Source organism: Paenibacillus wenxiniae, from assembly GCF_039822605.1.
Lineage (GTDB): Bacteria > Bacillota > Bacilli > Paenibacillales > Paenibacillaceae > Saccharibacillus > Saccharibacillus wenxiniae.
Genome location: NZ_JBCGUH010000010.1, coordinates 115,343 through 173,013, shown reverse-complemented (window position 1 = coordinate 173,013; position 57,671 = coordinate 115,343). Strand labels below are relative to the sequence as shown.

The 57,671-nt window shown below is 45.8% G+C and carries 40 protein-coding genes, 1 tRNA gene and 2 pseudogenes (1 of these 43 cut by a window edge); 31 read left to right on the top strand and 12 right to left on the bottom strand.

Translation table 11 applies throughout. The features are described from left to right. The first annotated feature begins 298 nt into the window (after nt 1-298). From AAHF22_RS17545 to AAHF22_RS17510, 8 genes and pseudogenes are all read left to right on the top strand, one after another. Nucleotides 299-4,381: a dynamin family protein gene (locus tag AAHF22_RS17545; protein WP_347326323.1), complete on the top strand. Its 4,083-nt coding sequence runs from the start codon at nt 299-301 to the stop codon at nt 4,379-4,381. Between the two features lie 392 nt (nt 4,382-4,773). Continuing rightward, nucleotides 4,774-6,504 (top strand): annotated as a pseudogene (locus AAHF22_RS17540) (ABC transporter ATP-binding protein); the annotation flags it as partial. Between the two features lie 190 nt (nt 6,505-6,694). Further along, a complete protein-coding gene (locus tag AAHF22_RS17535) occupies nt 6,695-8,545 on the top strand; it encodes an ABC transporter ATP-binding protein (protein ID WP_347326335.1) in 1,851 nt (616 codons plus the stop codon). 396 nt (nt 8,546-8,941) lie between these two features. After that, complete coding sequence (purT, locus tag AAHF22_RS17530) at nt 8,942-10,129, top strand: formate-dependent phosphoribosylglycinamide formyltransferase (protein ID WP_347326322.1); 1,188 nt, start codon at nt 8,942-8,944, stop codon at nt 10,127-10,129. Next, nucleotides 10,119-10,574 (top strand): GNAT family N-acetyltransferase, encoded by a 456-nt coding sequence (locus AAHF22_RS17525; protein ID WP_347326321.1) that lies wholly within the window; start codon nt 10,119-10,121, stop codon nt 10,572-10,574. Before purT ends, AAHF22_RS17525 begins: the two co-directional genes overlap by 11 nt. Before the next feature lie 258 nt (nt 10,575-10,832). Further along, nucleotides 10,833-11,405, top strand: a complete 573-nt coding sequence (locus tag AAHF22_RS17520; protein WP_347326320.1) for a CAP domain-containing protein — start codon at nt 10,833-10,835, stop codon at nt 11,403-11,405. Nucleotides 11,406-11,708: 303 nt separating this feature from the next. Then, nucleotides 11,709-12,476: a barstar family protein gene (locus AAHF22_RS17515; protein WP_347326319.1), complete on the top strand. Its 768-nt coding sequence runs from the start codon at nt 11,709-11,711 to the stop codon at nt 12,474-12,476. A gap of 147 nt (nt 12,477-12,623) precedes the next feature. Continuing rightward, nucleotides 12,624-13,313, top strand: coding sequence for a DUF1450 domain-containing protein (locus tag AAHF22_RS17510; RefSeq protein ID WP_347326318.1), 690 nt, complete (start codon nt 12,624-12,626; stop codon nt 13,311-13,313). Between the two features lie 269 nt (nt 13,314-13,582). Here AAHF22_RS17510 and AAHF22_RS17505 read toward each other — a convergent pair. After that, nucleotides 13,583-13,655, bottom strand: a tRNA-Lys gene (locus tag AAHF22_RS17505). 258 nt (nt 13,656-13,913) lie between these two features. On the opposite strand from AAHF22_RS17505, the gene AAHF22_RS17500 reads away from it, so the two are divergent. Beyond that, the gene (locus tag AAHF22_RS17500; RefSeq protein ID WP_347326317.1) at nt 13,914-15,653 is read left to right on the top strand and encodes a glycoside hydrolase family 13 protein; all 1,740 of its coding nucleotides are present in this window, start codon (nt 13,914-13,916) and stop codon (nt 15,651-15,653) included. Nucleotides 15,654-16,139: 486 nt separating this feature from the next. Here AAHF22_RS17500 and AAHF22_RS17495 read toward each other — a convergent pair whose 3' ends face one another. Next, complete coding sequence (locus AAHF22_RS17495) at nt 16,140-16,544, bottom strand: MerR family transcriptional regulator (protein ID WP_347326316.1); 405 nt, start codon at nt 16,542-16,544, stop codon at nt 16,140-16,142. A 101-nt stretch (nt 16,545-16,645) separates the two neighbouring features. Between AAHF22_RS17495 and AAHF22_RS17490 the strand changes: the two genes are divergently transcribed. From AAHF22_RS17490 to gyrA, 6 genes are all read left to right on the top strand, one after another. Next, nucleotides 16,646-17,533, top strand: coding sequence for an SDR family oxidoreductase (locus tag AAHF22_RS17490; protein ID WP_347326315.1), 888 nt, complete (start codon nt 16,646-16,648; stop codon nt 17,531-17,533). Nucleotides 17,534-17,848: 315 nt separating this feature from the next. Beyond that, nucleotides 17,849-18,688, top strand: a complete 840-nt coding sequence (locus AAHF22_RS17485) for a GDSL-type esterase/lipase family protein (RefSeq protein WP_347326314.1) — start codon at nt 17,849-17,851, stop codon at nt 18,686-18,688. Between the two features lie 74 nt (nt 18,689-18,762). Continuing rightward, nucleotides 18,763-19,794 carry an ABC transporter ATP-binding protein gene (locus AAHF22_RS17480; protein WP_347326313.1) on the top strand — a complete coding sequence of 344 codons (1,032 nt, stop codon included), beginning with the start codon at nt 18,763-18,765 and terminating at the stop codon, nt 19,792-19,794. Then, the gene (locus AAHF22_RS17475; protein ID WP_347326312.1) at nt 19,787-20,776 is read left to right on the top strand and encodes an ABC transporter permease; all 990 of its coding nucleotides are present in this window, start codon (nt 19,787-19,789) and stop codon (nt 20,774-20,776) included. Before AAHF22_RS17480 ends, AAHF22_RS17475 begins: the two co-directional genes overlap by 8 nt. Before the next feature lie 499 nt (nt 20,777-21,275). Continuing rightward, nucleotides 21,276-23,258 (top strand): DNA topoisomerase IV subunit B, encoded by a 1,983-nt coding sequence (gene parE / locus AAHF22_RS17470; protein ID WP_347326311.1) that lies wholly within the window; start codon nt 21,276-21,278, stop codon nt 23,256-23,258. A 168-nt stretch (nt 23,259-23,426) separates the two neighbouring features. Continuing rightward, a complete protein-coding gene (gene gyrA, locus AAHF22_RS17465) occupies nt 23,427-25,889 on the top strand; it encodes a DNA gyrase subunit A (RefSeq protein ID WP_347326310.1) in 2,463 nt (820 codons plus the stop codon). 87 nt (nt 25,890-25,976) lie between these two features. Here gyrA and AAHF22_RS17460 read toward each other — a convergent pair whose 3' ends face one another. Further along, nucleotides 25,977-26,894 carry a LysR family transcriptional regulator gene (locus tag AAHF22_RS17460; RefSeq protein WP_347326309.1) on the bottom strand — a complete coding sequence of 306 codons (918 nt, stop codon included), beginning with the start codon at nt 26,892-26,894 and terminating at the stop codon, nt 25,977-25,979. A gap of 130 nt (nt 26,895-27,024) precedes the next feature. On the opposite strand from AAHF22_RS17460, the gene AAHF22_RS17455 reads away from it, so the two are divergent. Both AAHF22_RS17455 and AAHF22_RS17450 read left to right on the top strand, forming a co-directional pair. Continuing rightward, complete coding sequence (locus tag AAHF22_RS17455; protein ID WP_347326308.1) at nt 27,025-27,678, top strand: DJ-1/PfpI family protein; 654 nt, start codon at nt 27,025-27,027, stop codon at nt 27,676-27,678. Nucleotides 27,679-27,697: 19 nt separating this feature from the next. Further along, a complete protein-coding gene (locus AAHF22_RS17450; protein ID WP_347326307.1) occupies nt 27,698-28,492 on the top strand; it encodes an alpha/beta fold hydrolase in 795 nt (264 codons plus the stop codon). A gap of 355 nt (nt 28,493-28,847) precedes the next feature. Here AAHF22_RS17450 and AAHF22_RS17445 read toward each other — a convergent pair whose 3' ends face one another. Beyond that, nucleotides 28,848-29,972, bottom strand: coding sequence for an RluA family pseudouridine synthase (locus tag AAHF22_RS17445; protein WP_347326306.1), 1,125 nt, complete (start codon nt 29,970-29,972; stop codon nt 28,848-28,850). Nucleotides 29,973-29,978: 6 nt separating this feature from the next. Next, nucleotides 29,979-30,842: a class I SAM-dependent methyltransferase gene (locus AAHF22_RS17440; protein ID WP_347326305.1), complete on the bottom strand. Its 864-nt coding sequence runs from the start codon at nt 30,840-30,842 to the stop codon at nt 29,979-29,981. 514 nt (nt 30,843-31,356) lie between these two features. Here AAHF22_RS17440 and AAHF22_RS17435 point away from each other — a divergent pair. From AAHF22_RS17435 to AAHF22_RS17425, 3 genes are all read left to right on the top strand, one after another. Next, nucleotides 31,357-31,767 (top strand): hypothetical protein, encoded by a 411-nt coding sequence (locus tag AAHF22_RS17435; protein WP_347326304.1) that lies wholly within the window; start codon nt 31,357-31,359, stop codon nt 31,765-31,767. Nucleotides 31,768-32,287: 520 nt separating this feature from the next. Continuing rightward, nucleotides 32,288-32,740 (top strand): flavodoxin, encoded by a 453-nt coding sequence (locus AAHF22_RS17430; protein WP_347326303.1) that lies wholly within the window; start codon nt 32,288-32,290, stop codon nt 32,738-32,740. 42 nt (nt 32,741-32,782) lie between these two features. Further along, nucleotides 32,783-33,553, top strand: a complete 771-nt coding sequence (locus AAHF22_RS17425; RefSeq protein WP_347326302.1) for a hypothetical protein — start codon at nt 32,783-32,785, stop codon at nt 33,551-33,553. Between the two features lie 353 nt (nt 33,554-33,906). Here the strand turns inward: AAHF22_RS17425 and AAHF22_RS17420 are convergent, their stop codons facing one another. From AAHF22_RS17420 to modA, 3 genes are all read right to left on the bottom strand, one after another. Further along, nucleotides 33,907-34,782, bottom strand: coding sequence for a GNAT family N-acetyltransferase (locus AAHF22_RS17420; protein WP_347326301.1), 876 nt, complete (start codon nt 34,780-34,782; stop codon nt 33,907-33,909). Between the two features lie 237 nt (nt 34,783-35,019). Beyond that, nucleotides 35,020-35,697: a molybdate ABC transporter permease subunit gene (gene modB / locus AAHF22_RS17415; RefSeq protein ID WP_347326300.1), complete on the bottom strand. Its 678-nt coding sequence runs from the start codon at nt 35,695-35,697 to the stop codon at nt 35,020-35,022. Further along, nucleotides 35,694-36,575 carry a molybdate ABC transporter substrate-binding protein gene (gene modA, locus AAHF22_RS17410; RefSeq protein ID WP_347326299.1) on the bottom strand — a complete coding sequence of 294 codons (882 nt, stop codon included), beginning with the start codon at nt 36,573-36,575 and terminating at the stop codon, nt 35,694-35,696. The genes modB and modA overlap by 4 nt, the downstream gene beginning before the upstream one ends. Before the next feature lie 369 nt (nt 36,576-36,944). On the opposite strand from modA, the gene AAHF22_RS17405 reads away from it, so the two are divergent. Then, nucleotides 36,945-38,075, top strand: coding sequence for a helix-turn-helix transcriptional regulator (locus AAHF22_RS17405; RefSeq protein WP_347326298.1), 1,131 nt, complete (start codon nt 36,945-36,947; stop codon nt 38,073-38,075). A gap of 532 nt (nt 38,076-38,607) precedes the next feature. Further along, a complete protein-coding gene (locus tag AAHF22_RS17400; protein WP_347326297.1) occupies nt 38,608-38,934 on the top strand; it encodes an antibiotic biosynthesis monooxygenase family protein in 327 nt (108 codons plus the stop codon). A 318-nt stretch (nt 38,935-39,252) separates the two neighbouring features. Here AAHF22_RS17400 and AAHF22_RS17395 read toward each other — a convergent pair whose 3' ends face one another. Continuing rightward, nucleotides 39,253-39,624 carry a hypothetical protein gene (locus AAHF22_RS17395; RefSeq protein ID WP_347326296.1) on the bottom strand — a complete coding sequence of 124 codons (372 nt, stop codon included), beginning with the start codon at nt 39,622-39,624 and terminating at the stop codon, nt 39,253-39,255. A gap of 504 nt (nt 39,625-40,128) precedes the next feature. Between AAHF22_RS17395 and AAHF22_RS17390 the strand changes: the two genes are divergently transcribed. The 3 genes from AAHF22_RS17390 to AAHF22_RS17380 all read left to right on the top strand — a co-directional run bounded on the left by AAHF22_RS17390 (nt 40,129) and on the right by AAHF22_RS17380 (nt 44,131). Next, nucleotides 40,129-41,070: an NUDIX hydrolase gene (locus AAHF22_RS17390; RefSeq protein ID WP_347326295.1), complete on the top strand. Its 942-nt coding sequence runs from the start codon at nt 40,129-40,131 to the stop codon at nt 41,068-41,070. A 931-nt stretch (nt 41,071-42,001) separates the two neighbouring features. Then, nucleotides 42,002-42,934 (top strand): TIGR02452 family protein, encoded by a 933-nt coding sequence (locus AAHF22_RS17385; protein WP_347326294.1) that lies wholly within the window; start codon nt 42,002-42,004, stop codon nt 42,932-42,934. A 339-nt stretch (nt 42,935-43,273) separates the two neighbouring features. Beyond that, entirely contained in the window at nt 43,274-44,131 is an 858-nt protein-coding gene (locus AAHF22_RS17380; protein WP_347326293.1) for an AraC family transcriptional regulator, read from the top strand. Between the two features lie 460 nt (nt 44,132-44,591). On the opposite strand, the gene AAHF22_RS17375 is transcribed toward AAHF22_RS17380, so the two are convergent. Beyond that, nucleotides 44,592-46,082 (bottom strand): APC family permease, encoded by a 1,491-nt coding sequence (locus AAHF22_RS17375; protein ID WP_347326292.1) that lies wholly within the window; start codon nt 46,080-46,082, stop codon nt 44,592-44,594. A 269-nt stretch (nt 46,083-46,351) separates the two neighbouring features. On the opposite strand from AAHF22_RS17375, the gene AAHF22_RS17370 reads away from it, so the two are divergent. The 3 genes and pseudogenes from AAHF22_RS17370 to AAHF22_RS17360 form a co-directional block, all read left to right on the top strand. Then, on the top strand, nt 46,352-48,280 hold the full coding sequence (locus AAHF22_RS17370) for a primary-amine oxidase (RefSeq protein ID WP_347326291.1): 1,929 nt from the start codon (nt 46,352-46,354) through the stop codon (nt 48,278-48,280). Nucleotides 48,281-48,292: 12 nt separating this feature from the next. Then, nucleotides 48,293-48,769 (top strand): hypothetical protein, encoded by a 477-nt coding sequence (locus tag AAHF22_RS17365; RefSeq protein ID WP_347326290.1) that lies wholly within the window; start codon nt 48,293-48,295, stop codon nt 48,767-48,769. A gap of 771 nt (nt 48,770-49,540) precedes the next feature. Continuing rightward, a pseudogene (locus AAHF22_RS17360) lies at nt 49,541-49,660 on the top strand (excalibur calcium-binding domain-containing protein); the annotation flags it as partial. Between the two features lie 477 nt (nt 49,661-50,137). Here the strand turns inward: AAHF22_RS17360 and AAHF22_RS17355 are convergent. Next, the gene (locus AAHF22_RS17355; RefSeq protein WP_347326289.1) at nt 50,138-51,538 is read right to left on the bottom strand and encodes an ATP-binding protein; all 1,401 of its coding nucleotides are present in this window, start codon (nt 51,536-51,538) and stop codon (nt 50,138-50,140) included. Continuing rightward, nucleotides 51,523-52,206 (bottom strand): response regulator transcription factor, encoded by a 684-nt coding sequence (locus AAHF22_RS17350; protein WP_347326288.1) that lies wholly within the window; start codon nt 52,204-52,206, stop codon nt 51,523-51,525. The genes AAHF22_RS17355 and AAHF22_RS17350 overlap by 16 nt, the downstream gene beginning before the upstream one ends. 402 nt (nt 52,207-52,608) lie before the next feature. Here AAHF22_RS17350 and AAHF22_RS17345 point away from each other — a divergent pair, with 402 nt between their 5' ends. From AAHF22_RS17345 to AAHF22_RS17335, 3 genes are all read left to right on the top strand, one after another. Beyond that, nucleotides 52,609-53,319, top strand: a complete 711-nt coding sequence (locus tag AAHF22_RS17345; protein WP_347326287.1) for a YceI family protein — start codon at nt 52,609-52,611, stop codon at nt 53,317-53,319. A gap of 430 nt (nt 53,320-53,749) precedes the next feature. Beyond that, nucleotides 53,750-55,951, top strand: a complete 2,202-nt coding sequence (locus tag AAHF22_RS17340; protein WP_347326286.1) for a methyl-accepting chemotaxis protein — start codon at nt 53,750-53,752, stop codon at nt 55,949-55,951. A gap of 489 nt (nt 55,952-56,440) precedes the next feature. Then, on the top strand, nt 56,441-57,671 hold the 5' portion of the coding sequence (locus AAHF22_RS17335; protein ID WP_347326285.1) for a bifunctional alpha,alpha-trehalose-phosphate synthase (UDP-forming)/trehalose-phosphatase. It continues 1,001 nt past the right edge of the window; the window shows 1,231 of its 2,232 coding nt (coding positions 1-1,231); it begins with the start codon at nt 56,441-56,443; its stop codon lies off the right edge, out of view.

Below are 57,671 nucleotides of genomic sequence, written 5' to 3'. Positions count from 1 at the left end.
AAACCCTGTATAAAAAACAAAAAAACAAACTCTGCATCAGCTCTACGGTGACAGAGCTTTTTTGTCTATGATCATTATGAAAAAATGAACTGTTTCCGATACAAGTTATACAGTGATACAATAGATAAAGATTGAAATATAAATGGATAAATGAACACCAAACCAGCTAGGTACATGTATAGCCAATAGGCGAAACGAAACGAACTATACCAAGCCTATTTTTGCGATAACACTGTAGCAGCAGAAGCGTGGCATGCTACCAATAGAGAAGATCAAGAAAGTGCGGAGGGACATACGGATGCAAGCGATTACAACGGGAAATGAGCAATCTTTTGAACTGGTGCTAGAACAGCTACAAGCGGAGCTACAACAGCAAGGCAATACAGGAGCCGCACGTAAAGCGAGTGAGCTGCGCAACAAGTACCGCTCGCAGGAGCTGGTACTGGCTTTTTGCGGTCATTTTTCCGCAGGTAAATCAAGTTTAATGAACTGGCTTTGCGGTCATCAGGTGCTCCCAACAAGTCCGGTGCCAACGACGGCCAATATCGCTTCGATTCGCTCCGGTGAGCCGAGAGCTATCGTGCATACGCATGATGGCGGCACATTGCAGATCGGCTTGCATGAACTGGATGCGTATTGCAAAAACGGCGGCGACTATGAAGCGGTCGAGCTATGGGACGATATTCCGTTACTCGGTGAGCATGGCGTATTGCTTGATACACCGGGTGTTGATTCTACCGATGCGGCGCATGAAGCGGCAACGTATTCGGCGCTTCATCGTGCAGATGTCGTCTTTTATGTGATGGATTATAACCATGTACAGTCCGAGACGAATTTATCGTTTGCCCGTACATTGTATGAACGCGGTAAACCGCTCTACTTAATTATTAATCAAATTGATAAGCATGAAGATGATGAATTGCCGTTTGCAGAATATAGCCGTGGTGTAGAACAGGCATTTGCTAGACGTGGCATTCAGCCTGCTGGTGTGCTGTACGTATCGCGTATGGTACCGGATCATCGCTATGGTCGATTGGAACAGCTACGTGAGCTGATTGCGAAGCTACTTGATGATCAGCAACCATTAGTGCGTTACAGCCTGTCACAGGCCATATGGGAACTGGCTGAAGAACATCGCAAATGGTTACGTCAGCAAGCGGCAACGGATTTCAATAACTCCGAGATCGATATGACAGAGGATGAACAAGCCGATGCTATGTTCGTTAATGAAGTAGCACCCAGCGAAGAGGATAGGAATACATTTGAAGCAAACGATGCTGACGATGCCGAGCTTTCTTTACCACAGCATCAGCAAAAGCTAGCGCAGTTGTATGAACAGCAACAGACGCTGGATAAGCAGCTCGTTGCGCTTAAAGATCACTGGGCTTGGGAGATTGGACGTCTGGTTGAACAGGCGAATCTAACCCCTGCTGAGGTACGTGATCTGGCACAGCAGTATTTGGAAGGGGAACGACCTGGTTTTAAAAAGGGTCTGTTTGCCTCCCGCGATAAAACGATGCAGGAGCGTACACGTCGTAAAGAGCAATTTTTGCAAGCGTTTCGTGAGCAGGTGGCTGCCAATCTGGATGTGCATATACGTGGCATGCTGCGTGGCTGGAGTATGGAGCATGAGCTATGGAATGAACAACAGGAAGCGGAGCTTACCGCCTCGCTACCACAAATTCAAGAAGCGGATATCGCGGCTGGCGCAGGTTCGGATGTAGCGATATCCGGTGAGTATGTGCTCAACTATACTCGTGCCTTACGTGAGCAAACGGCTGCTCGTTATCGCCGTGCAGCATTGGAAGCAGCCGATCGTTTGATTGCGCAATTGCAGCCAACGATCGAAGCGCAGCAGACCACATTGCGCAAACAGATTGCGACTGCGGAAGCATTACAGCAGCGTCTAACGGCGAAGTTAGCACAAGAGCAGGAGCAAGAACGGCAGGATCAAGCGGTACGACAACTGCTGCCAGCACGTGAGACCGGCGTACCGGAATGGCTGCCGAAGATTGAACGTGTAGGGATAGATACCGAAAGCTCCACGTCAAATCTGAATGGAGTCTCGTCTAACGGTTCGGCTACCGCAGACGTATCTGCTGTAAATGATTTTACTGCTGATGTGACTCATAACGTAGCTTCCGACACAACAGTTGGCTTATCCACATCGCCTGAAACAGGAGCACAGCATACTGCTGCTCATTCAACAGCGCATCACTACAGCGCAGACAGGGATCGCGAAGCGTCTGAGGTAACGAAAGACGCTAATACATCTGCTATGGATAAAGTCTCTCTATCTACTAGAGCTGAATTTTCTCTATCTGCTAAAGATGAAGTCGCTCTATCCACCAAAAATGAAGCATCTGTATCTGCTGTTACTATGGATGAAGTTGCGACAACAGACTCCGACGCTACCAGTGATCAGGCCGCTATCGAATCATCTACTGAACGATCTACTGAACGATTTACTGAATCATCTACCGCACCAGCTACTGATCGCCGTTCACGTCTGCTGGCAACAGCGGAGCAATTGCGTCAGGCGGCTGGCTGGATTGATGGTATTCCCGGACTTCTTTCGCAGGGAGAAGAATTGCGTCGCCGTGCCTCGGTTATGGAAAATGGCAAATTCACGCTAGCGCTATTTGGTGCATTCAGTGCGGGTAAATCGTCCTTTGCCAATGCTTTACTGGGCGCATCCGTACTGCCCGTATCTCCGCATCCGATGACAGCAGCGATTACGCAAATTATGTCCTCCGAGCCAGAACGTCCGCACGGCACAGCGGTCATTTATATGAAGTCGCTGGAGGAGTTGCAGGAGGACATTAGCGGCGCACTTCGTTTGCTCGGTTTACCGGATCGTTCGCTCGATCAGGATTGGAGCCGTGCGGTGCGCAATCTGTCCCCAGCACGTATCCATCCATCTGCACGTGCGCATTATAACTTTGTTATCGCAGCAGCAGCTGGCTGGGAAGCAGCGCGTGATAAGCTGGGGCAGGATCTGATCGTAGATATGCAGCAATTCCGTGGCTATGTGTCGGAAGAGCAGCAGTCCTGTTTTGTACGCAGCATCGATCTATACTATGATTGCCCGTTAACTCAGCAGGGCATGGTTCTGGTTGATACACCGGGAGCCGATTCTGTCAATGCGCGCCATACGGGTGTAACATTTGAATACATGAAGTCGGCAGATGCGCTTGTATTTGTGACGTATTACAATCATGCGTTTACCGCTGGAGATCGTCAATTGCTGGAGCAGCTTGGACGGGTAAAAGGCAGTCTGGCGCTTGATAATATGTTCTTTATCGTCAACGCATCGGACTTAGCTTCATCGGAAGAGGAAAAGCAGCAGGTCGTTGGACGAATCGAGCGAGAGCTGAATGGCGCAGGGATTCGCGAGCCACATATTTATGCGCTATCAAGTCGGCGTGCATTGCAAGGTCAGGATGAAGGATTTGGAGCCTTTCGTCGCCACTTTATGAGCTTTGCCGATGATACGCTTGCTGGACTGGCGATTCATGCAGCTCATGAAGAGTTGGATCGCATTCGTGATATCGTCTATTCTTGGCAGGAAGCGGCAGAGCGTGGGGAGCAATATCGTGCCGAACGTCTTCTTCAGCTTCAGCAGGAAAAGCAGACAGCGAGCCGCACGATTGATGCCATCGCCGAAGCGGATCCCGATCGTCGGGTGCAGGAAGAAAGCACGGAACTGTTATTCCATGTCAGACAGCGATTACGGTTGAAAACGCTGGACTGGATTCCCGAAATTTTTAATCCAGCACAGCTCAATCAACAATCGAATGATCTGAAAGCCGATTTTGCTGCCTGTGGTCGTGAGCTACAGCGCAGACTCGGAATTGAGCTGGAACAGGAAGTGCTGGCGACGACGCTGCGTATGGAAAAGGCGGCGCGCCGATTGATTTCGGATCGGATGCAAACGTATGGACGTGAAGCAGAGAAGCAGGCGCCGGGTTTACGTTTTTCCACCTTCGAGCCGGATGATTGGAAAACGCCGGACATTTCAGGTCTGATGTCCACACAACCGCTTGATTGGAAAACGTTCTGGCCGTTGTTCCGCAATCCACGTCAGTTTTTTGAACAGGGTGGTCGGGATAAGTTCCGTAATCAATTGACCGCAGAGCTGGATCGGATGATCGGTCAATTGCTGGATGAGCAGCGCGATGGATTGGCTGGCTACTACATCAACGGTCTAAATGTCCGTCTTCAGCAAACGGCGGCTGAAATGAAGCTCCAAATTGGTGAATGGGCGCAAGGAACCGAAGCATCGCTCCAGATGGTAGACGGCCCAGAACGCTGGGCGCAACTTGGCGAGCTATTATATAGTCTGCAACCTATTATCGCTTTGCAAACGACAGAGCGTTAAACCGTGCAGTTACATTTACAGAAATACGAATACTAACCAAAAATTGATAGAAGGAAGTGTCCGATATAGGATGCTTCCTTCTTTTTATATACGTTCGTATTCCATATTATTATATAATAAGCGCGTAAAAACGTGTTTAAAATTTAAAATTATAGCGCTTTTACTCTGACATTCATAAGACTTGTTTACAAAATAAATGATTCGCTTATAATCGGCTGGTATCGGGAGAATTTGGCACGATTTCATTATAATCTGTTTATTACTTGTCGATTATGAAGCCAAGCTGCGAGCAGCGGCTGTAAACGGGGATTTATCCTCTTTGCGGCTCTATCGCGGCGGTGGTAAGCTTCATTATGCTAATTAACCTGACAGGAGATTGAAGGAGGAGCACTATGGACGTTCTCAGGCAATTGCAGGACTTTTACCGTGAAAGAAAGAGTTATCTATATCTTTCGATCCTATGTCTTGCAACCGCTACCGCCCTCGGGCTGGTCTATCCGAATCTGCTCAGATACCTGATTGACGATATTATCAGGCTGAGGCAATTCGATCAGGTGCCTATGCTCGTTGTCGCCCTGCTCGGCGTAACGATTGTAAAGGCACTGATGCAGTTTTTGCACGGTTTCTTTGGAGGACGGTTAGGTAATTATCTCGCTTACCGTCTGCGTAATGCCTGTTATGAAAAGCTTCAGTTTCTATCCTTCCGTTACTACGATACCGCCAAGACAGGAGATTTGATGTCGCGACTGACCGGTGATCTGGAAGCGATCCGCAACTTTATCGGATTTGGCTTTGCCCAGCTTCTGAACGTCTTTTTGATGGTCATTTTCGGTGCGGCAGTCATGTTCTCGCTCAACTGGCAACTTACCCTCGTCACTCTAATTTCCATTCCGTTTCTCGTGTACGTCGCGTTACGGTTTGAATCTCGCATTCATCCGGCATTTCAGGAGATGCGTCTCGCCTTAAGTTCACTCACCACCGCGGTACAGGAAAATATTACAGGTGTTCGTACAGTCAAAGCATTTGCGCGCGAGCCTCATGAGGTGGACAAATTCTCACTTCGAAATGAACGTTATCGCACAAATCAGATTTTCGCTGCTACGCTGTGGAGTCGTTATTTTCCGGTGATGGAGCTACTTGCTTCGGTTTGTATCGTCATCTTGCTCGGATTTGGCGGTACGCTTGTTATTCGCGGTTCGATGACACTTGGTGAACTGGTCGCTTTTTTCACCCTGATCTGGTACATTATCGGCCCGATGTGGGGACTTGGCTTCCATATTAATAACTACACCCAGTCCAAAGCATCAGCAGAGCGCGTACTGGAAATTTTGAATCAGCCGATCGATGTGACCGATCATCAAGATGCCCGTCCGATTCATGCGGCTGAAATGAAAGGACATGTGCAGTTCGATCATGTTACTTTCGCCTACGGCAACAAAATGGCAGCGGTCGTTGATATTAATCTGGATGCGCCTCCAGGCTCAGTAATCGGTCTACTTGGCGGAACAGGTTCGGGGAAATCGACGATTATTCAGCTGATGATGCGCGCCTATAATGTGAACGAGGGCAGCATTCGCATTGATGGTACTGATATTCGCGATATTCGCATCGGTGATCTGCGTGCCAGCATTGCGTCTGTATTTCAGGAAACATTTCTATTCTCGTCCACGATCAAAAATAATATTGCCTACGGTATGAACGAAGTGAGCATGGAGGAGATTATTCGTGTCGCCAAGCTTGCCAAAGCGCATGATTTTATTATGGAAATGCCAAACGGCTACGATACGATTGTCGGTGAACGGGGTCTCGGTCTATCCGGTGGTCAAAAGCAGCGTCTGGCGATTGCACGTGCTCTGCTGAAAGACCCGAAAATTCTCATTCTCGATGATGCGACCAGTGCTGTCGATATGGAAACCGAGCATGAGATTCAGTCTGGGTTTCAGGAAGTGATGCGCGGGCGGACAACTTTTATTATCGCGCATCGTATCTCCTCTTTGCGTCATGCGGATGAAATTCTGGTGTTGCAGGAAGGGCGGGTCATTCAGCGTGGTAAGCATGAAGAGCTAATCCAGGCAGAAGGACTTTATCAGGATACGTATCGTGTGCAATATGCCGATCATATTCAGCGTCTGGAAGAACAGCAGCGCTTAGCAGAAGCGGAACCATCCGCCGCGGATGTAACAGCCCGGACAATCAATGAAGCGGACGAAGATGTAACCTTTTCACATGATGCGGAAAAAGATGAATTATGGGAACATCGATCCGATCGAGCAGGCAACAGAGAGCAGGTGAGACCTCATGAGTAATCCATCGATGAACAATACATCAATCGACAGCCGGCAGAAGGTAGCTGACACATCATCTGTGCGGGTGGAGGATCGCTTCGTCTATCAGGATGATGAATTGATTGATAAAGCGTTTAACTGGAAGCAGTTTAGTCGACTGTTTGCGTATATAAAACCTTATGGAAAGCAACTGTTGCCCTTTATTTTGCTCATGATGGTGCTGGGAACGATCACGAAGCTGGCGGTGCCATTTATTACCGGGGCAGCGATTGATAATGCGATTCAGCCAGCTAATGGGCAACCCAGTCTGAAATTGTTATATGGTCTGACTGCACTGGCGCTCGGTTTGTATTTGATCCAGTGGGTAGCGAATGCGTACCGCATCAAGTATACGAATATTATCGGCCAGCGTGTAATCTATGATCTGCGCGGCGATCTGTTCACCCATATTCAGCGCTTATCGTTTTCTTTTTTCGATAAACGACCTGCTGGTTCTGTACTGGTACGGGTAACGAATGATGTGAACTCACTTCAAGATCTGTTCACCAACGGTGCGGTGAACGTGATGATCGACTGTGTGCAGCTGCTCGGCATTATCGTGATTTTGCTGCTGATTAACTGGAAGCTGGGGCTGGCGGTTATTTTGACCGTGCCGATTATGTTCTTCGTGTCAACGAAGCTGCGTAAAGTTATTCGCCGCTCATGGCAGGAAGTGCGGATGAAAAATTCGCGTATTAACTCCCATTTGAACGAATCGATCCAGGGCATCCGCGTGACACAGGCGTATACGCAGGAACAGCAAAACATGAAATATTTTGACAATATGAATCTATCCAGTAAGCAGTCGTGGGATAAAGCATCTGCGCTCAACCAGATGTTTGGACCGTTGATTGAAATTACCGGTGGTCTTGGTTCGATGATTCTATTTGGCTTTGGTACGATGCTGATCGCTAGCGGTGAAATTGAGATTGGGATTCTGGTCGCCTTTGCCAACTATGTGAGCAATTTCTGGGACCCGATCAACCGTCTTGGCAATATGTACAATCAGTTGCTGGTGGCGATGGCATCGTCAGAGCGTATTTTCGAATTTATGGATGAACAGCCATCGGTAGCAGATAAGCCGGATGCGAAACCGTTACCGCGTATTCGCGGCGATATCGCTTTCCATCATGTGGTGTTTGAATACGAGGCAGGGCGTCCTGCGCTCAAAGGAATTCATTTGAATGTGAAGGCAGGCCAGTCGATTGCCCTTGTTGGGTATACCGGCTCAGGTAAGTCGACGATCATTAACTTGATCAGCCGTTTCTATGATATTAAAAGCGGCAGCATTACGATCGATGGTCATGATATTCGCGATGTGACCATCGAAAGCTTGCGCAGTCAAATTAGTATCGTGTTACAGGATACATTTATTTTCTCAGGTACGATTCGTGACAATATTCGTTTTGGTCGTCTGGGTGCTACCGATGAAGAAGTGGAAGCCGCCGCAAGAGCGGTGCACGCGCATACGTTTATCGAGAAACTGCCTAAAGGCTATGATACAGAGGTGGAGGAGCGCGGGAGTGTGTTGTCGATGGGACAACGGCAATTACTTTCATTCGCTCGCGCCTTGCTTGCTGATCCGCGCATTCTAATTCTGGATGAAGCGACAGCCAGTATCGACACCGAAACCGAGCTGCGTATTCAAGAAGCGCTCAAAGTATTGCTGCAAGGACGTACATCGTTTATCGTTGCGCACCGACTATCGACGATTCGTCATGCTGATCATATCGTTGTACTCGATCATGGTGAAATTCGTGAGGAAGGTAGCCATGAAGAACTGATTCAACATGGCGGCGTGTACAATGGATTGATCGAAGCACAATTTAGATTTTTGTAAACGCAGTGTCAATATTTCGAACTCATCGCCATTTTCTTAACTCGTTGAAGCGACAGCATTCGTTTCAGAGAGAGAAGGAGTGGCGATTTTTTTGCCCAAATGAGGCAGAAATCAGAAGTTAAAAAATAGCAACCGACAATTTTCGTCAATGTTAACGCTTACAAATGAATATATACGATTTTTGTCAAAAAATTTAAACAATTTGGGTTGCAATCTGACTTGGAAGGTAAGAAAATAAGAGTGTCATCATATTGTAAAGTTTATAAGCAATATCGTCGGAAATTTTACAATGTGTATATGACAATGGTTCTGGATGAACATCAAAGAGAGACACCATCTGCCATTTTGCAAGGAATTATGCAGTGTAAAAAAGTGGATAAGGGAGTGCTGTTTATCATGTGGGGGGCCCCAAATTCTCGCCAGGCGAAGAAGATGATGATGCTTGGGAGCGGAGAACTTGGCAAGGAAGTCGTTATCGAAGCACAGCGACTCGGCGTGGAATGTATCGCCGTAGATCGCTATCCGGATGCACCAGCGATGCAGGTTGCACATCGTTCTCATGTGATCGACATGCTGGATGGTGAGCAGTTGCGCCGCGTCATTGAAAGCGAGCAGCCGGATTTGATCGTACCTGAAATTGAAGCGATTGCTACAGATGAGCTTGTTCGGTTGGAGCAGGAAGGCTACCATGTTGTGCCTACTGCAACAGCAGCACGTTTGACGATGGATCGTGAAGGCATTCGCCGCCTTGCCGCCGAAACACTCGGTTTGCCTACGGCAGCGTACCGATTCGCAGACGATCTGGAACAGCTCAAAGAAGCGGTAGCTGAACTTGGCACACCCTGCGTCGTTAAGCCGCTAATGAGTTCCTCCGGCAAAGGCCAGAGCGTATGCCGCACTCCGGAAGATGCGGATGCGTGCTGGAATGCAGCTTTAGAAGGCGCCCGAGGCAAGTCGGTTCGGGTGATCGTCGAAGCATTTGTCCATTTTGAAAGTGAAATTACACTGCTTACGGTGCGTTCGGCATCCGGTACGTTGTTCTGCCCGCCAATCGGACATATCCAGCGTGATGGGGATTACGTGGAGTCTTGGCAACCGCATCACATGACTGCGGAACAGCTGGAACAGGCCCAGCAGATCGCCGGTACCCTTACCGATCATCTGGGCGGATATGGTCTGTTCGGTGTTGAGCTGTTTTTAACGGCAGACGGCGTTATATTTAGTGAAGTTTCACCGCGACCGCACGATACTGGGATGGTAACGATGATTACGCAGGATCTGTCCGAGTTTGCGCTGCATGTGCGAGCGATTCTTGGCTTTGAAATTCCGGGCGTTCATCTGCTCACACCGGGCGCATCAGCAACACTTAAAGCAGCACAGGCTTCAACCGATTTTGTTGTTAGCGGACTGGACGAAGCATTGAAGCTGCCACGCACGCAGGTTCGTGTATTCGGTAAACCGGAGACGAAACCGGGTCGACGTATGGCGGTAGCGCTCAGTGCGGATGAAAGTGTGGAAATCGCGCGGAAGCGAGCCGTGCAGGCGGCCGCTCTGCTAAAAGAGGAGTATGTACATGTCGACTAATGTTTTATTGCCAGTTGCAAGTGTCCGTAAGTTTGAAAGTAAGGATGTTAGAGCGCTCACGTCGTTGATGCGTGAACTTCGTTACCCGATGACAGAAAGTGTACTGCGTGACCGGATGGAAGCGTTGGAAGGCAAATCTCAGTTTTTGACGCTGGTTGCAGAGCGTGATGATCAGGTAGTAGGCATGATCGCGCTGTACCGCAAAACGTCATATGATACAGGTCAGCAAACGTCCCAGATTACAGGACTGGTCATTGCGGAAGCTTATCGTGGCAAAGGTATCGGTCGTGAGCTGATTCACGCGGCTGAACAGCAAGCGCGTACTGCGGGCGATCGTTCCGTTTTTGTAACGGGTATGAACCGGGATGAGCGCCTGTCCTCCTGCTCATTTTACCAGCATATGGGGTATGAGAAGATCGGCTGTCATTTTATTAAGCAAATGTAAGACAAGTACCATCCTCAGTATGTATGATGAGATGCGTACAAATAAGCGGTTGTCCGTCTTAGACGGGCAGCCGTTTTTTTATGCTGTCTGTATGGTTCCGATAACAAGAAAATATTGTTTATACGCTGTTAGGACAAGTGGGTAGAGCGCGCTTTGTATTGTGTCAGGTTGATGCTACCTGTGAACAAATGGTAAAATAGAGGACGTATAAGATACAATCATTCAGCCAGTTTGAACGACAGGAGCGTGTAATTGAACATGATAGGGAAAATGATAATAAAACGCATCGCTGTAACGGCAACAGCCGCTGCGCTTGTAGCCGGTGCGTTCGTATGGAGTCCGCAGACTGAAACTGCTCATGCAGCAACTACAATACAGACAACGATGAAGACAACCGTTACGTCCGGTTCGAGTAATTTTACGTACAAAACACCACGTCTTGGAACATCAGCGGCTACAAGCGCCGCAGCGGCAGCGAAAGTAGCCAAGCTGGTTAACGAGCAACGTGCGAAAGCAGGTCTCAAACCACTTGCTGTAGATACGAAGCTACAAAAGATGGCTCAGGCGAAAGCCAACGATATGGCAAGCAAAGGTTATTTTAGCCACACTTCGCCTACGTATGGTACGCCATTCAAAATGATGAACACATTCGGCATTACCTATACGTATGCTGGTGAAAATATTGCCAAAGGTCAGTCTTCTGCGGCACAGGTAATGAAGGATTGGATGAATAGTCCGGGCCATAAAGCGAATATTTTGAAAAAGCAATATACGCATATCGGGGTTGGTTTTAAAAATGGGGTATGGGTACAGGAATTTATTCGCAAATAAAAGTGGATCGTGAATGAAATGTTAGCGCTACACAAGCACAAGGGGAGACAACACATAGAGGTAAACGAATGTAGCGTGAACATGATCAGCGAAACAGGCAGCGAGCTGAGCTTGGTGTCTGTTTGGCTACGGACGAACTTCTTTTGATAAGCGAATAAGCAGCCTTATGTTCTACATACCGAATCATTTGGATGAATAACGACTAACAAGCCTGCTCTATAAACAAAAACGCAGTTTATTTGTTGTAGAGTATAAAGCCTATACTTCAGCGAGATGACATAAAACCAAGCAAAGGAACAGCAGATGAACGATAACTATATGATGTATGACTGGAATGAGAACACGATCGGTTATTTTCAAGAGCTGCGACTCGCAAATGACGAGAGCGACAGACAGCATTTATCACTCTATGGATTCCGCAAAAACCCCGACTATATTCCACACCAAGCGCTGGATCGCATTTACGTTGGTATTTTGAACATCCACGGAATGATGATCGGACAGTATGATTTCCCATTGAAAAGTGTCATCCACACTGCGGAATCCATCCCTTTTTCATATGATGGAGATTGGGAGCTGCTCGTTCATACATATGAACAGGTCGCACGAACCCGGCGTATGTTTGAGATGTGGGATTTGCTTCGCGATCCATCTTCATTGCGGTGCGGTTTGTGGATCGATTTGACGCTGGCAGAGCGTAAAATCTGGCAGACCGTTGCTCGAACGTATGCGCTGCAAACTCATTCGTGGAGAAATCAGGGGCAGGCGGGAATGACGATTCATCTGGATGGTCGTCTAATTACAGATCAGTATGCTTTTTTCTTCATGTTAGGTGAACAGTTAAATGGGCCGGTGGGCTATTACGGCAGTAGTCTGGACGCAATGGAGGATTGTCTGTGTGGCGATTTTGGATCGGTGCCGCCGTTTACGGTGATCTGGTCGCATTATCAATATATGGAGAACAATGAACTGCTACAGCGAAAAAACGATCATGGTCATACGATGCTTGAAGTGATTCAAACGGCGATAGCTATTTTGGAAGAGCATGCAGTTACTATTATTAAAGAATAAAACATGTCAGGTATTAAACAATAAAACATGCCAGGCCATAGCAGACACGCTTGCTTTTCCATTCTATTGACAATCGACAGCGCACTCCCTACTATAAAGTTACATTTTAGCCGATGCATCACATCGCAAGATAGGGGAATGACAGTCATGGAGACGATCAAATATTGCAGTAAAAATGATAAGTTAGGCACCAAAAATGTATATCAGGATATCGGAGTACATTTTCCCGAAATCAAGCAGCAGCGCAAAGGTTGCCTGAGCGAATGTAAAACTTGTCGTCGTCAGCCTTTTGCTAAAGTGGGTAAAAAAATGATCGTTGGCGATACACCGAATCATCTGTATGAACAACTGGTGAGTTTGATCCATAGAGCAGAAGCCGACTCGTCACCACGTCCGAAAAAAGACAGTACCGGCAAAAGTCGCCACTGGTTTGCGAGCAAAAATGAACTCTACATCACGATGGACGAGACGAGCGCCCCGATCTGGATCAAAAAGCTGCGAAAGCTCCAGCAATCCGGTAAGCCGAAAACATTAAAAACGATCCGTGTACATGGTACATCCACAGAAACGATGCCGATCGTACTCAAGTCAGGTAGCGAGGATGAAGACCGGATCAAGATTAAAAAGAAGGAATTGACCTTGTATTTATCACCCGATGCGATCGAATATGCTATTTTCAAACTAGAAACATTCCTCAAAGAGAATCACGTATCACCAGCTGAATATTACACATTTGATCGCATCGTCTCTAAAGGTAAACAGCCGAAAGTACGAACTCAGGGTGTGCAGGTTTATTTTGTGACGGAAGAAGCTGCGTCGTATGCGGAAGCTCAATGAATATGTATTATCTATCGTATGTACAACAGTACAGTCTATGCAGCATCCGTAATACGTAACCTTTTTAGGTGTACTTTTCAAATGTACTGTAACATGCTGGAAGCTATCAATTGCCCTATATCATATCGGGAGCAGTCTATGTTTAGATATAAGCTCAGTCGCAAGCTCCTACATTGCACCTAATCGCTGTCCGATCTAAAAACATGTCACAGCAACATTGCACCCATACAAAAAGCCAACCAGATCGCGCCTGGTTGGCTTTTTCATGATGGGGCATGTAGGGGTCGAACCTACGACCTGCCGATTAAGAGTCGGATGCTCTACCAGCTGAGCTAATGCCCCATATTATTCATGTGTATACGTATGATCACTATAAACGAAATATCGTAATCAATATGATGTATAACAATTAATCACAATACAAAGTATACAACTCCAATTTACAAAAATCAAATCTTCTACTGTGACTATATTGTGAACGCTATGCAAACGTGTCAATTCCAGTCGAGCAGGGGAATAATATGAGGGATATTGTAACATCGCTCACGTCTGAAACACGCAGCATTTGTCATAATGGGGGAAACGGAAAGGATGGTCAAAGTGAACAAAACATGGTGGAAAGAAAGCGTCGTATACCAGATTTACCCACGTAGCTTTATGGACAGCAATGGAGATGGCATTGGCGATCTGCCCGGAATAATGAGCAAACTTGATTATTTACAGCAATTGGGCGTACAGGTGATCTGGCTCTGTCCGGTGTATCAGTCACCAAATGATGATAACGGCTACGACATTAGCAATTACCAGCAAATCATGGACGAATTTGGCACGATGGACGATTGGGAGCAACTGCTGGAAGGGCTGCATCAGCGTGGCATGAAGCTGATTATGGATCTGGTCGTCAATCATAGCTCGGATGAACATGCCTGGTTTGCCGAATCGCGTCAATCCAAAGACAATCCGTATCGAGATTACTACATATGGCGACCAGGCAAAGATGGACGTGAGCCGAATGACTGGGCTTCGTTTTTCAGCGGTTCGGCATGGAAAAAGGATGCGGCCACAGACGAATATTATCTGCATCTGTTTTCATCCAAACAACCAGATCTAAACTGGGAAAATGAGACGGTGCGCGACGAAATTTACCGTATGATGACATGGTGGCTGGATAAAGGCATCGACGGCTTCCGTATGGATGTGATCAACTTGATCTCTAAAGACCCTGCGCTACCCGATGCGTATACCCATGATCCAGGTATAGGCACGATGCCACCGAATGAGGAGCAGACCTATCATTTTGGCGGACAGCATTTTGTCAATGGACCGCGTGTGCATGAATATTTGCAGGAGATGAACGAAAAGGTGTTGTCGCGCTATGACATTATGACCGTTGGAGAGACGGTTAATGTTACACCGGAAGATGGGGCTTTATATACCGGTGAAGATCGTAATGAGCTGAATATGGTATTTCATTTTGAATTGATGGGTGTCGATTCCGGTCCGGGTGGGAAATGGGATATCCGTCCGTGGCGGCTGAGCGAGATCAAAGAGATTATTAGCAAATGGCAGACGATGCTGCACAATAAAGGCTGGAACAGCAACTATCTCAACAATCATGATCAGCCGCGTATGGTATCTCGTTTTGGCAATGATTCGGTATATCGTAAGCCATCTGCGAAAATGCTGGCTACATTACTGCATACATTGCCAGGTACGCCGTACATTTATCAAGGTGAAGAAATCGGAATGACAAATATTCGCCTATCAGCGATTGAGGATTATCGTGATATCGAGACGCTAAACATGTATCATGAATACAAAGACGCAGGTAAAAATCTTGATCAGATTATGGAATCGATTTATGTTAAAAGTCGGGATAATGCGCGCACACCGATGCAGTGGGATGACAGCGCGCAGGCTGGTTTTACGAAAGGGATGCCGTGGCTGACTGTCAATCCGAACTATACGGAGATCAATGTAGAGGAAGCGCTCGCTGATCCCGATTCTATTTTCTATTATTACCAGCGGTTGATCGAACTGCGTCGCGCGGAGCCGATTATCGTGTATGGGGATTATACGGTATTGCAGCCGGACGATGAGCAATTGTTTGCGTATATGCGATCGTATGAGGGACAGAAGCTGCTCGTCGTGTTGAATTTCACCGACCAGGCGCAGGTGTTTTTACTTGATGAAGAGGTGGCATACAATCAGCCAGAGTTATGGATCAGCAATTATGGTGGGGATCATGGGCGTGCGCTTGCCCAGGAAGCGAACATGCACAATTTGCGTTCATTGCCGCTGGAACCGTATGAAGCGAGAGTGTATCGGTGGCAGGAGTAAAATAGAGCGAATGCTATCGAATGCTATCGCACCGTAGGAGTACGCATAAACGCCAATAGTAGTAGGTACTCTCGAATCCTATCGATAACAGCTATGTGCGAGCAATCAAAGTTTACACAAATGATAGCAGCATATAAGTGAAATAGAACGATAAATACAATGCCATACGCAATCCAAACAGCGCAAAGCGAATAGGGTTGTCCATTAGAACGGCTACCTGCTCGCTTTGCGCTGTTTGGTGTATCTTTTCTGGATCATGACTCACACCGTATAACGTCATGTGTGGAAAATAACTCTCATCCACAAGGTGATTATTTTGCGACTTAAATATAATTCGGTGAATGCGCTCCTAAAGCTATAACGCTAACATGCTACCCTACAATTTCAAAGTTCATTTCAGATTCCAATCCACGTCAGAACATAGACGAATGACATCCGATTAGAAATCGTTGTTATTGTGAGCGATGTTGCTCTTAGTGTTTCTTATTATGAATGAACCGAGGACGAACTCCGTTGCTGCTGCTCCTTCTCTTCTAAATTTTTGAAAAACGCAATTTTGTCATCGACTCGCTGTAACGTTTGTTGCAGTTCCGCCAATTGTTCAACAACTTTAATCCGATAGGTTTCCATAAATTCGCGGCGTGCAGTAGCAGAGCCGGGAATGTTTTTGGGCATCGATTGGAATTCCTGCATTTCCTTAATCGGCAAGCCCATATCGCGAAAATGACGAATGACTTGAAACCATTTAATATCGGATTCGGTGTACTGTCGATACCCATTATCATCGCGCTGGACGCCATGAATCAGTCCCAGCTGTTCATAATAACGAAGCGTATGGACACTTAGACCGGTTTCGGCAGCGACTTCTTTGCTGGAGAATGTAGTTTTCATAACGATAGTATAAACCTAAAAATTCCCTATTGCTATAGAGTGAACTCTATACTTTATGCTGTGCTTGTACGTAATTAGAACATTTTAGGGAGGCTATTCAAATGAAAATATTCGTAACCGGAGCAACTGGATTTGTCGGCACCGCTGTAGTACAGGAATTGCTACGAGCAGGACATCATGTTACCGGATTGGCACGGTCTGATGAAGCGGAACAAAAATTGAAGACGGCAGGCGTAGAAGTACATCGCGGTTCACTGGAAGATACGGATGGCTTGCGCCAGGCAGCACGGGCAGCAGACGGTATCATTCATCTCGGCTTTATCCATGACTTCTCCAACTATGCAGCATCGGCGGAGATTGATCGTAAAGCCATTTTAGCGATGGGGAGCGAATTGGAAGGAACGAAAAAGCCGATTGTACTCACATCAGGAACATTGCTACTACAACCAGCATCAGGTCAATTAGGTACAGAACAGGATCACATCTCCACCCATGCGACCCGTCATTCCGAAGCGGCAGCAGACGAGTTATTCCAGCGCGGCGTGCATGCTTCGGTTGTGCGTCTGGCGCCAACCGTGCATGGTGAAGGCGATCATGGTTTTATTCATACGTTAATTGAACTTGCACGCACAAAGGGCGCTTCCGCATATGTAGGCGATGGCAGCAATCGCTGGTCGGCTGTGCATCGTCTCGATGCAGCGGTATTGTTCCGTAAAGCGGTCGAGCAGGCAGCCGCTGGCTCCAGACTGCATGGTGTGGACGAAGGAAGCATTGCATTTAAAACGATCGCTGAAACGATAGGTCGCCACCTGAATGTGCCCGTTGTGAGCATACCGACAGAACAAGCGGCAGCGCATTTTGGCTGGATCAACTTTGCTGCATCAGCGGATACACCGATCTCAAGTGAGTTGACCAGACAATGGTTAGACTGGCATCCGTCTCATCAAGGATTGCTGGATGATTTGGAAGCAGGGCATTATTTTAAATGAAATCATTACAATGATAACAATTGAATCGCTAAATAAACTTTATATACCGATCCGCTGAACGGGTAATACCATGCTTTCTTCGGGTAAAAGATAACGGCACACCTACCGTTGCTTTTATCCTGAGAAAGCATTTTTTTATTTAGTACAACGATCATGTAAGCCATTTCAATTTCAGTATGAAAAAGATAGCTTCTGCACATTTGGAAGTTACAGCTATCCTTGTATATAATGAAAGGGACACACTCGGTTGCACATGCAACCAATTCGCTGTCAAAAGCTTATATTGATATCAAATGACGAGCTGGAGGTTCATTTATGAAGCCACACGCATCTTCTTCTTTCATTTGGAGGATTACGAGTATTGCCTCCATTATTGCTACTGTGCTGCTGATTGGCGGCTTTGTGTACGCGATCCAGGATGTAGTCAATCCGGTCGGTAGCACGTATAGTGCTAGTGAATCGGCTAGCAATCCACAGACGACAGGCAATTCAGCAGCGAGTACGGTTCCACCACTGTCGGACGGTGTACGCGTCGTTGCCCTTGGCGACTCACTGGCGAAAGGAACCGGTGACGATGATGGTAGCGGTTTTGTCCGTCGTACAGTCGATCTGTTACAACAAAAAGGGATGAACGCCAAGCTCATCTCCAACCTCGGCATCAACGGTCAGAAAACAGAGCAAGTGCTGGCCTCGCTGGATCAAGCTGGCGTGAAGCATGCATTACAGCAAGCCAATCTGATTATGCTGTCTGTAGGGGCCAACGATCTGTTTAATGGTGGTGAAGCGCTCGGTAACTTGCAGCAGCAATCGCCCAAAGCAAGCCAGATCCTCAAAAATGCCCCGGAAACCGCTGCCCGTTTGCAAAAGATTTTGACTCGTTTACGTGAGATCAATCCAGATGCGCAAATTATTTATCTCGGATTGTATAATCCATTTGGCGACTTACCGGAGCTGCGTGTGCCTGGCAATCAGGCGGTAACATCGTGGAATACATCGGTGATGGATATCATCAATAAGCAGCCGCATATGATGTTGATTCCTACCTTCGATCTATTTCAAAATAATTTGAACAAATACCTGTCCTCTGATCATTTTCATCCGAATGGTACAGGTTATGAGCAGATTGCCGAACGTGTTGTGCAAAGTCTGCAATAGACGGTAGACCTGCGTTATATTCCTACTATTCATGCCACAATATCCGTTGCTACAGGTGGAAGGAGCCATATATGATGAAAAAAACGATATCCGAGCAAACTTCAGCGCCCGCTCCGTCAACGGAAGCGAACAGCAGTGGAGCAGCGCAAGAGCATGAGATCGTGCTGTCTGCTCAGCATGTGAAAAAGAAAATCGGCAAGCGCTGGATCATTAAAGACGTTACGTTTACCGTGCGCGCTGGTGAAATTTTTGGTTTTCTCGGTCCAAACGGTGCAGGTAAAACGACGACGATTCGTATGCTCGTTGATCTGATTCGACCGACCGAAGGCAAGATTACGATCTGCGGCTATGATGTGAATCGCGAACCGGAAAAGGCGCTCGCGTATGTCGGCTCGATCGTTGAAAATCCAGAGATGTACCCGTATTTGACCGGCTGGGAAAATTTACAGCATTTTGCACGGATGCAGCCCGGTGTCGATGAGCGCCGCATTCAAGAAGTGACCGAAATTGTACGATTGGATGAACGCATTCACGATAAAGTGAGCAAATACTCGCTGGGGATGCGCCAGCGTCTTGGCATCGCCCAGGCGCTACTCGGCAGACCGCGTTTGCTTATTTTAGATGAACCGACCAACGGTCTTGATCCAAAAGGAATTCGCGATATGCGTCTGTTCATTCGTGAGCTGGCAGCACAGGGAATGGCTGTATTCGTATCCAGTCATTTGCTAAGTGAAATTCAGTTGTTATGTGATCGGGTTGCTATCGTTGGCAGCGGACAGGTCATGGCAGTAGGCAGTGTAGCGGAGCTTGTCGAGGATAAGGAGCATCTGGTGATCTGGGAGCTGGCAGAGCCGGAACCTGGTGCGGTTTTGCTCGGATCGCTGTCCGGTATTAGTGTACTGGATCACAATGAAGCGCATCTGGACAATGACACCGCTGCTTCGTTGACCGCCAATAGCATCATCACCCGCACGCCGGAGGAGCAAATTCCGGTTGCGATTCGTGAGCTGGTGCAGGCTGGAATCGCTGTGCACAATGTGCGCAAATTAAATCCTACCCTGGAGCAGCTGTTCCTCGGCATAACGGAGGGTGAGACGATTGAATAGCATCTGGCCGCTCGTCCAAAATGAGACGATCAAAATTATTAAAAAGAAGCGCTTCTATGTTGTCTTGCTCGTATTGCTTGTACTCGTGCCGATGTTCACGTATGCCTCCATGCGTGAAGCACAGGAAAATCGCTCTAAATTTGGCGACGACTGGCGAGTAGAGTTACAGCAGGCAATTACCGATAATCAGAACTCACTTGGTAGTGATCGTGTACCGGAAGAATGGAAAAAGTATCGCCGCATCTTTATCCAGCAAATGCAGTATTATTTGCAAAATGATGTGAATCCAAATGAACCGGGCGGCGTGACGTTCACAAGAGAGTTTCTGGACAACTCCAGCAGCTTATTCATTCCGCTGCTCATTATGACGATTGCCTCGGATCTCGTTTCCGGTGAGCGCACAGGCGGTACGATCAAAATGCTGCTCACCAGGCCTGTAAGACGATGGAAAATTTTGCTGAGCAAGCTGATCACCTTAACGATGTTCACCGCATTGATCGTTGTGTCTACGTTTATTATTTGTTATGGCATATCCGGACTTGTATTCGGCTACTCCGGCTTTACGATGCCCGTATTTACCGGTTTCCAGCCAAGTGACACAGGCGTGAATATGGATACGGTGCATGCGGTCGACCAGTGGCAATTTATTTTAATGCAAATGGGCTTGATCTGGTTTGTCGGTTTATGTGTCGGTCTGCTTGCCTTTATGGTATCCGTACTTGTGCGCAGTACAGCTGCCAGTATTGTGATTATGATGGCGGCGCTTATCGCCGGTACGATTTTGACGAATATGGCGTCTTCCTGGGCAAGTGCCAAGTATTTGTTTATGGTCAATCTGGGACTGACCAACTATTTGTCCGGTAGTCCGGCTCCGATTGAAGGGATGACATTATCATTCTCGCTGATTGTGCTGGCGGCCTGGGCTGCGGTATCGCTCGTCGTTTCGTTTGCTGTATTTACGAAGCGGGATTTGCTAAATTAAATGCTATTTGTTTTGTCGGCTATAGTTTGCCTAATCGCTATAGTGCAGATCGAATAAAATAATCGTGTATAGACCACAGCTTTATTTAGCGTATTTGGATGCTAGGGGCATAACGTCATCGCTCGTCGCCGTTCGCAGAGATTCATTTCTTTGCGAACGGCGTTTTTGTATAGCGCCTTTATTTTCATGAACATTTGGCTTTACGAATAGCTTTAATTGAATTAGAATAGATACAGTGAATGGAAACATGTGTTTGCATTTTTCGTGAAATGGTCGTCCATAGACTGGATTTGTACCGTGAAAACACATGCGAAACCTGCCTGTTTGTGGTATGCTGAACAACGTTTAAACGAACGATACGGACACTGGATCGTGCAAAATAGCGTTTATCGGCTTATTGTGCTGCTACTCTAGCGTAATTGCGGAGTAACCATTATACTTACTAAGCGTAGTACTAACAGCACGTAGCCATATGGCAATGAAAGAAGGGGGACCTTGAATGGTCGAACAGATTGATTCTTTAACCAATTCATCCCGTGGCGTGAATCCACAGCCATCCGGGTATGATGCTGACGACATTCAGGTGCTTGAAGGGCTTGTCGCCGTACGTAAACGTCCGGGGATGTATATCGGTAGTACAAGCTCGTCCGGACTGCATCATCTTGTCTGGGAGATTGTGGACAATGCAGTCGACGAGCATCTGGCAAAATATTGCAATAAGATTGAAATCAGCCTCAATAAAGACGGTTCGGTAACCGTACATGATAACGGCCGGGGTATTCCTACAGGTATGCACAAAAGTGGCATTCCGACGCCTCAGGTCGTGTTTACCATTTTGCACGCTGGCGGTAAATTTGGTGGCGGCGGATATAAGAAATCCGGCGGTTTGCACGGGGTCGGTGCATCGGTAACGAATGCATTGTCCGAGTGGCTGGAAGTTGAAATTTTCCGTGATGGTCTGATCCATCGTCAACGCTTTGAATACTGGGTCGATAAGAAGGGCAAAGAGCATGTTGGTGAACCGGTAAAAGGACTGGAAGAGATCGGTAAAACGAAGCAGACAGGTACACGCGTGACGTTTAAACCGGATATTCGCGTCTTCCAAAATGGCATCGCTTTGAATTATGATACGCTTGCAGAACGTCTGCAAGAAATCGCGTTTCTGAACTCTGGACTTGAGATTTTGCTGCGCGATGAGCGTAATGATAAGGCTGATCGCTTCTATTATGAAGGCGGAGCCAGCCAGTTCGTGGAGTATTTAAATGAAGGCAAAGACGTGCTGCATGATGTGATTCATTTCAGTGCAGAGCGTGACGATATCGAGGTGGAAGTTGCTCTGCAATACAATGCAGGCTATACCGAGACGATCGCTTCCTTCGTTAACTCGATTCCGACACGTGGCGGCGGTACGCACGAGACCGGCTTCAAAACAGCGTACACACGTATTTTGAACGATTATGCTCGCAAAAATGCCATGATCAAGGAAAAGGACAAAAACCTTGAGGGCGGCGATTTGCGCGAAGGCATGATGGCGGTCATTAGTGTGAAGATGGCTGAGGTTGAGTTTGTCGGTCAAACGAAAGATCAGCTCGGTAGCTCTTCAGCACGTGGTATTGTAGATGCCATCGTAGCTGAAAATATGCAGCGTTTCATGGAAGAGAATCCGCAGGTGAGTCAGAAGCTGATCAAAAAAGCGATTCAAGCTTCCCGTGCGCGTGAAGCGGCGCGCAAAGCGCGTGATGATATGCGTAGTGGACGTAAACGCAGCGAAAGCTCGAACCTGAACGGCAAGCTCAGCCCGGCACAATCGAAAGACTTCTCCAAGAACGAACTGTTCATCGTCGAAGGCGATTCGGCTGGCGGTTCAGCGAAGCAGGGACGTGACTCCAAAATTCAAGCGATCCTTCCACTCAAAGGAAAGCCGATGAACCCAGAGAAGGCGAAGCTTGCTGATGTGATGAAAAATGAAGAGTATCGCGCCATCATCTCAGCCATCGGAGCTGGTATTGGCACCGAATTTGCCGTTGAGGATAGTAATTACTCCAAAATTATTATTATGACCGATGCGGATACGGATGGAGCGCATATTCAGGTGTTGCTGCTGACGTTCTTCTATCGCTACATGAAACCACTCATCGACACCGGACGTGTCTATATCGCTCAGCCACCGCTGTACAAAATTACCCAGCGTTCTGGCAAAAAGACGAATGAACGTTATGTGTGGACCGATGAGCAGCTGGAAAAATCACTTAAGGAATTTGGCAAAAACGTAGAACTGCAACGTTACAAAGGGCTAGGTGAGATGAATCCAGAGCAATTATGGGAAACGACGATGAATCCAGAATCGCGTACATTGCTGCAAGTGCAGATTGAAGATGCTGCTAAGGCAGAACGCCGTGTATCCACATTGATGGGCGATAAAGTTGATCCGCGTAAACGCTGGATTGTCGAAAATGTAGATTTTACTGAATATGTAGAATAATCAGTCAACAGGAACAATAGACGCAAAGCTAGCAATACACATCGAGCTGCTGTCGTTGCAAACGGGAATGGGACGTACCTCTTAGGATGGATGTGTTCATTCCTTTTTGCACGCCAGCAGCTTTTGATCACAATCCGGCACGACCGGAAGGTAAGGTAAGGTGAACGGATGGCTACGAATGAACAATATATGCCGGCGTTTCTGGAAGAAGTCGTCGGTGACCGATTCGGTCGATATTCCAAATACATTATTCAAGATCGGGCAATTCCCGATGTACGCGATGGTCTAAAGCCGGTACAACGCCGTATTTTGTATGCGATGTATGAATCAGGCAATACACCGGATAAAGGATATCGCAAATCCGCCAAAACGGTCGGCGATGTGATGGGTAACTATCACCCGCACGGTGATGCTTCGATTTACGATGGTATGGTGCGGATGGCACAACCGTGGAAAATGGGACATACACTCGTCGATGGACACGGTAACTGGGGCTCACCGGATGATGATCCGGCAGCAGCTATGCGTTATACCGAAGCGCGTTTATCGTCCATTGCGATGGAGATTTTGCGCGATATTGATCGTAATACGGTACAATTTAAAGATAATTTTGATAATACAGCTAAGGAACCGATGGTACTGCCAGCGCGTTATCCGAATTTGCTCGTTAATGGCGTAAGCGGTATTTCATCCGGTTTTGCAACGGAGATTCCACCGCATAATTTGCAGGAAGTGATCGAAGCCTGTATCGCCTTGATGGAAAATCCAGCGATGGAGCTGGATGAACTGATGAATTACGTAAAAGGCCCGGATTTCCCAACCGGCGGTATCATTATGGGTGGTTCCGGCATTCGTGAAGCGTATGAATCCGGTAAAGGTCGTATTTATGTACGCGCCAAAACCGAGATTGAAACGTTGCGTGGTGGCAAACAGCAAATCGTAATTACCGAGATACCTTACCAGGTCGTTAAAGTTCGTCTCGTCACAGCAATGGAAAACTTGCGGCTGGAGAAAAAGGTAGAAGGCATTGCTGAAGTACGCGATGAGAGCGGACGCGATGGTTTGCGTATCGTCGTCGAGCTGAAAAAGGATGCAGATGCCGAAGGCATACTAGCATTTTTACTGAAAAAGACCGATCTGCAAGTGAACTATAACTTTAATATGGTTGCGATTGTAAACAAGGCACCACATCAGCTGGGCTTAAAAGGTATTTTGGAAGCGTATATTGCCCACCAGCGTGAAGTCGTTACACGCCGTACGCAATATGATCTGGATAAACTGGAAGCACGTGCTCATGTGCTGGAAGGTTTGGCGAAAGCGCTGAATGTGCTGGATGAAGTCATTGCTGCGATTAAAGCATCCAACAATCGTCAGGATGCCCATCAAAATCTGCAATGGATGTTCGGCTTGACTGAGCGCCAATCGGATGCAATTTTGAACTTGCAACTGTATCGTTTGACCAATCTGGAAATCAATCAGGTGGAAAAAGAACTGGCTGATATTCAGAAAAAGATCAAACAATTGCAAGCGATTCTGGATAGCGATAAAAAGCTAATCGGCTTGATCAAAAAAGAATTGATGGAAAGCCATGAGCGCTTCGGCATCAACCGTCGTTCCGAAATCCGCGAAGAAGTGGAAGAGCTGAAAGTGAATCTGGAAGTGATGGTCAACTCTGAGGATGTGCTCGTTACATTATCGAACGATGGCTATATTAAGCGTACAAGTATGCTTTCGTTCACACGCTCCGGTGCTGAACGCAGCGGTTCTGGCGTGAAGGAAGATGACTTTATCCGTGAAGTGCTTGATGTGAATACGCTGGATAATCTGCTCGTGTTCACGCAGCGTGGTCAATATTTTGTCTTACCCGTGCATCAAATTCCAGACTTTAAATGGAAAGATAACGGGACGGCGATCGTTAATGTGATCTCGATGACACGTGAAGATCGGATCATCGGTGTGATTCCGGTCCGTAATCTGGAACAGGAAACAGGCAGTCTCGTTTTCGTCACGAAACGCGGTCAGGTCAAACGTACCGAAGTGAAAGATTATGCGACCAAGCGCTCCGGTGCGGTCGCGGCCTGCAAACTGGGTGAAGGTGATGAAGTATTATCGGTAACACGCGGCGAACAGGCGCGTGACCTGATGTTGATTACGAAAAATGGAATGAGTATTCGTTTCCGTGCCGAAGAAGTAAGCACGATGGGACGTGTATCGACAGGAGTACGTGGGATTCAGCTCGTTGATGACGATGAGGTCGTCACATCGTTATGGGTAGACGGAGAAGAAGATGGACAATTGATGGTAATGACCGATCTTGGTTATGCAAAACGCACATCGATGCTGCACTATCAAACACAAAGCCGCGGCGGTAAAGGGGTATCCACCTTTGAACTGAAAGAAGGCAAACGTGTGAAACCGAATGGCAATCGTATTATTGCCGCTTATGTATGCCGTGATCATCGTTCCTTTATTGCGATCACACCGCCTAATCGCACGATTCCATTTAGCAGCAAGCAAGCATTGCAAACCGACGAACGCCGTCATGTCGGCAAGTCGATCATAACACTGGATCGTAATGATGTTATTATTGCAGTGCTGGAGGATTTGTCGACGAATAGTGCGGACGTATGATATAGAGCCATAAAATAGCAGCAAAACATATAAAACAATGCCGCATACGGACGGGAATGATTTCCTTGTTCAGTATGCGGCATTTGTTTATCCAATCGATTCGATAGAAGGTTGATCGGAAAAATATTCGATTAGTGCGCGGTAAAATACTTTGGAAGGTGTGTTTAATACACGCTTTTTATGTCGAACGATGCCATGAACAAAGCTGACTGGTCGGGGCAGTGGAAGCGAAACGATACTACCTTCTGCAAGCTCTTGTGCCATTGAAATTTTTGGCACAAGCGCAACGCCGAGTCCGCAGGTCACGACCTGCCGTACAAGTTCGGTACTTGCAAATCCAGTCGCACGAATTCCGGCAGGCAGCCCCATTTCGCTTAACAATTTGAGTCCTTCTGTATGATAGACGCAGCGAGAACCGAAACCGATCATTTGAATACCGGAGATGTTTTCCCATCCTTCAGTTTCGATCAAATGAGCAAGATGTTTGGAAGCGACCACGATCATTTCCTCTTCAATCAACGGTTCGAAAATCAAATCTTCTTTTTTGGGGTCCATCGGTACGATGCCGAAATCGAGTGCATGCGACTGAACTTGTTCCACGATATCCGCTTGAAATCCCGTTTCCAGCAGCAAATGAATTTCGGTATATTCCATGAAAAAAGAATGCATAAAATCAGGCATGCGTGTGACTAAAAAAGATTCCAACGATCCCAGACGCATCGTACCTCGAGGATGATCGAGATTTTCCAATGCTTCTTCAAGGGAGTGACTCAATTGAACAAATTGACGAGCATAACGAGCAAACTGTTCCCCTGCTTCAGTTGGTTTTACGCCACGGGGAAGTCGGTGAAAAAGTTTTTGATTGCAGCTTTGCTCCAATAATTGGATCTGTGAAGTGACCGTTGATTGTACATAGCCCAGTTTTTCTGCGGCACGACTAAAATTCCCTTCTTCGAATACAGCCAAAAAAGTAAGTAATGATCGTCCTTCTAAAGTCTCTAACATCTTTTTCTCTCCTTAGGTATCGAAAAAACAAATAGTTAGCATCGTATATTTTCGTTTTTAAAATGGATAAGTCGATGATAACATGAAGATGTTCTTGAGCCAACAACATCTTCAAGGAGGAACAGCAGTAATGAAAAAAAGCGGATTTCGATTAGGAATTTATGTGTTCAAAGATGCGGAAGTTATCGACTATGCCGCACCGTATGGCGTGTTTTCAGTAGCGCGAAGACTCGACCCTGAATTAGACGTGTTTTTGATAGCAGACTCGCTGCGTCCTGTACAAACACAGGCTGGCTTAACCGTAGTTCCTAATTATTCGTTTGCCGAAGAGCCGGATGTAGATGCGTTTCTTATACCTGGAGGATTTGGAACGCGCCAGGAGATGTATAATGGTCGCCTGTATCGATATATCCGTTCTCTTTCCGAGCAATGTTTACTGACAAGCGTGTGTACAGGTTCTTGGGTTTACGGAAAAATGGGCTTGCTTGATGGCATCGCCGGCACTAGTCGCAAAGCTCCCGATCGTTTAGAAGCTTCAGAGATGGGCAAAGTGCCAATCGACCGTTTATCCGAAATTGCACCGGCTTGCCGTATCAGTCGTGCACGAGTAGTAGATAATGGGCGCATCATCACAGCAGGTGGAATCGCAGCGGGCATGGAGCTGGGATTTCATTTACTTAGAAAAGCTGGTTATGATGAAGCTTTCATTACAGAACTAGCCCGAATCATGGAGTACGACCGCGCTTATGAAGTCTATCGTAATGATATAGAAGTGAACGCTTAACTATAAAGGAGAGATTACAATGCTGCATACAGCCAATGGTCATTATATTCAAGTCGAGGAAAATGTTACTCTTTATGTGGAAGATGTAGGGGAAGGCAAGCCGGTTGTATTTATACACGGTATGCCTGTTAATCATCGTATCTACGAGTATCAACAATCAGTTTTGCCTCAGCACGGTATTCGTTTTATCGGAATTGATTTACGAGGATATGGTCGTTCTGACCATCCGCTGCATGGATACACCTATGATCAAATGGCAGACGATATTCGTACAGTGATCGACCAACTTGAACTCAACGATGTCACACTAGCTGGTTTTTCGATGGGTGGGGGCGTTGTGACAAGATACATGGGCAGACATCACGGATATAAAGTTTCCAAATTGATGCTTTTCGGAGCATCAACATTGAGTAAGCTTCCGGAGGAAGCTGTACATGGAATGATTGCCGGACTTCAAGCCGACCGGCCGCAAATGCTTACGAATATATTTAAAGGGTTTTTCCATACTCCACCCTCACAGGGAATAGAAAACTGGTTGTGGCACATGGGGATGAAAGCCAATGTTCATGCCACGATTGAAACGGTAAAAGCGATCGGTAGTGAGGATCTTCGCTCCGATCTTGAGGCCATTCGTGTCCCAACGCTGATGCTGCATGGAATTCATGATCAAGTATGCCCATTTCACGCCGCAGAACAAGCTCATGCCATCGTATCAACATCACAACTCGTTCCTTTTGAAAATAGTGGGCATGCTCCTTTTTATGAGGAAAAAGAAAAATTCAATCGTGAAGTGATAGAGTTTGTATTAGCTTAAAAAGATACGGATATTGTCATCGTTTTGATGAATTTAGACTTGTCAGCTCCATCTGGCAAGTCTTTTTTTGGTAACAGAAAATATAGAGTTGAAACACACAATATTTGATCACTGTCACTATACTTTTTTATAACGAAATCTAATATGCCGAAATAACAGGATACAATCGGTCTAGTCAAGGTGTATAGTTATGCGTTAATTGAACAAAGCGATGTACGATCAAAGCCAAAAAATAAAAAACGGCCTTCATCAAGAAGCTACGAATATGCTCTGAACCGTATCAGATGTATTCGATAGCATCGATGATGAAGGCTGTTTTTGCATCCCATTATGATAAGCTGAGTACTATATGGTGTTACTCTTGCTCCTCATTCCATTTGTGTACAAGTTGGTCATACAGCGTTTCCGACCACTGTGTCCACGGCTTTACACGCGGTGGCAACGATATAATCGATACCATCTCCTCTTTCACCGGATGCGGAGCAGAGGCGAGTACCGACCACAGCGCAAGCTGCTCGCCAGGGCGATTCAGTCCGCCACCATAACGTTGATCGCCAAATAGTGGATGTCCAGCATGCGCCATCTGCACCCGAATCTGATGTGAGCGTCCGGTATGCAGCTTGATGAGCACAAGTGCTAGCTTCGATTGTACATCGGTAGCCAGCACTTCATAATCGAGTACAGCCTCTTTGCCACTTGCTGTCCCAGCAGCTACAACTGTCGATGTGTTCGTGCGCGAATCTTTTAACAATGTATCCCTGAGCGTAGCCTGTGAACGGGACGGAATGCCGCGCAGCACGGCAACATATCGTTTACCTAGCTTACCTTTACGCACCGAATCGGACAGCCGTGAAGCACCTTTAGACGTTTTGGCAAATAGCATTGCACCGCCGACCGGACGATCCAGCCGATGAATAAGACCGAGAAACACATTGCCTTCCTTTTGGTGACGCTGTTTCAGATCATGTTTGATCAGAGTTAGCATATCCATATCACCGGTATCGTCTGCCTGCGAAGGAATGTTAACCGGCTTTACAACGCCAATCACATGATTATCTTCATACAGCACATGTACAGGAGGCAGGTTAGCCGGAGTAATGAACGGGCTGGACTTGTGCTCGCCTGCTCGTTGTGCGGTCTGTTCGTGATGAGGGCGAACATGCGCTGAAGCGCCATGTGTGTGCCGTGAAGTCTGATCCGTGTCTGTGGTCGCTTGCCGATGTGTAGTAGATTGGCCTTTACGATTACCGTTTCCGTTAGTGGAACCAGCACGAGTTCCGGCGTGCGGTTGCCCATTTCGGCGCGAGGGTCTGGCTGATTTACTTGTATTGCTCGCAGTCGCATCGCTTGCCTGTGGCTTGCTGCGAGAGCGAGTGGTGGAACTGTTAGGGTGACTGCTGCGAGAGCTGGATTTGCTATTGCTACTCTGACGCTTGCTCTTGCCAGCATCCCGTCCGGAGCGGGAAGAACGGGAATTCATTCTTCCTTAGCTTTCCCAGCGTCCCAGAATACCGCATGGCAGTACCATGCCGGAGTTCGTAATGGGCAGACCAATCTCGCCGGAAGAGATCGTACCGCCAAAGCGTTGTTTGAGCGTCATATTTAAAATGTTAGACAGCACGGTTGGTGCCAGTCCAGTCGTGTAGGAATTGATCAGCATAAATAGTGGCTGATCAGACATGATCGACATACATGATTCAAGAAACGGATACAGACTTTGTTCCAATTTCCACATTTCACCGCCTGGACCACGTCCGTAGGATGGGGGGTCCATAATGATCGCGTCGTATTTATTGCCACGACGTTGCTCACGCTGTACAAATTTGAATACATCGTCTGTAATAAAGCGAACTGGACGATCCCCGATACCGGACAGTTGATGATTTTCTTTTGCCCATTGCACCATACCTTTAGCAGCGTCCACATGCACCACCGATGCGCCTGCTGCGGAAGCGGCTACCGTAGCACCACCTGTATAGGCAAACAGATTCAATACCGTAATCGGGCGATTCGCCTGTTCGATTTTGTTCATCATCCATGCCCAGTTAGCGGCTTGCTCAGGGAACAGACCGGTATGCTTGAAATTGGTCGGTTTGATATGAAATTTAAGCTGTTTGAAGCCCAGTTCCCAGCGTTCTGGAATTTTACGTTTCCATTCCCATTCGCCGCCACCGGAAGAGCTACGATGATAATGCCCGTGTACTTCATTCCAGCGTGGATCATTACCTGTTTTCGGCCAGATAATTTGAGGGTCTGGACGACGCAGCAAAATGTCACCCCAGCGTTCCAGACGTTCACCGTCGCCTGTGTCGATTAATTCATAATCTTTCCATTGATCTGCAATATGCATTGTTTACCCATCCTTATATTTAATTTTCACCGATTTACCGTTTGGATCATTCAACGACATATACGTAAAATCAGGGATATGTGCAGCCCGAGGCTATCTATGCTCCGTTATGGTTCACCGCATTCCATTGTACAACAACCGCATGTTCGGCGCCATACGAACCGTTCAAATCGTCATGTAATTCCTCCGTTATTCCGCTCTGTTGTCTATAGTTCACTATATTCCTTATATTTCGCTCTGATTTGGGCAGAATCTACCATCTGTACCGCCATGACTGGAAAATGAACGAGCACAACGCTATACTTAGATTACACATTTATACAAATGATTATGTAAACGAAGATGCCAGAAGCTCACAATGGTAACGAATCAGAATAGTTATGAGAACGTTAATCATCTGTAAAGTATGAGAATGATAGCGTTTATGTACCGTTTATATACATTTTATTAAACTATGAATTGAATTTAGCAAGCCGTGAAGTGAATACTATCGGAATTCGGGAGGCGATCAAGCATGCCTAGAGAAAGGTCGGCATTAACTACGATATTGTATATTGTGGGTGCGATTATCCTGCTCGCTGTCATACGCCAATTTGTACCGGACACCATCAAAATTTTAGCCAATCTATGCTGGTTCCTGATACCGCCAGCCATCGGTTATGTACTATGGCATGGCGAAAAGCAAAAACAAAGACGCTGGTTTGAGCATCAGTTGTTACGAGTCGCTGAACATACGCATAATCGGTTCACACCGACAGATGTGTCGATCATGACCCCAATGACGGTTTATCAGGCAGGTCGATTGTTGCAAGATATGCAGCGACGTGGAGTGTTACGTCTTACAGTAACAGAACATGGACAGTATGCGTATGAGTTTTGGAAGCTGGCGCCCCATGATATGCAGGTAGCAGGGCGCTCATTTTGATATGAATGTAGAGTCTATTACGACGTATACGCTAACTGTTTTACTGGGGTAAATACCACTTTGAGAACGAATGAGGGGACACACTCCGACCTCGCACAGGAATCTACAATAAAATTTTTACTAACTAAATGATCATGACAACGTCGCCTAATGCCTGATGTATAATTTAAGTCCGATGCTAACGATTATGTAATGATATTATAAGATGCTGTTATTGAGAATAGGGCAGACAAATGATAGTATAAATTGAAAAAGGACAGAAACGGACTGCATAGTGCAACCGATTCCGTCCTTTTTTTATACTCACGCGTGGCTCTGCAAAGCTATTAATGTAAAGCGCATATTCCGCTAACGACGCGGGATGAAGCGATATGCCATCACTATTTTATTAACCATATCACTACCTGTCTTAAAAAGATAAAATAAAAATTCAAATAAAATGTTGACAATGATAATCATTATCAATTATGATGTTCACAGAGAAACCGACGAGAGAAAGAAAGTACATAGGAGGATCGCTATGCCGAAATTTTTAGTAGTGTTCGCCAGCCTGACCGGGAATACCGAAGAGATGGCTGACCTGATCGTAGAAGGCATTCAATCTGCTGGCGCAGAGGTGGATGTGAAGCAATCGATGGATGTGGATGCAAATATTTTGCAAGAGTACGACGCATTCATTTTGGGAGCTTATACGTGGGGAGACGGTGAGTTACCGGACGAATTCCTTGATTTCTACGAGGATATGGACGAGCTGGATCTGTCAGGGAAAAAGGCGGCTGTATTTGGAAGCGGCGATACTGCTTATGATCAATTTGCCGCCGCAGTGGATTTGCTGGCGGATAAGCTGAAAGAGCGCGGTGCCGAACTGGTGCAGGAAAGTCTCAAAATCGAGCTTAATCCTTCAACAGAAGATAAGGATGTATGCCGTAACTTTGGTAAACATTTCGCTGGCGCTGTCATTAGCGTCGTATAACGATAGCAGCACGGTAAAGTCTGGAAGCAGGTGAATGAAGCAGTGAGTACATCGATAACAGCGCAGGAGTCACCCGTGCTCCATGATTATAAGTTGGAGGATTGGCTACGCCAAACGTATAGTCAACCGCCTTCCAAAGCAAAAGCGGTAAAGTCGCTTACGTGGAAACAGCGTGCATTATATGCAGCCGGTCATGCGATCAATGCTTATTACACGCTGTCACCGGAGCTGCGCGAAGTGAGCAATATCGGCAAGCTGGTCGATCTGCGCTGGCCGCGTCGTTCGATCGGCTTTGAAAGTGAAGCTCACTATTGGAGCATGAAGGATGCGGTCATTGCGAATCTGGCTGGATTGCTAAGAGAGAATCAGCCAGCCGCATATCCGGTCATGTTATATGAACAGCAACGGGTCGTTGTGCCTGAGTTACGTACCGAACTGTCGCTTATTTTCCAACTGATGTGGCAATTGCCCTGGACAACAGCGCAACCGGGTGATGAGACATCCGGACACAAGAGCCTGATTGTCCAGAAGTTTTTCTGGGAGCGCGAGCCCCATTTGGAAAAAGCGTTTATTCATCTCAGTAATGTATTTTGCCAGACAGCCTTTGGTTGTGTGCCGAAGCGAATCGATATGTTTTACATATCCGATGGAACGGTGCAGCGTCATACGCCTCAGTCAGAGCATGTGACCGCATCGATCGATTACCTGGATTTGCTGCGGCATGCCGTTCCAGGCGGAAATCGTCTCTGTGCTTGTTGCAGAGCGAACGCTGGTACGGCAGTAGCCTTTGCTCCAAGTTGGAGCCTTAGTTAGGTGAAAGAGGACGGTATCAAAATCCCCCATCATTTTGATGCTAGTGCCTTTTCACATAGATGAACCACATGAACATACGGCCTTCTCCTTTGCAGGAGATCAGGACTGTTGAACCGTCTGTCCCAGTCATGTACGGAACGTTCAGCAGTTCTGCAAAAAAGCGTTTATCCTACGGTGGACCGGACCTCCACCGACAGGATAAACGCTTTTTTCGTTTGGATGGGTGCATGCAGGCATGCTATGTAGATATGGCGTAGATCGTTGACATGGCCTACTCCGCCAACGATCCATAACCAGAACCACGTTCCCATTTAGTGTCGTTCAATGTCCTTATTCATGCGTATTCCATTCATTTACTTCATGTTACTCAGGTCATTTGAAGTCTGTGGTAGCTCATATTCATAATAATCCTGTATATCCTGCTGCACAAAGCCACATGATTCATACAGATGCAGTGCTCTTGGATTCGTAGCCGAAACATCGAGCCATACATGACTGCCTCTTGCATGCTCCTGTAGTGCCACCTGGCGCAGGGCGCTACGTCCAATCCCATGTCCGCGCAGTACGGGATCAACGACAAAACCGTAGATCCAACTATGTTCATCCTGCCGATCAATCTCAATCTTACCTACTGCCAGTCCACCATGCTCAATGACAAGCATCACTTTTGTAAGCGAACGAGACGGATTTGCCAGTGCAGCAATCGTAGAAAATTCCGGAATACCAAATGCGTCCGCATCCAGTCGTGCCCATAGATCGGTATCCTCTTCCTGAAATTGTCGTAACTGGGCAATCTCTGTACCTGCGGACTGTCCTAGCAAAGAATGCTCTCCATGCTCCAGCTTCATCGAATATTCCGTGCTGTCGAGTTTGGCATGACGATTGTGCACCCATTGCTGGCCAGTCACCGAGCGGTGTGGCGTATTAAATAAAATGCGATTCATCCGTTTGATCGCCGGACTTTGTACGGCTTGCTCCCATAGCTGCGAAAAGCGACCCTGTTGTCGATACTGCGGATCTGTCATACCGCACACTTCTATATTTCTGCCGAATCCGTACAATGCCAAAAAGGATACTAGCTTACCATCTTCGTAACCGAAAAAATCCTCCTGTATGCCTGGCGAACGATGTCTTAATATATCCCAATTCAGCTTGAGTGTAATTCCATCATGCTGTTCACATTTATGTTGTAGTTCCAGTATATCGGACAACTGGCTTAGTTTTAACATTCGTATAACCTCTTTTCTAAAATAAAAGGATGGGGAGTGTGGCATGTCTAAATTAGATGATCCGTAGATGAGTACAATTTGACCGAACAAGCATGCTGTTTAGTTTGCCGTTTAGCCAGCCTGTTCATGATTGCACACAATATAGAGGTGTACCGTGGTGTCTCTCTATCTTATCATCGTTCATGGCATTTTCAAAATCATACCAGCGTCCACTGCATACTAAAAAATCCGCAGTTCCTAATCGGAACCACGGATTTTACTTGTTGCGAGCAACAGCACAAATGAGATCAGCACAGTAATGATCGTCATACTCCAGGCCAGCTGCATATTGCCTGCATCAACGGCAAAATAGATTGCTGTTGGTAGTGTTTGCGTTTTGCCTGGAATATTACCGGCGACCATTAATGTCGCACCAAATTCACCGAGCGCACGTGCAAAACCAAGCACAAAACCAGTCACAAGCGAGCGCCAGGCGAGTGGAAATACCATAAACCACAACAACTGTAGCTCATTAGCACCTTGCGAGCGAGCCGATTCCAGCACTTCACGATTCACAAGCGCAAAACCGGTTTTAAGCGCCTGATATACGAGTGGAAAAGCAACGACAACGGCTGCGATCACTGCACCGGTAACGCTAAATACGATCGGTTGATGCGTCAGCCATTCCGCAAACTGTCCAATCCAGCTCCGTCTACCGAGAATCGTTAGTAAAATTAGACCGACAACAGAAGGGGGCAGCACCAGCGGTAACATAAACAACGTCTCCACCACAATTTGACCGGGAAAATGAACACGATTCATCCATAGCGCTGCAAGCGTAGCCAGCATAAATACGATCACGCTAGATAAACATGCAATTTGAAGCGAAAGGGTAACGGGAAAACCGACAGCTTCCCATGACCAGACAGTGCTCATGATCCAGTAGCTGCCTTGTTAAAGCCGTACTTGGCGAACACATCCAGTGCTTCCTGCGTTTGCAAATAGGCATAGAACAGGGCAGCATCTTCACGATGAGTAGTAGATGATAACACACCGATTGGATAAACGATCGGATCATGGCTATCTTCACTAGCTGTGAAGGCGATTTTTACACCTTGCGATTCCAGCGCATCTGTTTTATATACAAAGCCTGCATCAGCATTGCCTGTTTCTACATAAGACAGCACTTGTTTCACATCTTTCGTTTGCACGAGCTTGGGCTGTAGCGTATCCCATTCGCCGGATTTTTCCAGCGCTTGCTTGGCATACATCCCAGCAGGAACAGACTCTGGTGTGCCAATCGCCAGGCGTTTGATGTTATCGCCCTTTAGGTCAGTGATGGAAGTTGGTGCAGTTGTACTGTCTTTCGGCACGATAAGCACAAGTTCGTTTGTTAGCAAATTGACTGTACGATCTGCTGCGATCAGCTTTTCATCGACAAGTGCTTTCATTTGCTTGCTGCCTGCGGATAAAAATAGATCAGCAGGCGCGCCCTGTTCGATTTGCTTTTGCAGTGTACCCGAAGCGCCAAAGTTAAACGTTAAAGTTACATTGGGGAATTTCTTGGCATAAAGCGCCTGAATTTCTTTTAAGCTGTCCGTCAAACTAGCAGCGGCAGAGATGGTCAGCTCGACCGGCTGATTGTTGCCACTCGGATTACCTGACGAGCTAGAATTGCCTGATGAACCCGGTGTCGCAGATGAGCAAGCACCTAGTAGCACAGCCAGCATCAACAGCATAACGATAGGCAGCAATGGACGGGCAAAGCGCGATCCAATTCCTCGCGTATGGGAGGAAGGAGAAGAATGATTCATAAGAAGCCTCCTAGATAATAAAGTAGATCGTTATGTAGCATTAAATTGTAAAACTCTGTACTAAATCATACAGGATAATACTAATTATATCTAGTTATAATATAAAGGACGAAATATTTAGTTACGCGAATTGAATTAAGATTGGGAGACAGGTAAGATAAATAGACATGGAGTCAGTTATGATCATCGCTGAAGTTTAGTATGGCTTGCATCATGACACTGCTACAACACATGATACCTATATCCTATTCATACTATCCAAGTAATATCGATATCGTATTCATACCATCCAAGCAGATATGAACAAAATTAAATCCACCTACGCATCATCGCCAAATAACGTGAATTTATAAAAGAAAGGGGTCATTTATGAGCGAACCAATATCGTATACGACCGAAGAAATCGCACGGCTATTAAAAGTATCCAAGCTGACCGTATATGATCTGATTAAAAAAGGAGACTTGCCTGCCTATCGTGTAGGCAAGCAGATGCGGATCGATCACGATGATCTGGAAACGTATAAACAACGTGCCAAAGACGGTATGCTACGCGAGCAAGCCGGGCAGCTTCAGCTGCGAGAACTGCAAAACGATACGCTTGCACATCCGCCGGATACGGGGATGGCACCGGATGCGGCCAATCGTTTATATCCAGCACCGTCATCCTCACCGGAGACGACTGCGGCTTCACCGGCATTTGTGCATGCAGCTTATGCAAGACCGGAAGAGATTTTACGTAATGTAGGTACAATGCATCCGGTAACGGAAGAACCGTTAATGCCGCCTTCTGGTCTGCGTCCACTTGTCATTACAGGTCAGGATACAAGTTTGGATTTGCTGGCGCGTTATATGGAAAAAGATGGCCGTTTCCGAGCATTGCGTTCTTTTGCCGGAAGTATGGATAGTCTTGTATCGATGTATATGGGGCATTCGGATATTGTGAGTACCCATCTGTATGATGGTGAGACGGGAGAATACAATCTGCCGTATGTGCGCAAACTGCTCGTCTCGCGTTCATTTACCGTTATCAATCTGGTGTCCAGACGAGTTGGATTGTACGTACAGCGTGGCAATCCGAAACGGATTAACGATTGGAAGCAGCTCGGTCAGACCGGAATCCGTCTGGCTAATCGAGAGCGTGGAGCAGGTGCTCGTGTACTGCTGGATGAGCAGTTGCGGCTCAACGGTATTCGTCCGTCTACGTTGCGTGGTTATGATCGGGAAGAAACCTCGCCTATTGCTGTAGCAGCGCGTATCGCTGCTGGTGATGCAGATGTGGGTATCGGTAGTGAGAAGGCAGCGGCTATGGTAGGAATTGAATTTATCCCGCTTGCTGTCGAGCGTTACGATCTGGTCATTTTGAATCATCCCGAGCATGCAGAATGGATTGCATTACTCAAGCAGACGCTACAATCAGAGGAGTTCAAGCGTGAATTGCAGGCGATTGGCGGTTATGATCTGTCCCGAACCGGAGAGATTATATATGAGACGGAATTTTAAAAATAGGTTTGTATCGCAGAAATGAGATGTATGCGTGCTAAGCTAGAGAATAGATAGTGAGCTTGAATAGATCTTAAATATATAATGATCTAAATTTTACGATTACCCAATAAGAAATATATACAATAAATGAATGTACAACATAATCAATCAGGGCGTGTACGCAAACTCGTATAGATATAAACAGCCCTTCATGGCGGAAGGAAATAAGGAAAACGGACGACTGGGGCACGGGAAGCTACATTTCACTCCGACTGCGTAGATTCTGATGCAAGACGGCAATCCGTCTCCTTATTCCTTGCTGAAGTGATGTTTGCTCTAGCACAAATCGTTTGTGTACACATCCTACTAGAGCAACGATCAACCATAGCGATCCGGCACCTTATGGATGATGCGATTCATCCTGTACGGTGCCGGATTTTCATATAGGAGCATAGGGATCGCTTTTTGCTTGTTTTGACAATGATAATTATTATCATTTATAATGGATAATATCCGCCGGCAACATATCGGCATGAAGGAGGGGATAAGTATGTTCGTTATTTTACGTACCATGACTGTAAGTGAAGGTCATTCGGATCAAGTCGTAGAGCGTTTTAGCAAGCCGGGTTCCCTGGTGGAACAACAGCCTGGTTTTATCGATATTCAAGTGATGGTGAAGCAGGTTCGACGCGGCGAAGAAGAAGTGGTGATTATGTTCCGCTGGGAATCAGAAGAAGCGTGGAAAAATTGGGAGAAGAGTGATGCACATATTCAAGGGCATCGCCAAAATGCAGGTCAGCCCAAGCCGGAATATATTTTAAATGTGTCCCATGCTCGTTATGATGTGAAAGCGATCAAATCGGCTGCTGCGCAGTAAACAACCAGCGTAGAAGATAGATTTTATAGTTATTTATAGAGCATGAAGTATAACCGATCATGGAGTACAAGCGATCATCTGTCATATGAGAAATAGGTGATCGTATCCTATTAAAGTTTCCTTTATTTTAAAAAATCCTATTTTATAGCGTTACCGATGCCTGATTATTGTATACAAAAAAGCCATTCCTAGACTTGCTTAGCAGTAGATGATATCCGATCGAATCCATATCGATATCGTTGTGCTATAGCTGTTAGAAGGAATGGCTTTTGCTGTTTGATCTGTATCCAGTCAGTCGTATGATCTATCGCAATACGATCAGGCACGCGAATCGAATGGCTCGATCGTTACCGGGCTTTGTTCATTCATCGATAACTCGTATGCTTTTTGCGCATGGGCGATTCGTTGATGCGTCAGTGGCGTATGCTCATACTGGTTATGCAGCACTTTGAAATCTGCCAGATCCTCATACGGAATCGTAGATAAAGCAGCAGGTTTACTAACCGTATGATGAGAAGGAACCTTCTCCAGCATTTGTTCAAATTGAACTTCGGTTTGTGTATGGGATGCAGCGCGCTTTTGTTGTGCATATTTCTCTTGCTGCTCTGCACGCTTTTCGAAAATTTGTCTTGTATAATAGGCGAGATCCGCTGTGATTTTACGTACAGCTTCAATCGGATTCACTTTCATGTGATGTTCACTCCTTTACTGCTCTTACTGTTGAACACCGAGCAGTTCGTTTCCGGTAGCCTTTACATGTCAGAGCACGTAAAGCTCACTATATGCTTTATATCGGCAAAAGCACAGCTTTGTATTACCCGTTAATCACAATATTCACGCTTTGTACCGTGACTCCGGTTAAGCTTACCATAGTTCGTCGTCCAGAACCATCTGGCTTGGACGATTGGAATAAGCTGGTACAGATGATGACGGGGAAGTTAGTAGGCCTCTTAGTCGGATGATAATAGAGGAGCGAAAGATCGTAGATTGACGAATGTCGTTATGGTGTATATAATAACTATGTGTTATTAACAAAATGATAATATATAAAATTATGCTTGCTCCGATCTATGGATGATTCGATATACGGATTATGTAGATGATAATTATTCGATTATAGCTTATTTGCATAAAATACGGTTATACAATGATGAGATAAAATGGCTGAATGACATATGGAATGGAGGTTTGTGTATGGGTGAAAAGGATCATGATTCGTCCTCTTCTTCATTTAAAGAAGCGGCACAGCGGTTGGATCATCGTGGCTGGAATGAACAGCAGTATTTGGAGCAGTATGATGTTAGTGAATTTGAACGGCCGTCGGTCACAGCCGATATGCTGATTTTTACTATTTTGGATGAACAGCAGGATAATTATCGCAAGCTGCCTGAAAAGTCGCTTCATCTGATGATGGTACAGCGCGGAGAGCATCCGTATCTGGGCTGGTGGGCGTTGCCAGGTGGATTCGTAGCTATGAATGAAAGTTTAGATGAAGCAGCGGCACGTGAGTTGCACAGTGAAACTGGGCTGGATGGCATTTATATGGAGCAGTTGTATACATGGGGAGCTGTAGATCGTGACCCGCGGACACGAGTGATCAGCACGGCCTATATGGCACTTGCAGATTCAACCCGTCAGCAGATTCAAGCTGGCGATGATGCACAGGATGCACGCTGGTTCAAGTTGGGCTATCGGGTACTACAGGAGAAAAAGGTTCATATTGAAGGTGGATGCAGGTTAGAACGGGATATGCAGGTGGAGCTAGTTCATCAGGATATTCGGCTCAGCGGAACGGTTAGAGTGACACGTACGTATCGCGGCACACTAAACGGGGAGCAATGGCAGGTGTTGAGCAGCGATGGCATTGCCTTTGATCATGTGCAGATGATTGCGTATGGGCTGGAACGTTTGCGTAGCAAAATCGAGTATACCGATATTGCTTTTAATTTGATGCCACCGCTATTTACCCTGTCGGCGTTACAGCAAGTGTATGAGATTGTACTTGGAAAAGAGCTACTGGCACCAGCGTTCCGCCGCAAAATGGCACCGCGAGTGATCGCGACCAATGAGTACACCAAAGATGCAGGGCACCGACCTTCGCAGCTTTATCGTTATCGTCCAGAATGGGAAGTATAAAAGCAGTTCAAGCTAAATCCATCCTATATCATATCATCTCGGGATCATAGCAGTTAATAGCTGCTATAACTAGTACGACACAGTATGAATAACCATAGCGTGATCATAGCGATAACCAATAATAAAAAACGTAACATTCGCATAGAAAAGTAGCCGATTTTAGATAGGCAAGTTAGATCAATAAATATAACCAGGACGTTCACAATAGCCAAGCAAATTTTTCGTTCAAGCCTTATTTGAACAAGCTCATTTTTAAATGAGATAAAGATCTTTCATGAACGAAATGCTGATCAATGAGCAAGCAACTTGAAGTCACACTGATGCCAGAGCTGGGCGCCTTTTATGAACTAAATGTTAATCAATGACTGCTCTAAATACAATTGAAATGCGAGTAATGAGGGAATCGGTATAGAAGTGAAGCATGGTGTAAGCCTTATAAATGAAGCAAGACAAGAAAGTGAATGAAAGAAATATGCTAAGCAAACAGAATAAGCAAATAAGTCTGAGTCTAACTACAATGAAGCAGCTTCAACAGATACGTTATAAATAGCGAAAAAAATAAGATGGATCATAACAAAAATGAATAAAATAGCATAAACCGATAGCTTAACGATAAGCAAAGTCGCTATCATCATTTAGTAGAAGTAGAAGTAGAAGTAGAAGTAGAAGTAGAAGTAGAAGTAGAAGTAGAAGTAGAAGTAGAAGTAGAAGTAGCTCTATTGTATACTTTTCTGCTCAGTCGATCCCCTACAGCGTTGGGCTGAGCAGAACTATATCTGTCTCTATCAAATAAGCTTAAGTCGCGGTAACCATTCCATACATCCTCTTTCATTATATACACATACAGCAATCCATAATTAAAGTTTAATTTTTAACATTACTGTTGGAAATAAACAGCGGAAATAAGCAACAAGAAAGGAACATCACAATCATGAACAATTCATTAAATAACCAGCGAACTTCGAACCGACCGGCACAGCAAGGACAGCGTGAAGTTCGTTCGCGCTGGGCGCAGGAAACACTGGATATTTTGGAGCGTGGACATTATCGTACATTATCAGGCGTAGACGTCGATATTGCACAGCAGGTGGAACATACGGTGCGCGATGCTGTACTATACCGTCCGCACGAATGTAAAGCGATACAGCAACTAACAGAAGAACAGATTCAACAATATATACGTGCGCATATAAACGCTATCCATGCAAATAAACAGAGTGCAGTTATCGAATGTACAGCAGAAACGACGCTGCAAGCGGCAGAGCGGCTCGTGATGAAGGAGCAACAGCATCATGTGATGGCATTAAATTTTGCCTCGGCGCGTAATCCAGGTGGCGGCTTCCTCGGGGGAAGTCAGGCACAGGAGGAAAGTCTGGCGCGTTCCTCTGCCTTGTATCCGTCGATCGTCCAGATGGAAGAGATGTACCAGCATAATCGCCGTGAAAAAAGCTGTATGTATTCCGATTATATGATCTACTCGCCTGCTGTGACGGTGTTCCGCAATGATAACGGTTCATTGCGCGATCAGCCGTATGCTGTATCAATGCTAACTGCACCTGCTGTCAATGCTGGAGTAGTACGCGAACGCGAGCCTGAACGTGCACACGAGATCGAATCGGTCATGAAGCAGCGTATTCGTTATGTACTATCGGTTGCGGCAGCGCATGAACAAAAGACGCTTGTGCTTGGTGCATTTGGATGCGGCGTATTCCGCAATGAACCGGAGCAGGTAGCGACCTGGTTTAACGATATTTTGCAGCAGGAGCAGTATGCACTATTATTCGATAAAATCGTGTTTGCCGTCCTGGATCGCTCCAAGCAAGGGGATGTTATTCGTCCTTTTCGTCAGCTAGCTACCGTATAGGATGAAGCGGTAAAGCCATAGTAGCTGTAACATAGTATATCGTACATTTAGATGTATCCCAAAAGTAGCGTCCTTCTAAGATGAAGAAGGACGCTACTTTTTTATTGGCCATGATTGTGCGAGCCGTGTTGTCCTATTCATTGCATATTAAAATATGGAATTCATGTCAAACTACTAGCAGCAGCATACATACAGAGTAAATTGTAAAAAACGGAACTTGAATCACTTTATATTTTAATTATAATATACGTAATATATGTGATAAATATCATAACTTGAATCGATCTAAAAACTAACCTTAAATTATAAAATGGTTGAAAAAAGGAGGTCGTGTCAATAATGTATACATTGTCATCTTCCGAATTGCAGATGATGCCGATCCAGTTTGGCTTTCAACTGGAAACTAAGTTTTATATGGAAGGTAAAATGACACAAAAACCTGATCAGCCAGTGCTTTATTATGAATTTTACAGCAGTGCACAGACCAATCATATTCATGTTGTGCCGGACGGATGTGTGGATGTGTTATTTTCATGCGATAGCTCGGGGCAAATAGCCGAAGTTTGTGGTAGTGTGCTCATGCCGCGCACGCTTACATTTCAGACCAATATGCGTTATTTTGGTGTACGATTTTTGCCGGGTCATGGGATTGGGGCGATTCCGCTAAAAGATTGGATTGAACAACGAATCAAGCTACAGGACATCTTGCCCTCATCGAGCGAGTCGATTGCGCAGATCAGTAGTGCTGTTCATTTTGAAGAGCGAGTGCATGTATTTGAACAACTGCTGTTGCCGCAGATGCTGGGCGAGCCGTTACCTCAGCTCGTACATTATTGTCTGGAACAAATTACTAATCGTCGCGGCTGTATTGCGATTCATGATCTGTCACAGTATACCGGTTATTCGGCTCGGTATGTAAGGAAGAAATTTGAGGAGACGGTTGGGTTTTCGCCAAAGTTATTCGCGCAAATTGTTCGCTTTCAACATGCACTGCATATGATTATGAAAGAGGAGCTTGATTTGCTTGATATTGTGCATGAACAGGGCTATTACGATCATTCCCATTTTGTAAACAATTTTAAGAAATTCAGTCACCTCTCTCCGCAGCAGTTACGTACCGAATTAAGCCGATTACGACATATAAGAGGGGCGGATCATGTGTTGTCCACTTCGTATAACGGACGGGCATCGTTTTGAACAAATCATACTCGGGCATGAGGGATCGGATTGATGAACAAACGATGATTGAATAGAGAACATATTATGCGCGATTAGCCGATGGCAGTACAGCCAATCCATACTCGATATATGGAGTATAGATGACTGACGGGTATAGTTGAATATACGATCGTAATAGACAACACTCGGATATGAGCAGGTCCTATAATGAATGAACAGCATAAATAAAAGTGAACACAGTTAAATGAGAGCCTGGACACTCGCTAGCCAAAAGCGAGTATCCAGGCTCTGTTCGTTTCTGTTCATATACCAGAACTCGTACATAGGTAGACGGTAGGCGTAGATTACCAATTATGCCGATCGCCAACATACACGCTCGGTCGAATCGTCCTGTAACAATCAAAAATAACGGTTTAGAAAGCACGGTTTAGTGAAGCGATAAGTTGAACTAAGCTGATAAGTACAATCAATCGACAGTTCAGGTAAGGCGTTCTACTTCCTCCATCGATTGTCCAGCGCTTGTGTAAGTTGAAGGACGATACCATTTAAGCCACATGCCTACGACGACACCGACTACAGCTACCAGGGCAAGTGTGAATTCCATGAGCAGCGGTACAGAGGACTGACTCGTGCCTACGAGTGCAGGAAAGTTCATGATCGTAATGATGGTCGCACCCAGTAAGCCAAGTGCGGATAACGAGGGGGCGATGCGACTATGCCACCATCTGCGATCGGCACCGGTGCGAAGGAAGAACATAATGATCGAGAAACCAACAATTGTATACAGACATAGCAAGCCAAGACATGCCATCGCGGACAGATAGGCGAATGTTTGCAGGAACGGGTCCCAGCCTGCGGCGATCGTTAAGCCGATGAAGATGACCGATAACACACTCAGCCATAGACCGGCAACATACGGAGAACGATACGTAGCATGCAATTTCGCTAAAGCGGACGGTAGCACACCGGAGCGCCCCATCGAAAATAAATAACGAGCAATCACATTATGGTAGGCGATTAGTCCGGCAAAAGCACTTGTCACAAACAGGGAGCGCAGCACCCATACCGACCATACGCCCAGATGACTGGCAGCCAGATCGGTGAATAAACTCGTCGGGTCCAACCCTTGTGTTAGAATCGCATTGACTTTGTTCATGACGCCCTGCGCACCCCAGCCTACAATAACACTATAGCTAATGAACGCATACAGCACACCAAGAATCGCGACAGCCGTATAAGTGGCGACAGGAATGGTACGATTCGGATTTTTTGCTTCTTCTCCATAAATGACGGTCGCTTCAAAGCCGATAAAAGCGCCCATACAATACATAATCGCGATGCCTGGTGAACCGCTGAAGATCGTCTCTGGCATAAAAGGGGCTGCTGTAAAGCCTTCCGGTGTTCCGGTCAGTAGCGCCGCACCTGCAATAATTAATAAAATAATCACCTCCATAATCATACATACGCCAAGCAGCTTTGCGCCGACATCCACGCGGCGATAACCAAGAATGCCTACAATCGCACAACATAGGATGGAATACAACCACCACGGCAAATGAATGCCAAAGTCAGCAAATAAGGAATTAAACGCATTTCCGACCAGTCCATACAATGCCAGTAATAAAGCAGAATACGAAGCAATCGCTAGCAGGCTTGCGCTAATACCGGGAATTTTGCCTAATCCGTTGGCGACATATGCATAAAAAGCGCCCGTATTACGAACAAAACGACTCATCGAGGTATAGCCTACTGCAAATAGCACCCATAAAATTAAAGCAAGCACATAAATTCCCGGTGAGCCAAGCCCATTACCAAGCCCCATAGAAAAGGTGAGTGTGCCCATTAATGCCATTAGCGGTGCCGCTGCTGAAATGACAAAAAATACAAGCCCAGGTACACCAAGCGCATCTGGCATAAGTGAAGATGGTTGCTGCTTCACTGGCGTTATATTCGGTTGTGCGTTGTCCATTTCGATTCCCCCTTGATTTATACAGACATGCGTAGGCGAGCTAGCAGTAGATTGTATATAAATTGCCTGTCTTATCGTTATTATGTACAGTTTGATTCCAATTGCATTGTAAAAAGCGGATTATATGTTAACTAATATAACTCGTATAGGCTAAAAATTTAAATAATACGAATGATCCTATTTTTACAATACATATTATTCGTCATTTCGCTATGATTACAACATGAAAAGTTAACAAATATCACTTGATCCGAAAGGGGACATGGACGATGTCTATTCATATTGAAGCGATTACGCACCCACTGGAGCCGCTTACTGCTGGAGAACTGGAACAGACGATTGCCATTTTGAAGCGTGAAATGGAGCTGGACGAATATTACCGATTTACCAGCATTAATTTGTATGAGCCTGCGAAGGAGATTGTGCTTCAATATAAGTCCGGTGATCCGCTGGAGCGTGAAGCGTTTTGTGTCCTGCTTAACAACGGGGATGGTCAAACGTATGAAGCGATTGTCTCGATCAGTACAGGCAAAGTGATCTCCTGGGTGCATGTACCGGGTGTACAGCCGTCGATCATGGTCGATGAAATGATGCTCTGTCAGGAGCTGGTCAAGCGCGACCCGGATATGATCCAAGCATTGGAGCGCCGCGGACTGACCGATATGGAACGCATTATGGTCGATCCGTGGTCGGCAGGACATTTTGGACATGCGGAGGAGGAAGGGCGGCGTATTGTACGCGCACTCAGCTACTATCGAACATCTGAATTTGATAATCTGTATGCGCGTCCGATCTCTGGACTGTACGCGCTGGTTGATCTGAATCAAATGAAAGTATTAAAGATTGTCGATCGTGAGATTGTACCTCTACCACCGCTGGACGGTAATTATACAGCTGATGCGGTCGGTCCATTACGTAACGATGTACGTCCGCTCGATATCGTTCAGCCGCAAGGCCCCAGCTTTACAGTTAAAGGCCATGAAATTAGCTGGCAAAAGTGGAAGGTACGCTTTGGCTTTCATTCACGTGAAGGTCTGGTGTTGCACACGGTAAGTTACCGGGATCAGGAGCGTGAACGTCCGATACTGTACCGCGCTTCATTATCGGAAATGGTCGTGCCTTATGGGGATCCCACCGAGCCGGTGAATCGCAACAATGCCTTTGATGCAGGCGAATATGGAATTGGGATGCTCGCCAATCCGCTGGAGCTGGGCTGTGATTGTCTGGGGGAGATTCGGTATTTTGATGCTCATTTTGCCGATAGTCTGGGCAATATCGTGCAAATTAATAATGCGATTTGCTTGCATGAAGAGGATTTTGGTATTGGGTGGAAGCATACGGATTGGCGTACAGGACATGTGGAAGTACGACGGTCACGCCGGTTGGTGCTATCCAGCATTTCGACAGTCGGCAATTATGAATATGGCTTCTTCTGGTACTTTTATCAGGATGGCTCGATTCAATTTGAAGTGAAGCTCACTGGCATTTTGCATACAGAGGCGATTCAACCGGATACGCGTTATCCGTATGGTAATCTGATTGCACCACAGCTATTTGCGGCGCATCATCAGCATTTTTTCAATATTCGTATGGATATGATGATTGATGGTATTAACAATTCGGTTTGCGAGGTCAATACGGTATCAATGGATAAAGGACCGGACAATCCGTATGGCAATGGCTTTTATCCGGTAACGACAACGTTTAAAAAGGAATCGGAAGCGATTCGTGATCTGGATCTGCGCACCGCACGGTACTGGAAATTTATTAATCCTCATTCAACAAATGCGCTTGGTGATCCGGTTGGCTATAAGCTATTTGCCGGGGAAAATGCCTATCCGTATGCGCATGATGATTCTCCATTGATGAAGCGGGCTGGCTTTTTGAAGCATCATCTATATGTAACCCCGTTTGACCGGGAGGAACGTTATGCTTCTGGACGTTATCCGAATCAGCATCCGGGTGGAGATGGTCTGGAGCACTGGGCCAAAGCCGATCGTAATATCGAAAATACCGATGTAGTTGTCTGGTATAACATGGGTCATCATCATATTACACGCCCGGAAGATTGGCCGGTGATGCCAACAGCATATATTAGTTTTACGCTCAAACCGGTCGGTTTCTTCGACCGTAGCCCGGCACTTGATGTGCCACCTTCTGCACCGAAAGCACACGGTCACTGTCAGCATCATCAGTAAGGGGGAATCAAGATGGATAAAATAAGCACTGGCTCTGTAGCGCATACGACTTTTGTCCATGAGCGTCTTCGGTCGATATTGCCGGTATTCTCGTCCTTATTGCCTGCTATAGTAATCGTATTGCTACATGTCGTTCATATGCTAGTATTACCTGCGTTAGCTTCGTCCATGATCATAATGAGTCATGACGATACAGCAATGAGTGGGACAGGCGGCATAAATGGGATGACTATGAATACGATGAGTGGAATGGATCATCATTCTATGCACTCGATGAACGGTGACTCCATAACGAGCGACATACCGTGGATGGAAATTGTAATGGGAGCGATCTGGATCATTTCGATTGTAAGTATATTGCAGGCAGGTTATCAATGGTGGAAGTTGCTGCGCAGTAAGTCGATTACGAAGATACATTATGTTTGTGCTGGCTTTTCAACAATTTCATTATGTGTGGCAATCTACAGTATGGTGATGATGGTAGGGTAGAATGGATCGTATGGAGTAGAAATTAAGCAACAGTGGAAGCACGCAGGCGAATCTATTCAGTCAGTAACGAATGACCCAGCTAGAGAGAGCGACGGCTGAACTATCGAAAAATCCCAATACCGAAATCCCGAAATCATTAACTATCGAGCTACTGATCTACCAAACGCTCAAACTACCACCGAGCCACCGGCATACTGGAATGCTGGAACGCTGAGCTAACCAAATGCCTATACACCTTAAATATCCAGCCCTACAACCAATCAATCTCATAAAGCTCCATATCTCATCACGGCAGGTGCCTAAGATGGGATATGGAGCTTTCTTGATAGATGTACTTTTGCAGCTCCAATAACTATTCTTTAATAAAATAATAATTTCAATACATGAAAAATTCATAATAGAAAAATAAACTCCTGCAACCTGGCTATGATCATCCGATACACACCATTTCACTTCTCCCTTGCACATACGCGCAACTAACGTTTTAACAGACGTATCATTCCTAAAAATATTTTTAAAAATAGGAAAAATAAAACATAATTATATGATAAGATACATACGTACCAATAACTAACTGATTCACCTAAACAGAAACATGCACGATCGCTTCACTATCATTTAAAAACAAAGGGGCTAACACACATGAAGCACATGAAAAAGTTGTTCGCAGGCATCGTTACCGCAGCACTTGTAACCGGAACGGGCATTGCCGTATCCTCTACTGCTCAAGCGCAACCATCCAAGCCGGTACAGGGATTCACCAACGTAAAAGGCGTATACTACAAAAACTGTACCGCTGTACGTAAAGCGGGCAAAGCTCCATTGTATAAAGGCGAACCAGGCTATCGTTTGAAGCTGGATCGTGATAAAGATGGAGTTGCCTGCGAGTAAGTGCAGATTAACGTTTAGGACGAAATAAATGTATGTGTGATAGGTGCAGACTTATACATGCTCCACCATATCCGAGTATGTTATACCTAGGTGCTCGTAACAACAGATACTTATACTAGACAATTCATATTATGATAAAAGCTCCAGTAGAGAGGATGATTTCCTTTCTGCTGGAGCTTTTTGATTGGAGTATGAATTGGAATATAAATAAAGCGGATATGAATAATCGTCATCGTGTAGGAGATCATGAGCGATATGATGAAATCGTAGTAGTAATACGTCTGTTCATTCATGTATTTAATCATGAGTCCTGTACATTTAATCCCTCCAGCCTATCAACCGTATGGTGTACTGTATGCACCATATACAACGTGACGCTTGAACTCGCTGTAACACTTCAATTTGAAGTCTTATAATATGAAAGAAATTCAGGCTATGCTGCAAGCGTAATTGAGGTGCGGCGCCGTATCCAAACATTTAGCGCGGCAATTGCAGTGCAAATGTACTGCCTGCTGGTGAGCTGCGTCGTAACAGCAGATCGCCACCCTGCGCGCGGGCAAGCAGCTGGCTGTAGGTCAGACCAAGTCCCAGACCACGCACATTGCGCTTTTTCTTTTCCCCACGATAAAAACGTTCGAAAATATGCGATTGATCTTCCGCTGTCACACCGGAGCCGTTATCTGTCACTTCTACATGCAGCATATCGTCTTCCGCATACATCGTAATCGAGAAGTGAATCGGCTTGGATTGATCGGATGCTTGTAACCCGTTATTTAGCAAGTTTACGATAATTTGCTGAATACGTAGCGAGTCGCCCATCGTATACATCGGCTCCTGCGGCAAATTCAGCTCGATATTTAACTCATGCATCTCATGTGTAAGTTTCCACTGATAAGCGACCTCGCGAATTAACAATTGCAGATCAAGTCGATCACGTCTCACCTCAACACTACCAGCGGTTAGCGCATTATAATCAAGCAGATCCGATACCATACGTTCCAAACGTCCGGATTCTTTGAGTGCAATCTCGACAAACTCGCGTGCTTCCTCCCCGGACACCACCTCATCCCGCACCGCCATCATCAATCCTTTGATCGATGTGACTGGCGTTTTCAGTTCATGTGTCACACCGGCGAGCGACAATGCACGCCATTCTTCCAGATGTTTGAGACGCTGTGCCATCTCTTCAAATGACGAGACCAATTCCTGAATTTCTTTTTCCGGTGTATTAATATTGAGCTTCACATCGTAATTGCCTGCACAAATTTGCTGGGCGGCTTCGGCGACACCGCTCAGCGGACGCGATAGTTTGCGTGACAGCAAGTAGAGCGTGAGCCAGCCGGACAGAATAAGCACGGCGAGCAGGACGAAGATAAACATCAGCTCATTCGGACTGTATGTGAGTGACTTTTTCGATTGTAAAATGCTCACCTGTCCAATCTGCTTATTGTTACTATTATCGATCGGGGTATTGATCGCCATAAAATTAGTATCCCGTGCGGTGGACAGATCGTTGCTGAGCTTGTTATACATCTGCTTCTCGGTAATGGCAGGGCGTGAAAACATCAGCTTGCCCGTATGGTCGGTAATGATCAGACAGGTGCCTTCATCGATATTAAAAAAACGCAATCGATTTTGAATAATCGCATCCAGATTAGGCGGAACATCGATCTGTCCGGCGGATGTTGTCACCCGATCCGCCACTTCCTGTCCAAGCAGTCCAGCCGTGCGAATACGACTATCCATCGTCGTATCACGTGCCCAGTAGATAGCTGCCACGGCAATGACGACAAAGCCAAGACACAAAATAATAAAATAACGTACTGTCCAGTATGATAGCAACGATACGGTACGCGTCGACTTCACTCGTTGATCCAAAATTGATACCCCATTCCTCGTAAAGTACGAATTTCGCCTGCTTCAGCAGACCAGTGTGATAACGATTGGCGCAGTCGTTTGACCGACAGATCGACCGCACGATCACTACCTTCATAATCCATTCCCCATACTTGATCAATCAGATGATCCCTTGTAAAAGTACGGTTCGGATACTCAGATAAAAACAGTAATAATGACAGATCGCGTGGACTCAGTCCAACCTCAGCCCCGTTTAAATACACACATTTGGCTGCATCATCAATCACGAGATTGCCAAAATGTCGTTTACTGCTGCGATCCTGTAAGAAGGGACGACGACGTAAGACCGCATGAACACGAGCAACAACTTCTTCGGGCATAAATGGCTTGGTCATATAATCATCGGCTCCACTATCCAGACCATGCAGCCGATCGGTCATGCCATCGCGTGCGGTTAGCATAATGACCGGGCAGGAATGGTGCTGACGGATAAGCTGCAATACTTCCCAGCCATCTAGTCCAGGTAGCATCACATCGAGTAGGACGAGTGCAGGCTCGCGTTCGCGAAATAACTCCAATGCTGTCCATCCATCTGCGGCATGAACGACTTCAAACCCTGCTTTTTTTAAATAGGCGGATAATACACGAGCGATACTCGGCTCATCCTCTACGATTAAAATCAATTTCATAATAACAGTGACTCCTTGTGAGCATAATGAACAATACATGTGGCTCTCTATTTATAAGCAAATTCAACTATAAGCAAAATACCATCTATAGCTGTAACGTTATTTATAATGATACTAGCGATAATCATAAGCAAGTTATAAAAATAAAGCGTTAAGTACATCTATTGTACATGTGTAACAAATAGAGTTGCAACTAATAACATACCACTGTCTAATAAAATAAATAACTCCATACCAGAGTCAACTAGTAAAAAAGTACGAAGGACAACGGGTAGCGTATTACGTTATATATTTTCGCTAAATAGAATAGATGGACACATTGTCGACATATTAAGCTTCTATACTACCCTTATAAAAGATTGAAAGTAACACACAAAAAGAGAGCGAAAAGGAGCGAACATCATGAATAAAAAAACGAGAAATGGGCTGATTGCAGCCGCAGTGGTGATTGTGATTGTAGGGGTTGGTGGGTATACGTTTATGAAGAGCTATCTGGGTAACAAGGTAGCGATTGAAAGTGTCGTGCCGACACAGGCAGCAGCTGCGGAAAGTACAGGCACGGAAACATCAGCACAAAGTGTAACTGGAAATGAGCTAAACGGCAACTGGGCAATTAACGACCCGTCCAAAGTATATTTCTCTGTGACGACATCGCAAGAGACAGTTAACTTTGTTGATAACAAAGTCAGTGGCAAGTGGAATGTAAACGTGGATGATCCGTCCCAAATGACAAGTGAAGGACAGATCGATATGAGTGCGATCGATTCCGGCACAGCTCAGCGCGACGAGCATGTGAAAAGCGCCGACTTTTTCGATGTAAGTCAGTTCCCCAATGCGACTTTCAAAGCAACGTCATTTGAAAATGTTCCCAAAGAATGGGTATCCGGTGCAACGAACGAATTCAAAATGACCGGTACATTGACTGTAAAAGGTAAAGCAAAAGACGTAACGTTTGATATGAAAGGCGTATATCAGGACGGTAAATTGCTGCTCTCCGGTACGACCAAAGTGACATTTGCCGACTTTGGCATGAAAAACCCGCATTCCGTCGTCCTGAGCACACAAAATGATATTAATGTACAGCTGGAGCTGGTGCTGGATAAACAGTCGTAACCTATAAGATCCAAGCTTAAGATCCAAGCTCCTATACAAATACAATGTTAAACCTTACTCCATCTTACATGCAGTATGAAAAGTAATAATGGATACGATCATCGCTAGAGCCGACAATCATTATAGTTGTTGGCTCTAGTTATTTGGCTTTATTTACATGCAATATCCATGTCCGAAAGATGGTACATACGCGTTACAAATTATACGAATAAAAATGTATTGAAAACGTACAATATTTGTATTTTTTGATATATTATTCGTATTATTGAGTATACGACTAGTTATTTTGTACTAATTAGGCTATATTTTTAACTAAATTAGTTTGAAAGATAGGCAGTGACTCAGGCCTGGATAGTTCATAAGTAGCATGAATTGCGATTATTATGCAATCAAAGCCTATTTATTAAATCCAATGAGCGAGGTGGTTACGATGTTTGGTTGGTTAGGTTGGCAAAAGGGTTTGCCTTTATGGTGGTCATATCGGTTGAACACAAGCCGGAAGGAAGATATCGAGCACGTTTTTGAAAGTATCGCTGAGACGAGAAGACAATTAATGATAGATTGGGCGAATGATCAATGGGCGCTTATGGATCGCTTATTGCAACAAATACAATTGATCAATCTACGATGTTTGGATTCAGATGCTAGAGACAAACTGACGGATTTGCTTCAAATGAGCTACAAACGTATGCAGGACAGCACGGAACTTTTTATTTTGGATCTCGATCAACAGGTTATTTTTTCTACATATGAACGTCGTCTTCACTCCCATGCTGCTAATGTTCCGCTACCTTTTACGCAAGGGCTGCATTATGAACATCACAGTACCTCTACAAGCAAATGTCTCTTCGGACCTTATTGTGATCCGATGACGTTACAGATTGGGGCCCGTTCTTCTACCTTTCATGATGAAATTACACTGATGTTTATCGTTTCTATTGTACAGGATGGTGAGCATGTGGGCTGGCTGTGCTGCCGCATTCCGGGCGATGTGCTTGGAGATCTGATTCAGCGCGAATCCGGGCATATTTATCCCGATTCTGGGGACAATTATTTATTCATGGTGCAGTCTCGTATACGACCGGAAGTGAAGCCCGGAACGGCGTTATCGCGCAGTCGTTTTGAAGATCATACGTTCACGCATGGTGAAAATTTGAAGTCTGGAGTCATGACGGAATGGGGCATCGTCTCGGTGCAGAAGCATACCGAGTTAGAGCTGATGTTTACTGATCCAAGTACAGGAGAACTTCATCCTGGTGTAGCCAGTACTATTCAAAATGGTTCAAATTTATTTGTTGCCTATCCGGGCTATTCCGACTATCGTCATATTCCGGTTATTGGAAAAGGGATTACATTTCAGCTTCCTCATTGTCCTGATCGCTGGGGAATGATGTGCGAGGCGGATTTGGAAGAGGTATACCGTATTCGTAGTATAGGATGGCGGCAAATAAAGCTGCAAAGTATATATCTGTTGCTATTTACAGTCATCACTATGGTATTGCTCTATGTCCTGACAGGAAATATTTGGAGTATATGGGGATTGGGGGGATTTCAACTACTGTCTGGCTACTTTATGATATGGCGGCTTAATCGGCAGGAATACCAGCGCGTTCATCACGACTTCAAGCGACTTGCTGAATTTATTCGTATTAATGCCGAGGGCAAAGGAGATTTGACGCAACGTCTCGATCTGGGGAGCTTTGCACAGGACGAGTCTGGCGAACTTGCCAAGTGGATTAACAATATGATCGATTCGCTGGAAAATATTATGATTCATGTACAACGAGCAACGATGGATGTGATGAACAATCAGCATAAGATGCAGAAATCTACAGATACTACACAACAAACGACAGATCGTGTAAATACGAAGCTAGAGTCTATGATTAGAGCGATTCGCAGGCAATTGGAAGACCTCGCACAGGCGAAGCAAGCGTCTGACTATATGCGTATGACGTTACAACAGTTAGAGCATGCTGCGAATGAGCAGCTTCATGTCGCTACGCAAGAGGTTGATCGTATTCACGATACGATGCACCAAATTTCCAAAAGTGTGTCCGATACGAATGAAACGATTTTATCATTTATGAATACGTTGGATGATATTTATCGTACGTTGGCTGTTATCGACGAAATTTCGGCTCAGACGAATCTGCTTGCACTAAATGCTTCCATTGAAGCTGCGCGTGTAGGAGAGCATGGACGGGGTTTCGCTATTGTAGCTGACGAGATTCGTAAACTTGCCGATGTATCTCGCCATTCGACAGAAGAGATTCATCACATTTTAAAGCATATTTCAGCGGCAGCCAGCACCGCATCCAAACAAATTAAAGTAGGCGATCAGGTACTTGCAGATGGAACTACACTTGTGCGTGCCGCTTCAGAATTATTGAAAAAAGCTGCTATAGAGGAACCGGAACGCACAGAAGTTGTAGATCAGGTCGTTGAGCTGATCGAAAATATTGCAGTAATTAGTCAGCAAAATCGAGTCACATCTGCTGAAGTGGAAAGCGAGATGGCGGAGTTACTACAAAACATGGTAAAAGTCCAGCAGTCTTCGCATGATGTAGAAACGATTACACTATTTTTGCAGCAAGTCGTTGGACAATTCCACTTGAGTCGGTCTGTGTAAAATGGAGTGGACGAAACGGATCAGTCGCAGTTGTATGCTGTATAAGGTAAGCTTTATGTCTACATTGCACATCGATTTGGATAGATTGCCTGTTAAATATGCTTAACGCACAAATAGTTGTAATGTTTTCATAGGTGCATTGAAAAATGATAGTCAGAAATATAGGAGAAAGCATGAGGGGGAGATGCTTTCTCCTTTTTGCTTACAACAAAACAATATAGATTATGCAATAATTTTACACATTTGGAACCGGAAAAATAATTTTAAATCGTGCTATGCCTGCTGACTCGTTTGACCAAAAACCCTTGCTACTACAGCGTTTAGATGCCTGTTACTGCAAAAGCTACAGCTCGTTGATGTGTCGAAAAGCTCGAATCCGGGTAATTGCATATGACCAAGCAAAGCACCGGTTGTCTGAAAATCAGGCTGGTCTACATGATCTTTTCATGCCAAAACATACTTATACTTTTTCATAGGAGAGGGGATTCCATGAGTAAAATTATTTTCGTATCCAATCGATTGCCTGTTACTGTAAAAAAACATGAGTCCGATCTTCAATACAGTAAAAGTATCGGCGGTCTCGCAACAGGCCTCAAAAGCTATCACGAGCAAGGTGACACGATCTGGGCAGGCTGGCCCGGCGTTTCTAGCGATGACCTGAATGAACAGGATATGCAGACGATTGACACGGAACTGCGTGAACAATATAACTGTCTGCCGATCTTTTTGTCCGAAGAAGAGATCCAGCAGTATTATGAAGGTTTTTGCAATGAAACGATCTGGCCGTTATTCCACTACTTCACTAATATTGCGCAGTACAATAGTGAGACATGGGAAGCATACAAGCAAGTGAACCAAAAGTTCTTTGATTCGATTGATCCGATCATCGAACCGAATGATACGATCTGGATTCACGATTACCAGCTGATGCTGTTACCACAGATGATTCGCGAAAAGTACCCGGATACGCAAATTGGATTTTTCCTGCATATTCCGTTTCCTTCCTTCGAAATTTATCGCCTACTCATCTGGCGTGAAGAAATCCTGCGCGGATTGCTCGGCGCCAATCTGATTGGCTTCCATACCTACGATTATGTGCGTCACTTCTTAAGCAGTGTGCGCCGCTTGCTCGGCAAAGAACATAATCTATATAAAATCAATTACGAGACCTATAGCGTTCAGGTCGAAGCCTTCCCAATGGGGATCGATTATGACTTTTTCGCCAAATCGTCGGGAACAGACAATCTGTCCAGCGAAGCACGTGATTTTATCGAAAGCACACGTACCGTACAAAATATTATTTCAGTAGATCGTCTCGATTACACAAAAGGCTTGCCCGAACGGATTAAAGCGTTCAAGCAATTCCTGCAAAAGTATCCAGAATACCACGAAAAGGTACGTCTAAACTTGATCGTAGCGCCATCTCGTGTAGGCGTTGAAGCATACGATGAGCTTAAGCGTGAAATCGAAGGTCTGGTCAGCGCCGTGAATGGACAATTCGGTACCGTTAGCTGGATGCCGGTCTGGTTCTTCTTCCGCACATTCAGTCAGGAAGACCTGATCGCCTTTTACCGTAACAGCGATGTGTTGCTCGTTACGCCACTGCGCGACGGTATGAACCTGGTTGCCAAAGAATATATCGCTGCACGTAGCGACTACAAAGGCATGCTCGTTATGAGTGAGACGGCAGGCGCAGCCAGTGAATTGGGCGAAGCGGTGA

Excerpts from the sequence above, each read along its gene's own strand:
- AAHF22_RS17420 (WP_347326301.1), bottom strand. The coding sequence starts at position 34,782 with ATGTTAAAACTAAGCCAGTTGTCCGATATACTGGAACTACAACATAAA.
- AAHF22_RS17390 (WP_347326295.1), top strand. The coding sequence starts at position 40,129 with ATGGGTGAAAAGGATCATGATTCGTCCTCTTCTTCATTTAAAGAAGCG.
- AAHF22_RS17515 (WP_347326319.1), top strand. The coding sequence starts at position 11,709 with ATGAACGATAACTATATGATGTATGACTGGAATGAGAACACGATCGGT.
- AAHF22_RS17435 (WP_347326304.1), top strand. The coding sequence starts at position 31,357 with ATGCCTAGAGAAAGGTCGGCATTAACTACGATATTGTATATTGTGGGT.
- AAHF22_RS17430 (WP_347326303.1), top strand. The coding sequence starts at position 32,288 with ATGCCGAAATTTTTAGTAGTGTTCGCCAGCCTGACCGGGAATACCGAA.
- AAHF22_RS17405 (WP_347326298.1), top strand. The coding sequence starts at position 36,945 with ATGAGCGAACCAATATCGTATACGACCGAAGAAATCGCACGGCTATTA.
- modA (WP_347326299.1), bottom strand. The coding sequence starts at position 36,575 with ATGAATCATTCTTCTCCTTCCTCCCATACGCGAGGAATTGGATCGCGC.
- AAHF22_RS17485 (WP_347326314.1), top strand. The coding sequence starts at position 17,849 with ATGAAGCCACACGCATCTTCTTCTTTCATTTGGAGGATTACGAGTATT.
- AAHF22_RS17365 (WP_347326290.1), top strand. The coding sequence starts at position 48,293 with ATGGATAAAATAAGCACTGGCTCTGTAGCGCATACGACTTTTGTCCAT.
- AAHF22_RS17460 (WP_347326309.1), bottom strand. The coding sequence starts at position 26,894 with ATGTTAGAGACTTTAGAAGGACGATCATTACTTACTTTTTTGGCTGTA.
- AAHF22_RS17535 (WP_347326335.1), top strand. The coding sequence starts at position 6,695 with ATGAACAATACATCAATCGACAGCCGGCAGAAGGTAGCTGACACATCA.
- AAHF22_RS17525 (WP_347326321.1), top strand. The coding sequence starts at position 10,119 with ATGTCGACTAATGTTTTATTGCCAGTTGCAAGTGTCCGTAAGTTTGAA.
- purT (WP_347326322.1), top strand. The coding sequence starts at position 8,942 with ATGTGGGGGGCCCCAAATTCTCGCCAGGCGAAGAAGATGATGATGCTT.
- AAHF22_RS17370 (WP_347326291.1), top strand. The coding sequence starts at position 46,352 with ATGTCTATTCATATTGAAGCGATTACGCACCCACTGGAGCCGCTTACT.
- AAHF22_RS17380 (WP_347326293.1), top strand. The coding sequence starts at position 43,274 with ATGTATACATTGTCATCTTCCGAATTGCAGATGATGCCGATCCAGTTT.
- AAHF22_RS17395 (WP_347326296.1), bottom strand. The coding sequence starts at position 39,624 with ATGAAAGTGAATCCGATTGAAGCTGTACGTAAAATCACAGCGGATCTC.
- AAHF22_RS17375 (WP_347326292.1), bottom strand. The coding sequence starts at position 46,082 with ATGGACAACGCACAACCGAATATAACGCCAGTGAAGCAGCAACCATCT.
- AAHF22_RS17455 (WP_347326308.1), top strand. The coding sequence starts at position 27,025 with ATGAAAAAAAGCGGATTTCGATTAGGAATTTATGTGTTCAAAGATGCG.
- modB (WP_347326300.1), bottom strand. The coding sequence starts at position 35,697 with ATGAGCACTGTCTGGTCATGGGAAGCTGTCGGTTTTCCCGTTACCCTT.
- AAHF22_RS17490 (WP_347326315.1), top strand. The coding sequence starts at position 16,646 with ATGAAAATATTCGTAACCGGAGCAACTGGATTTGTCGGCACCGCTGTA.
- AAHF22_RS17495 (WP_347326316.1), bottom strand. The coding sequence starts at position 16,544 with ATGAAAACTACATTCTCCAGCAAAGAAGTCGCTGCCGAAACCGGTCTA.
- AAHF22_RS17510 (WP_347326318.1), top strand. The coding sequence starts at position 12,624 with ATGGAGACGATCAAATATTGCAGTAAAAATGATAAGTTAGGCACCAAA.
- AAHF22_RS17350 (WP_347326288.1), bottom strand. The coding sequence starts at position 52,206 with ATGAAATTGATTTTAATCGTAGAGGATGAGCCGAGTATCGCTCGTGTA.
- AAHF22_RS17480 (WP_347326313.1), top strand. The coding sequence starts at position 18,763 with ATGAAAAAAACGATATCCGAGCAAACTTCAGCGCCCGCTCCGTCAACG.
- AAHF22_RS17385 (WP_347326294.1), top strand. The coding sequence starts at position 42,002 with ATGAACAATTCATTAAATAACCAGCGAACTTCGAACCGACCGGCACAG.
- AAHF22_RS17340 (WP_347326286.1), top strand. The coding sequence starts at position 53,750 with ATGTTTGGTTGGTTAGGTTGGCAAAAGGGTTTGCCTTTATGGTGGTCA.
- AAHF22_RS17445 (WP_347326306.1), bottom strand. The coding sequence starts at position 29,972 with ATGAATTCCCGTTCTTCCCGCTCCGGACGGGATGCTGGCAAGAGCAAG.
- AAHF22_RS17520 (WP_347326320.1), top strand. The coding sequence starts at position 10,833 with ATGATAGGGAAAATGATAATAAAACGCATCGCTGTAACGGCAACAGCC.
- AAHF22_RS17440 (WP_347326305.1), bottom strand. The coding sequence starts at position 30,842 with ATGCATATTGCAGATCAATGGAAAGATTATGAATTAATCGACACAGGC.
- parE (WP_347326311.1), top strand. The coding sequence starts at position 21,276 with ATGGTCGAACAGATTGATTCTTTAACCAATTCATCCCGTGGCGTGAAT.
- AAHF22_RS17450 (WP_347326307.1), top strand. The coding sequence starts at position 27,698 with ATGCTGCATACAGCCAATGGTCATTATATTCAAGTCGAGGAAAATGTT.
- AAHF22_RS17345 (WP_347326287.1), top strand. The coding sequence starts at position 52,609 with ATGAATAAAAAAACGAGAAATGGGCTGATTGCAGCCGCAGTGGTGATT.
- AAHF22_RS17545 (WP_347326323.1), top strand. The coding sequence starts at position 299 with ATGCAAGCGATTACAACGGGAAATGAGCAATCTTTTGAACTGGTGCTA.
- gyrA (WP_347326310.1), top strand. The coding sequence starts at position 23,427 with ATGGCTACGAATGAACAATATATGCCGGCGTTTCTGGAAGAAGTCGTC.
- AAHF22_RS17400 (WP_347326297.1), top strand. The coding sequence starts at position 38,608 with ATGTTCGTTATTTTACGTACCATGACTGTAAGTGAAGGTCATTCGGAT.